The 53,998-nt window shown below is 68.2% G+C and carries 55 protein-coding genes, 1 tRNA gene and 1 pseudogene; 38 read left to right on the forward strand and 19 right to left on the reverse strand.

Translation table 11 applies throughout. The features are described from left to right. On the forward strand, positions 1–1,083 hold a 1,083-nt coding region (locus tag JO059_RS21840; RefSeq protein WP_293322647.1), incomplete at its 5' end, for a topoisomerase C-terminal repeat-containing protein. Between the two features lie 78 nt (positions 1,084–1,161). On the opposite strand, the gene JO059_RS21845 is transcribed toward JO059_RS21840, so the two are convergent. Next, a complete protein-coding gene (locus JO059_RS21845; protein ID WP_293322649.1) occupies positions 1,162–2,823 on the reverse strand; it encodes an adenylate/guanylate cyclase domain-containing protein in 1,662 nt (553 codons plus the stop codon). Positions 2,824–2,930: 107 nt separating this feature from the next. Here JO059_RS21845 and JO059_RS21850 point away from each other — a divergent pair, with 107 nt between their 5' ends. Continuing rightward, positions 2,931–4,139, forward strand: a complete 1,209-nt coding sequence (locus JO059_RS21850; protein ID WP_293322651.1) for a DNA polymerase III subunit delta' — start codon at positions 2,931–2,933, stop codon at positions 4,137–4,139. Between the two features lie 45 nt (positions 4,140–4,184). Next, positions 4,185–4,260, forward strand: a tRNA-Thr gene (locus tag JO059_RS21855). Between the two features lie 21 nt (positions 4,261–4,281). Here JO059_RS21855 and JO059_RS21860 read toward each other — a convergent pair. Next, positions 4,282–6,132, reverse strand: a complete 1,851-nt coding sequence (locus JO059_RS21860) for a hypothetical protein (protein ID WP_293322654.1) — start codon at positions 6,130–6,132, stop codon at positions 4,282–4,284. On the opposite strand from JO059_RS21860, the gene JO059_RS21865 reads away from it, so the two are divergent. Continuing rightward, the gene (locus tag JO059_RS21865) at positions 6,098–7,042 is read left to right on the forward strand and encodes an NAD-dependent epimerase/dehydratase family protein (protein WP_293322656.1); all 945 of its coding nucleotides are present in this window, start codon (positions 6,098–6,100) and stop codon (positions 7,040–7,042) included. The genes JO059_RS21860 and JO059_RS21865 overlap by 35 nt on opposite strands. On the opposite strand, the gene JO059_RS21870 is transcribed toward JO059_RS21865, so the two are convergent. The 3 genes from JO059_RS21870 to JO059_RS21880 are packed head-to-tail and all read right to left on the reverse strand — an operon-like array spanning position 7,039 to position 9,382. Continuing rightward, positions 7,039–7,392 carry a DUF2304 domain-containing protein gene (locus JO059_RS21870; protein WP_293322658.1) on the reverse strand — a complete coding sequence of 118 codons (354 nt, stop codon included), beginning with the start codon at positions 7,390–7,392 and terminating at the stop codon, positions 7,039–7,041. The genes JO059_RS21865 and JO059_RS21870 overlap by 4 nt on opposite strands. Positions 7,393–7,405: 13 nt before the next feature. Then, positions 7,406–8,107, reverse strand: a complete 702-nt coding sequence (locus JO059_RS21875) for a glycosyltransferase family 2 protein (protein WP_293322661.1) — start codon at positions 8,105–8,107, stop codon at positions 7,406–7,408. Between the two features lie 24 nt (positions 8,108–8,131). Next, positions 8,132–9,382, reverse strand: coding sequence for a hypothetical protein (locus JO059_RS21880; RefSeq protein ID WP_293322664.1), 1,251 nt, complete (start codon positions 9,380–9,382; stop codon positions 8,132–8,134). Positions 9,383–9,508: 126 nt separating this feature from the next. Here JO059_RS21880 and JO059_RS21885 point away from each other — a divergent pair, with 126 nt between their 5' ends. Continuing rightward, a complete protein-coding gene (locus JO059_RS21885) occupies positions 9,509–9,985 on the forward strand; it encodes a DUF475 domain-containing protein (protein WP_293322667.1) in 477 nt (158 codons plus the stop codon). On the opposite strand, the gene JO059_RS21890 is transcribed toward JO059_RS21885, so the two are convergent. Together JO059_RS21890 and JO059_RS21895 are read right to left on the reverse strand one after the other, a co-directional pair. After that, the gene (locus JO059_RS21890; protein WP_293322759.1) at positions 9,918–10,610 is read right to left on the reverse strand and encodes a hypothetical protein; all 693 of its coding nucleotides are present in this window, start codon (positions 10,608–10,610) and stop codon (positions 9,918–9,920) included. The two genes, JO059_RS21885 and JO059_RS21890, sit on opposite strands and share 68 nt — an antisense overlap. Before the next feature lie 56 nt (positions 10,611–10,666). Then, positions 10,667–11,155 carry an inorganic diphosphatase gene (locus JO059_RS21895; RefSeq protein WP_293322670.1) on the reverse strand — a complete coding sequence of 163 codons (489 nt, stop codon included), beginning with the start codon at positions 11,153–11,155 and terminating at the stop codon, positions 10,667–10,669. 122 nt (positions 11,156–11,277) lie between these two features. On the opposite strand from JO059_RS21895, the gene dacB reads away from it, so the two are divergent. The 4 genes from dacB to hpt are packed head-to-tail and all read left to right on the forward strand — an operon-like array spanning position 11,278 to position 15,323. After that, positions 11,278–12,663, forward strand: coding sequence for a D-alanyl-D-alanine carboxypeptidase/D-alanyl-D-alanine-endopeptidase (dacB, locus tag JO059_RS21900; protein WP_293322761.1), 1,386 nt, complete (start codon positions 11,278–11,280; stop codon positions 12,661–12,663). Beyond that, positions 12,660–13,721: a zinc-dependent metalloprotease gene (locus JO059_RS21905; RefSeq protein WP_293322763.1), complete on the forward strand. Its 1,062-nt coding sequence runs from the start codon at positions 12,660–12,662 to the stop codon at positions 13,719–13,721. The genes dacB and JO059_RS21905 overlap by 4 nt, the downstream gene beginning before the upstream one ends. Then, positions 13,700–14,668 carry a tRNA lysidine(34) synthetase TilS gene (gene tilS / locus JO059_RS21910; RefSeq protein ID WP_293322673.1) on the forward strand — a complete coding sequence of 323 codons (969 nt, stop codon included), beginning with the start codon at positions 13,700–13,702 and terminating at the stop codon, positions 14,666–14,668. The genes JO059_RS21905 and tilS overlap by 22 nt, the downstream gene beginning before the upstream one ends. 43 nt (positions 14,669–14,711) lie before the next feature. Then, the gene (hpt, locus tag JO059_RS21915; RefSeq protein WP_293322676.1) at positions 14,712–15,323 is read left to right on the forward strand and encodes a hypoxanthine phosphoribosyltransferase; all 612 of its coding nucleotides are present in this window, start codon (positions 14,712–14,714) and stop codon (positions 15,321–15,323) included. 27 nt (positions 15,324–15,350) lie between these two features. Here hpt and JO059_RS21920 read toward each other — a convergent pair whose 3' ends face one another. After that, positions 15,351–16,097 (reverse strand): SIMPL domain-containing protein, encoded by a 747-nt coding sequence (locus JO059_RS21920; RefSeq protein ID WP_293322679.1) that lies wholly within the window; start codon positions 16,095–16,097, stop codon positions 15,351–15,353. Positions 16,098–16,400: 303 nt separating this feature from the next. On the opposite strand from JO059_RS21920, the pseudogene JO059_RS21925 reads away from it, so the two are divergent. After that, positions 16,401–16,676: pseudogene (locus JO059_RS21925) on the forward strand (WhiB family transcriptional regulator); the annotation flags it as partial. Positions 16,677–16,696: 20 nt separating this feature from the next. On the opposite strand, the gene JO059_RS21930 reads toward JO059_RS21925, so the two are convergent. The 3 genes from JO059_RS21930 to JO059_RS21940 are packed head-to-tail and all read right to left on the reverse strand — an operon-like array spanning position 16,697 to position 19,865. After that, positions 16,697–17,713, reverse strand: a complete 1,017-nt coding sequence (locus JO059_RS21930; protein ID WP_293322682.1) for a zinc-binding dehydrogenase — start codon at positions 17,711–17,713, stop codon at positions 16,697–16,699. Continuing rightward, a complete protein-coding gene (locus tag JO059_RS21935; RefSeq protein ID WP_293322685.1) occupies positions 17,713–18,900 on the reverse strand; it encodes an LLM class flavin-dependent oxidoreductase in 1,188 nt (395 codons plus the stop codon). The genes JO059_RS21930 and JO059_RS21935 overlap by 1 nt, the downstream gene beginning before the upstream one ends. Next, on the reverse strand, positions 18,897–19,865 hold the full coding sequence (locus tag JO059_RS21940; protein ID WP_293322687.1) for an alpha/beta hydrolase: 969 nt from the start codon (positions 19,863–19,865) through the stop codon (positions 18,897–18,899). The genes JO059_RS21935 and JO059_RS21940 overlap by 4 nt, the downstream gene beginning before the upstream one ends. Before the next feature lie 63 nt (positions 19,866–19,928). On the opposite strand from JO059_RS21940, the gene JO059_RS21945 reads away from it, so the two are divergent. The 19 genes from JO059_RS21945 to JO059_RS22035 all read left to right on the forward strand — a co-directional run bounded on the left by JO059_RS21945 (position 19,929) and on the right by JO059_RS22035 (position 37,674). Then, positions 19,929–20,342 (forward strand): VOC family protein, encoded by a 414-nt coding sequence (locus tag JO059_RS21945; protein WP_293322690.1) that lies wholly within the window; start codon positions 19,929–19,931, stop codon positions 20,340–20,342. Positions 20,343–20,582: 240 nt separating this feature from the next. Then, positions 20,583–22,991, forward strand: a complete 2,409-nt coding sequence (gene ftsH, locus JO059_RS21950) for an ATP-dependent zinc metalloprotease FtsH (RefSeq protein ID WP_293322693.1) — start codon at positions 20,583–20,585, stop codon at positions 22,989–22,991. A gap of 30 nt (positions 22,992–23,021) precedes the next feature. Next, positions 23,022–23,636 (forward strand): GTP cyclohydrolase I FolE, encoded by a 615-nt coding sequence (folE, locus tag JO059_RS21955; RefSeq protein ID WP_293322765.1) that lies wholly within the window; start codon positions 23,022–23,024, stop codon positions 23,634–23,636. Further along, entirely contained in the window at positions 23,633–24,478 is an 846-nt protein-coding gene (gene folP / locus JO059_RS21960) for a dihydropteroate synthase (RefSeq protein WP_293322696.1), read from the forward strand. The genes folE and folP overlap by 4 nt, the downstream gene beginning before the upstream one ends. Next, positions 24,471–24,869, forward strand: coding sequence for a dihydroneopterin aldolase (gene folB, locus JO059_RS21965; protein ID WP_293322699.1), 399 nt, complete (start codon positions 24,471–24,473; stop codon positions 24,867–24,869). The genes folP and folB overlap by 8 nt, the downstream gene beginning before the upstream one ends. Further along, on the forward strand, positions 24,866–25,441 hold the full coding sequence (gene folK / locus JO059_RS21970; RefSeq protein ID WP_293322702.1) for a 2-amino-4-hydroxy-6-hydroxymethyldihydropteridine diphosphokinase: 576 nt from the start codon (positions 24,866–24,868) through the stop codon (positions 25,439–25,441). The genes folB and folK overlap by 4 nt, the downstream gene beginning before the upstream one ends. Further along, positions 25,441–25,920, forward strand: coding sequence for a DUF3180 domain-containing protein (locus JO059_RS21975; protein ID WP_293322705.1), 480 nt, complete (start codon positions 25,441–25,443; stop codon positions 25,918–25,920). The genes folK and JO059_RS21975 overlap by 1 nt, the downstream gene beginning before the upstream one ends. Before the next feature lie 85 nt (positions 25,921–26,005). Then, the gene (locus JO059_RS21980) at positions 26,006–27,433 is read left to right on the forward strand and encodes a DUF6779 domain-containing protein (protein ID WP_293322707.1); all 1,428 of its coding nucleotides are present in this window, start codon (positions 26,006–26,008) and stop codon (positions 27,431–27,433) included. Between the two features lie 116 nt (positions 27,434–27,549). Then, positions 27,550–28,458: a DUF2520 domain-containing protein gene (locus tag JO059_RS21985; RefSeq protein WP_293322709.1), complete on the forward strand. Its 909-nt coding sequence runs from the start codon at positions 27,550–27,552 to the stop codon at positions 28,456–28,458. A gap of 17 nt (positions 28,459–28,475) precedes the next feature. Continuing rightward, a complete protein-coding gene (panC, locus tag JO059_RS21990) occupies positions 28,476–29,399 on the forward strand; it encodes a pantoate--beta-alanine ligase (RefSeq protein ID WP_293322767.1) in 924 nt (307 codons plus the stop codon). Next, positions 29,399–29,830: an aspartate 1-decarboxylase gene (gene panD / locus JO059_RS21995; protein WP_293322711.1), complete on the forward strand. Its 432-nt coding sequence runs from the start codon at positions 29,399–29,401 to the stop codon at positions 29,828–29,830. Before panC ends, panD begins: the two co-directional genes overlap by 1 nt. A 2-nt stretch (positions 29,831–29,832) precedes the next feature. Further along, positions 29,833–30,648, forward strand: coding sequence for a type III pantothenate kinase (locus tag JO059_RS22000; protein WP_293322713.1), 816 nt, complete (start codon positions 29,833–29,835; stop codon positions 30,646–30,648). A gap of 121 nt (positions 30,649–30,769) precedes the next feature. Beyond that, positions 30,770–32,278 carry a lysine--tRNA ligase gene (gene lysS, locus JO059_RS22005; protein ID WP_293322715.1) on the forward strand — a complete coding sequence of 503 codons (1,509 nt, stop codon included), beginning with the start codon at positions 30,770–30,772 and terminating at the stop codon, positions 32,276–32,278. Between the two features lie 112 nt (positions 32,279–32,390). Next, entirely contained in the window at positions 32,391–32,729 is a 339-nt protein-coding gene (gene lsr2 / locus JO059_RS22010) for a histone-like nucleoid-structuring protein Lsr2 (RefSeq protein ID WP_293322717.1), read from the forward strand. Between the two features lie 257 nt (positions 32,730–32,986). Continuing rightward, a complete protein-coding gene (clpC1, locus tag JO059_RS22015; RefSeq protein ID WP_293322719.1) occupies positions 32,987–35,521 on the forward strand; it encodes an ATP-dependent protease ATP-binding subunit ClpC in 2,535 nt (844 codons plus the stop codon). Between the two features lie 70 nt (positions 35,522–35,591). Then, positions 35,592–35,972, forward strand: a complete 381-nt coding sequence (locus tag JO059_RS22020; RefSeq protein WP_293322721.1) for a YbjQ family protein — start codon at positions 35,592–35,594, stop codon at positions 35,970–35,972. 137 nt (positions 35,973–36,109) lie between these two features. Further along, the gene (locus JO059_RS22025) at positions 36,110–36,325 is read left to right on the forward strand and encodes a CbtB-domain containing protein (protein ID WP_293322723.1); all 216 of its coding nucleotides are present in this window, start codon (positions 36,110–36,112) and stop codon (positions 36,323–36,325) included. 9 nt (positions 36,326–36,334) lie between these two features. Next, complete coding sequence (locus JO059_RS22030; protein ID WP_293322725.1) at positions 36,335–37,126, forward strand: CbtA family protein; 792 nt, start codon at positions 36,335–36,337, stop codon at positions 37,124–37,126. Continuing rightward, complete coding sequence (locus JO059_RS22035; RefSeq protein WP_293322727.1) at positions 37,123–37,674, forward strand: histidine phosphatase family protein; 552 nt, start codon at positions 37,123–37,125, stop codon at positions 37,672–37,674. The genes JO059_RS22030 and JO059_RS22035 overlap by 4 nt, the downstream gene beginning before the upstream one ends. 36 nt (positions 37,675–37,710) lie before the next feature. Here JO059_RS22035 and JO059_RS22040 read toward each other — a convergent pair whose 3' ends face one another. Together JO059_RS22040 and mhuD are read right to left on the reverse strand one after the other, a co-directional pair. Beyond that, positions 37,711–39,075, reverse strand: coding sequence for a serine hydrolase (locus JO059_RS22040; protein WP_293322769.1), 1,365 nt, complete (start codon positions 39,073–39,075; stop codon positions 37,711–37,713). Beyond that, positions 39,068–39,388 carry a mycobilin-forming heme oxygenase MhuD gene (mhuD, locus tag JO059_RS22045; RefSeq protein ID WP_293322729.1) on the reverse strand — a complete coding sequence of 107 codons (321 nt, stop codon included), beginning with the start codon at positions 39,386–39,388 and terminating at the stop codon, positions 39,068–39,070. Before mhuD ends, JO059_RS22040 begins: the two co-directional genes overlap by 8 nt. 64 nt (positions 39,389–39,452) lie before the next feature. On the opposite strand from mhuD, the gene JO059_RS22050 reads away from it, so the two are divergent. Next, entirely contained in the window at positions 39,453–40,220 is a 768-nt protein-coding gene (locus tag JO059_RS22050) for an alpha/beta hydrolase (protein WP_293322731.1), read from the forward strand. Here JO059_RS22050 and JO059_RS22055 read toward each other — a convergent pair. From JO059_RS22055 to JO059_RS22065, 3 genes are all read right to left on the reverse strand, one after another. After that, positions 40,204–41,907, reverse strand: coding sequence for a GMC family oxidoreductase (locus tag JO059_RS22055; protein ID WP_293322733.1), 1,704 nt, complete (start codon positions 41,905–41,907; stop codon positions 40,204–40,206). The genes JO059_RS22050 and JO059_RS22055 overlap by 17 nt on opposite strands. Beyond that, on the reverse strand, positions 41,894–42,691 hold the full coding sequence (locus JO059_RS22060; RefSeq protein ID WP_293322735.1) for a gluconate 2-dehydrogenase subunit 3 family protein: 798 nt from the start codon (positions 42,689–42,691) through the stop codon (positions 41,894–41,896). The genes JO059_RS22055 and JO059_RS22060 overlap by 14 nt, the downstream gene beginning before the upstream one ends. Positions 42,692–42,788: 97 nt before the next feature. Beyond that, entirely contained in the window at positions 42,789–43,688 is a 900-nt protein-coding gene (locus tag JO059_RS22065; RefSeq protein ID WP_293322737.1) for an A/G-specific adenine glycosylase, read from the reverse strand. Here JO059_RS22065 and JO059_RS22070 point away from each other — a divergent pair. Both JO059_RS22070 and JO059_RS22075 read left to right on the forward strand, forming a co-directional pair. Continuing rightward, positions 43,687–44,304, forward strand: a complete 618-nt coding sequence (locus JO059_RS22070) for a carbonic anhydrase (protein ID WP_293322739.1) — start codon at positions 43,687–43,689, stop codon at positions 44,302–44,304. The genes JO059_RS22065 and JO059_RS22070 overlap by 2 nt on opposite strands. Before the next feature lie 178 nt (positions 44,305–44,482). Beyond that, positions 44,483–45,289 carry a hypothetical protein gene (locus tag JO059_RS22075; RefSeq protein WP_293322741.1) on the forward strand — a complete coding sequence of 269 codons (807 nt, stop codon included), beginning with the start codon at positions 44,483–44,485 and terminating at the stop codon, positions 45,287–45,289. A 7-nt stretch (positions 45,290–45,296) separates the two neighbouring features. Here the strand turns inward: JO059_RS22075 and disA are convergent, their stop codons facing one another. The 3 genes from disA to JO059_RS22090 all read right to left on the reverse strand — a co-directional run bounded on the left by disA (position 45,297) and on the right by JO059_RS22090 (position 48,454). Next, positions 45,297–46,370 (reverse strand): DNA integrity scanning diadenylate cyclase DisA, encoded by a 1,074-nt coding sequence (gene disA / locus JO059_RS22080; protein ID WP_293322743.1) that lies wholly within the window; start codon positions 46,368–46,370, stop codon positions 45,297–45,299. Positions 46,371–46,396: 26 nt separating this feature from the next. Next, positions 46,397–47,824, reverse strand: a complete 1,428-nt coding sequence (gene radA, locus JO059_RS22085; protein ID WP_293322745.1) for a DNA repair protein RadA — start codon at positions 47,822–47,824, stop codon at positions 46,397–46,399. Positions 47,825–47,890: 66 nt separating this feature from the next. Continuing rightward, positions 47,891–48,454, reverse strand: a complete 564-nt coding sequence (locus JO059_RS22090) for a hypothetical protein (RefSeq protein WP_293322747.1) — start codon at positions 48,452–48,454, stop codon at positions 47,891–47,893. A gap of 327 nt (positions 48,455–48,781) precedes the next feature. On the opposite strand from JO059_RS22090, the gene carD reads away from it, so the two are divergent. Genes carD through JO059_RS22120 form a run of 6 tightly spaced genes read left to right on the forward strand, consistent with a single transcriptional unit; the run spans position 48,782 to position 53,806 of the window. Further along, positions 48,782–49,270 carry an RNA polymerase-binding transcription factor CarD gene (gene carD, locus JO059_RS22095; RefSeq protein WP_007166539.1) on the forward strand — a complete coding sequence of 163 codons (489 nt, stop codon included), beginning with the start codon at positions 48,782–48,784 and terminating at the stop codon, positions 49,268–49,270. Positions 49,271–49,287: 17 nt separating this feature from the next. Continuing rightward, positions 49,288–49,977 carry a 2-C-methyl-D-erythritol 4-phosphate cytidylyltransferase gene (ispD, locus tag JO059_RS22100; protein ID WP_293322749.1) on the forward strand — a complete coding sequence of 230 codons (690 nt, stop codon included), beginning with the start codon at positions 49,288–49,290 and terminating at the stop codon, positions 49,975–49,977. After that, positions 49,974–50,450, forward strand: a complete 477-nt coding sequence (gene ispF / locus JO059_RS22105) for a 2-C-methyl-D-erythritol 2,4-cyclodiphosphate synthase (protein WP_293322751.1) — start codon at positions 49,974–49,976, stop codon at positions 50,448–50,450. Before ispD ends, ispF begins: the two co-directional genes overlap by 4 nt. 50 nt (positions 50,451–50,500) lie before the next feature. Continuing rightward, positions 50,501–51,907: a cysteine--tRNA ligase gene (gene cysS / locus JO059_RS22110; RefSeq protein ID WP_293322753.1), complete on the forward strand. Its 1,407-nt coding sequence runs from the start codon at positions 50,501–50,503 to the stop codon at positions 51,905–51,907. Then, positions 51,908–52,837, forward strand: a complete 930-nt coding sequence (gene rlmB / locus JO059_RS22115) for a 23S rRNA (guanosine(2251)-2'-O)-methyltransferase RlmB (protein ID WP_293322755.1) — start codon at positions 51,908–51,910, stop codon at positions 52,835–52,837. Further along, positions 52,838–53,806, forward strand: a complete 969-nt coding sequence (locus JO059_RS22120) for a glycerophosphodiester phosphodiesterase (protein ID WP_293322757.1) — start codon at positions 52,838–52,840, stop codon at positions 53,804–53,806. It abuts the gene before it with no gap. Positions 53,807–53,998: the final 192 nt, after the last annotated feature.

Consider the following 53,998-nt stretch of genomic DNA (forward strand, 5'->3'; position numbering starts at 1 on the left):
GTCGACTACGGGTTCACCGCGGCGATGGAGGACGAACTCGACGCCATCGCATCGGGCAACGAGCAGCGCACCACCTGGCTCAGCAACTTCTACTTCGGAGGCGACCACGGAGTGCCGGAGTCGGTGGCCCGCTCCGGTGGGCTGAAGAAGCTCGTCGGCGTCAACCTCGAGGGGATTGACGCCCGAGAAGTCAACTCCATCAAGGTATTCGACGACGCCCAGGGCCGTCCGGTCTATGTTCGGGTGGGCAAGAACGGGCCGTATCTCGAGCGCGTGGTGGTGGGCGACAATGGTGAGCCCACGCCGCAACGGGCAAACCTCAATGACTCGCTCACCCCAGACGAGCTGACCCTCGATGTGGCCGAAGAGCTGTTCGCCACGCCGCAAGAGGGGCGCCTCTTGGGTGTGGATCCGGAAACGGGTCACGAAATCGTCGCCAGGGACGGCCGGTACGGGCCCTACGTCACCGAAATCCTTCCCGAGCGGCCCGAGGACGAAGACGGGGGTAGCGCGGCCAAGAAGGGGAAAAAGCCCACCGGCCCCAAACCCCGCTCCGGTTCGCTGCTGCGCAGCATGGATCTGCAGACGGTCACCCTCGAGGATGCGCTGAAGCTGTTGTCGCTGCCCCGCGTTGTCGGCGTGGACCCCGCGACCGGCGAGGAGATCACCGCGCAGAACGGCCGGTATGGCCCATACCTCAAGCGCGGCAACGACTCTCGCTCATTGGCGACCGAGGACCAGATATTCGACATCACGCTCGATGACGCGCTGAGGATCTACTCCGAACCCAAACGCCGCGGCAGGCAGAGTGCCGCGGCGCCGCCGCTGCGTGAGCTGGGCACCGATCCGGCATCGGGTAAGCCGATGGTCATCAAGGACGGCCGATTCGGGCCGTACGTCACCGACGGCGAGACCAACGCCAGTCTGCGCAAGGGCGACGACGTGTTGTCGATCACCGACGAGCGGGCCGCCGAGTTGCTGGCGGACCGGCGCGCCCGCGGCCCGGCAAAGCGTCCCGCGAAGAAAACCACCCGCAAGGCTGCCGTCAAGTCCGGGGCGAAGAGGGCCACCAAGCGCAGCTAGGGACGCCCGGTCAGCTCGCGAGGGTAACCGCTTCGCGGATTCAAGCCCCAGAAATCGCGGTCACGTCACGCTGGTCGCCTACATGATCTCGCTGGACACCTCTTCGGCGCGAGGCCCTTCGGGGAGCCCCTCGGGCGCAGCGAGATTCAGCGGCCGGGCCAGCTGAGTGGGTGCCCTACGGCCGCGTAGCTCGACGACCTCGCCGACGTCCCAGCACAACGCCTCGGCATCGAGCGCGCCGCTGACCGCGATCGCCGAGGCGAGCACGTGGCCGGGCTCGAGCTTGGCCAGCTCGGTGAGGCGCGCGGCCTCGTTGACGGGGTCGCCGATCACCGTGTACTCGAAGCGCGCCTGCGCCCCGATGTGACCGGCGATCGCCCTGCCCGACGACACCCCGATCCCGAACTCCGCGGAACCGATCACGGGGAGCAGCTCGTCGTGGAGCTCGCGGGCGGCGGCAAGCGCGCCCCCGGGCGCATCGGGGTGTTCGATGGGCGCACCGAAGATGGCCAGTGCGGCGTCGCCCTGGAATTTGTTGACGAAGCCGCCGTGCTTTCCGACGGTGTCGACCACCACCCGGAAGAATTCGTTGAGCAGGTGAACCACCTCGGCGGGCGGTCGCGTCGCGGCCAACTGGGTGGAGCCGACCAGGTCAACGAACAGCACAGCGACGTCGCGCTCCTGACCGCCCAGCTCGGTTCCCCGTTCGAGGGCCCGGCGGGCCACGTCTTCGCCGACGTAGCGGCCGAACAGATCGCGCAGCCGCTGCCGCTCCGAGAGGTCACGCACCATGTCGTTGAAGCCGGCTTGCAGCAGGCCCAATTCGCTGGCGTCGTAGATCTGCATGTGCGCGTTGTAGTTGCCGCGCTGCACCTCGGACAGCGCCCAGCGCAGCTGACGCAGCGGGTCCGCGATCGACATGGCCACCAGCAGGGTGCTGACCAGCCCGATGCCCAATGCCGACAGTGCCAGCAGCAGAATCGGATCGAAAAACTTCTCGGGCGGGGCGCGCAGCAGGGAAGCCTTGTCGGCCACGATGGCCAACACAATCGCCAGCAGCGGCACGGCGGTGGACAGCATCCAACTGAGGAGTTGCCGCAGGATGACGCCGGGTGCCTTGACGTTCTCGGGCACACCGCTGCGCAGGGCGGCCACGGCCACCGGCCGCAACACTCGCTCGGACTGCAGGTAGCCGATGATCGCGGTCGCGGTGGCGCCCAGACCGGTGGCGACCGCGACGACCGGCGCGGTGTGCTTGGCGACCGACCAGCTGGTGAGGATGAACACCACTCCGCCGATGCACCAGGTGACCACGCTGGTCAGCGTGCGGTAGAACGGCATGCGCAACGCTCGGCTGCGGGCCAGTTCGGTGCCGGCCGGGTCGGCGTCGGCGAGCAGATTGTCGCGGCGCTGCCATCGGAAGACCGGCATCAGCAGCTTCAGGTTGAACAAGATGCCGGCTAGGAACAGGGCCATGACGACGCTGATGAAGACCGCGACGTTGACGGCCGGCAGATCCTGCAACTGGATGCGGTCCTCCGGCGGCAGCCCGTACCGCAGGAAGCCCAGCACGAACAGGCCGCCGATGATATCGGCCTGCAGCATGCTCAGCGAGAACAGCGGCCACGGCGTGCGCACCACCCACCGGACGAATGCGCTGATCCGTCCGGGGAGGGCCGCGTTTGTTGCCACCAATCCACCGTATCGGGCGACGCCGACTTGACGGAAAACCAAATTCATCACGGCAAGTCGCCCGGAGCTGCCGAAACCCGCGCAAATGTAACGGAACCGTCGCGATAAGGTGGCCGATCGGTATCCGTCGGCCGGTCTCACTACTGTTGCCGGTGATGTCTGAGGTGTTTAAACGGCTGGTAGGCCAAGAGGCCGCGGTCGCCGTACTGCTGGCCGCGGCGCGGGCCGCCCGCGGTGATTCCGCTCACAGCGCGACGGGCGACGGGACTATGACACACGCGTGGCTGATCACGGGTCCACCGGGTTCGGGGCGCTCGATCGCCGCGGTGTGCTTCGCGGCCGCACTGCAATGCACTTCCGACGGGGATCCTCCGGGGTGCGGGCGCTGCCGCGCCTGCGTGACGACGATGGCCGGTACCCATGCGGACGTGCGCCGGGTGATTCCCGAGGGCCTGTCCATCGGCGTGGACGAGATGCGCGCCATCGTGCAGATCGCGTCGAGACGGCCGACAACCGGGCATCGGCAGATCGTGGTGATCGAGGACGCCGACCGGTTGACCGAGGGGGCAGCGAACGCATTGCTGAAGGTTGTCGAGGAGCCGCCGCCGTCGACGGTTTTCCTGTTGTGTGCGCCGTCGGTCGATCCGGAGGACATCGCCGTCACGCTGCGCTCCCGGTGTCGGCACGTCGCGCTGGTGACCCCGCCGACCAAGGCGATCGCGCGTGTGCTGGTCGACAGCGACGGGCTGCCCGCCGACACGGCGAACTGGGCGGCGTCGGTCAGCGGTGGCCACATCGGGCGCGCGCGGCGGCTGGCCACCGATCCCGACGCCCGCCAGCGACGGGAGCGGGCGCTGGCGTTGGTGCGCGATGCCGCGACCCCGTCGCGGGCCTACGCCGCCGCCGAGGAGCTGGTGGCGGCGGCCGAGGCCGAGGCGATCGTGCTGACCGCGGATCGCGCCGAGGCCGAGACCGAGGAGCTGCGGACCGCACTCGGGGCCGGCGGCACCGGGAAGGGCACCGCCGGAGCCATGCGAGGCGCCGCGGGTGCCATCAAGGATCTCGAGCGCCGGCAAAAGTCTCGTCAGACGAGGGCATCGCGCGATGCATTGGATCGGGCGCTGATCGACCTGGCGACGTATTTCCGCGACGCGCTGGTGGTCGCGGCGCGCGCCGGGGCGGTGCGGGCCAATCATCCGGATATGGCCGACCGCGCGGCGGCGCTGGCCGCCCACGCTCCGCCCGAGCGGCTGCTGCGCTGCATCGAGGCGGTGCTTAAGTGTCGTGAGGCGCTGGCTGTCAACGTCAAACCCAAGTTCGCCGTCGACGCCATGGTCGCGGCTATCGGCCAGGAACTTGGGTGACTCGGGCCGCCTGCCGTAGACTCGTGCCGCCCGGCGCGCGGGTGTGCCGCCTTAGCTCAGTCGGTAGAGCGATTCACTCGTAATGAATAGGTCGGGGGTTCGATTCCCCCAGGCGGCTCCAAATTCCGCGCCGACCGCGTGGTCACATGGGCGCGACGAAACCGACCGGCCCCGAGGCGAGGCACAATGCGAGCGCGGTGGTGTTGGCGCGGACGGTGATCGCGTTCCCGGCGCCCGGCAGCCGGGCGAAGACCCGGTTGAGTCCGGGATGCACCGCGACTTTGACATCGGGGCCCTCGGACAGCGACAAGGTCATGGATCCGTCGCTGTTGGCCAAGTAGTTGAGCTCGACCGTCCAGTCGGCCGGCAGCAGCGGCCCGTCGAGCAGCATCCGCGCGGGCTGATCGGGTTGCGCGAAATAGCCGCACCGCGGCATCGGCCCGGGCGCGATGGTGCGTATCCAGGTCACCCTCGCATCGATCAGCCGGCCCGCACTGTCCAGCATGCGTAATTGCGGTGTCGCCGTGGAGAATTCGGGCCTGTCACGCAACAGGGCGAACAGGTGGCTTGCCAGGTTCTCGGGCGCCGCCACCCGCTGCAGGATCAGCGGGTCCACCTCTTGGTCCAGCAACGGCGCATCCGAGGTGGCATGTGCGGCGGCCAAACCGGCGCGGGCGTTCCGCAGGTAGGGCCGGGTGGGGTTGTCCTGCCAGCTGGCCAGAAACGTCGCGGTGGAATACAGGCTGCTGGCCACGAACGCCAACGCCACGCCCGCCGCAATCAGCTGGGCCCGCACGCACTTCGACGAGGCGTCCGGCCTCGGCGCCGCGACGGGCCGGTTGGGAGCGCACAGAGCGACGGCGGCCAGCAAGGCCAGCACCACGACCAGATCCGGCAGGTAGCGCAACGTCTGGGCGAGTTCCAGTGCGGTCTGCTTTGACGTGCGCATCAGATAGATGGGCACCTGGCAGGCGACGGCGTAACCGGCCGCGGCCAGCCACACGGGACCGATGCGTCGCTTCCGCAGCAGCGACAACGCAAGCGCTCCCGCCAGGGCCAGCCAGCCGAGTGCCATCACCGACGGCGCAGGCGTTGCCCACGGCGAGGCCGGCGCCCACCGGTCCCAGTGCCACGGCCCGCCCGCCAGCCCGGGGACGATGCCGTGGGTGATCGATCGCCAGAGCAGATCGCCGGTCATCGACAGGTCGGTACTCCACCGACGCTGGTTGACCACGGCCAGATAAAGCGCGACCCAGGCGACGGTCAACGTCAGGGTCGCGATCCACAACCGCGCGCCCGCCCGCCACACCGTCCGCACCGGTGCCCGATGGCCTTGCACGTGATACAGCAGGGCGGCCACGGCGAAGGCGACGAACGGGATCACCGCCGCCTTCTCGAAAAACAGCAGCCCGGCCAGGTAGACCAGCACACCGGTCACCGCGTAGCGCTGGTTTCCGCTGCGAACCAACAGGATCGCATCGGCGCATACCCAGGCCAGCGCCGCCACCATCGGCAACGAGTTCAGCGCCGCCGCCCACCACGCGAACCCCGGCACGCCCAACGGCGTGAACAGCCCAAACGTCAACGGGATGAGCAGTGCGGGCCGCCAGCCCACAATGACGCGCAGCGCCCGCAGCAAGGCCAGCGTGGCCAGCAGCTGCAAGCCCACCAGGCTGATAGCCGGCCCCGCCCAGTTCAGCGGCGCCAGCCGGATGATGGCGCCCCCGACCAGGAAGGCGGCGGGCATCAGATGGCCGTCGTGGTCATCGAGCAGATAGGACGGCGACAACAGGCCCTGGGTTCCGGCCTTACCGATGAGAATCAGGTCGTCCCAGTAGAAGTAGCCGCCGAATGCCAGCACGGCACGCGCCGCGAGTTGCACCGTGATCAGGACCGCGGCGAGCAGGGCCACCCGAGGTATGCGGGTTGTGAACGCGGGCCGCCGGTATGGTGGGCCGGTGCGCGCACTGGTTACCGGGGCAGCCGGTTTCATCGGGTCGACGCTAGTCGACCGTCTGCTGGCCGACGGTCACGCGGTGGTGGGATTGGACAACTTCGCCACCGGTCGGGCGACCAATCTCGAGCACCTGGTCGGGAATCCGGTGCACGTGTTCGTCGAGGCGGACATCGTGACCGCAGATCTGCACACCATCCTGGACGAGCATCGTCCGGAGGTGGTTTTCCACCTGGCCGCGCAGATCGATGTCCGGCATTCGGTGGCCGATCCGCAATTCGATGCGGCGGTCAACGTCATCGGCACGGTTCGCCTGGCGGAAGCGGCACGCATGACCGGCGTGCGCAAGATCGTGCACACGTCGTCCGGGGGATCGATCTACGGCACCCCGCCGCAGTACCCGACGCCCGAGACGGTGCCCACCGACCCGGCATCGCCGTACGCCGCGGGCAAGGTGGCCGGCGAGATCTACCTCAACACCTTCCGGCACCTGTACGGTCTGGACTGCTCGCATATCGCGCCCGCCAACGTTTACGGTCCCCGCCAGGATCCGCATGGCGAAGCGGGTGTGGTGGCGATTTTTGCGCAGGCATTGCTGTCGGGTAAGCCGACCAAGGTCTTCGGTGACGGCGGCAAGACCCGCGACTATGTGTACGTCGACGACGTGGTGGATGCCTTCGTGAAGGCCTCGGGGCAGGCGGGCGGCGGGCAGCGTTTCAATGTCGGCACCGGACTGGAAACCTCGGACCGCGAACTGCATTCGGCGGTGGCCGCGGCGGTCGGGGGACCCGATGACCCGGAGTTTCATCCGGATCGCCTGGGTGATCTGCGGCGGTCGTGTCTCGACATCGGTTTGGCTGAAAGGGTTTTGGGCTGGCGGCCGCAGGTGGAGCTGGAAGAAGGGGTGCGCCGCACGGTGCAGTTCTTCCGTGACCGGCAGACGGTTTAGCGCGGCTCGGACGCCTGTTCGGGCGCCTGCGCGCTCTCCAAAGCTACGGCGCGGGCCAGCCGCGCATAACGCAACTCCAGATCCTTGAATCGCATGTACGTGCTGAGCGTGGTGAAGCTGAACGCCATGATCAACGCGTAGAGCATCAGATCGGTGCCACGGCGAACCCCGAACCAGTGCGCGACCACTGTCGTATCGTCGGGCCTGATCACGGCATAGATACCGCCCAGCACGAAAAAGATGTATCCCACCTTGACCCACGCCCGGGAGCGCGCATTTCTGCGGGACCGCAGCAGGTAGACCAGCAACGCCATGATCGAGCAGATCAGCAGCACTTGAATCCAGTTCATTTTTCGGTCCTTCTCATCTCGGTATCCTGCCTCGCAGGAACCCGTCGAAGACGATGTTGACGCCGTTGAGGAGGGGCTGCCCCTTGGACTTCGAATACTCGGTGTAGAGCACATCGACCGGTTGTTCCACCACCCGCCAATGGTTTTCGGCAATCAAAGCGATGAATTCGTTGGCGTGGCTCATGCCGCTCATGGTGAGGTTGAGTCCGTCGGCGACCTTCTTGTTGAAGACCCGCAGGCCATTGTTGGTGTCGGTCAGGCCAAGTCGGCGACCGCGCCGGCTCAACCGAGCCGCGGTCTGCAGCACCAGCCGTTTCACCAGGGGCGGCCGGCTGCCCTCGTGCTTGCCGAATCGCGTTCCGATGACGACATCGACGTCTCCCGCACACAGCCGATCGACCATGGCAGCCACGTCTTTGACTCGATGCTGGCCGTCACCGTCGAACGTGGCGAAAATCCGCGCACCGGATTGGTTGCGGGCATATTCCACGCCCGTCTGGATCGCCGCGCCCTGACCCAGGTTTACGGGGTGGCGAACCAGGTGAGCACCGGCGCGCCGGGCGAGTTCCCCGGTGCCGTCGGCGCTGCCGTCGTCGACGCACACGACGTGGTCGAAGACGGAGCGCACGTCGGCGACCACCTCGCCGATGACGGCGGCTTCGTTGTACGCGGGAATGACGATCCAGACGTCCGGGTAATGCGTTTCAGTAGCCATCTAAGTCCACAAGGTTAGCCAGGATCACCGGGCGAGGCGTCCGGCACGCGCCAGCGCCAGCAGATGAACGGCGATTCCCACCAGCGGACCGCACAACAAGCCCACAATGGTTCGGGTCTGCAACCCCAGGGGCAGCAGCAGCAACAATGTCGCCGCGACCGTCGCCGCGACCCATCCCAGCGAATACGCGCCGTGCAGCGCGGCCGCCACGGCGGCGGCACCGGTGAGGGTCAGCAGGGCGATCGACACGGCGGCCGCCGTCAGCCACGCCAGCAGCGCGCCGCTGGCGTGGTACTGCGACCCGAAGCCGGCCCGCAGCAACCACGGTCCCACCAGCCCCGACGCCACGACCCCTACCGCGCCGATGCCGGTGACGATCGCCGCCGGCATGATCAGGGACCGGAGTCGCTCGCTGCGCTTGTCGACGAAGTGAGCGATGAGATTGCCCTGCATGGCCGTGAGCGGCACCAGCAGCGGCGCGCGGGTCAACATCACGACCAGGATGATGACGCCCCCCTGCGCCCCGAGCTGGTCGCTCGTCAGCTTCAGCAATAAGGGAAAGCCCATCACCAATATCGCGCTGGCACCCGCCGCCGTGATGGAATGGGCGGCCCCCCGAAGGAAGGTCAGCGTACCGCCCGGCGTCCGCACTCGCGCTGCGGTGCGCGTCGTGGGCGAGGCCACCAGCATGATCAGCCAACCCGCCGCGCCCGCCACGGTCGCCCACAAGTACCCCGTCAGGCCCCACCCGGTCACGAACGTCAGCGCGGCCACCGACACCCGCATCGCCGCATCGGTCACGATCAGGGTCCCGTACTGAGTCCAATGATCGAGCCCCGCCAGCATGCCCAACAGGGTGGCGTGCAGGCAGAAACCGGCGAGCCCAACGCTGATGAGGCCCACCGACAACCAGCGAGCGTCGACGAATACCCGTCCGCTCCACAAGGGTGAGCTCCCGGCGATCACGACGGCGGCGATGAGGCCGACCATTACGGCGACACGCAGCGGATGGGTGCGCTTGGCAGGAATGATGGCCAGATACTGCGCCGAACGAACCTCTCGGGTGGCTTCCTGCAGCAGGCCGAAGGCGGCGCCGGTGACCAGGCCGACCGCCCCCCAGAAGACCCCGAAGACCGAGTAGCCGCTCGGAGCCAGGTCGCGAGCGGCCAGATAGATCACCGCGTATCCGCACAGCGCGGTCAACGCGGTGGCGGTGCCCACCCTGGCCACGCTGCCCCGCGTGACCGGCCCGTTGGACGCACCGACCTCGGTCACAGGCGTAGCGCTGTCGGCCGACCGACCAGATGCATCCCCACAATGTGACGATAGTAAGTGCGTCCGCACAGATCGCCCGCCCCAGCGAGGTGGTCCGTTAGTGTGAGCGGCTGTCGGGAAGGATCCATGGCCGCGTTCCGCATCTTCGGAATTTCGCTGTTGGTCACCGCGGCCGCTCTCGCCGTCGGTTATGCGCACGGCGGTGCCAAAGACCTGTTCTTGCTGCTGGTGCTGGCAGTGCTCGAGGTGTCGCTGTCGTTCGACAACGCCATCATCAACGCCGCCGTTCTGCAACGGATGAGCCGGTTCTGGCGGCAGATGTTTCTGACGATCGGCATCCTCATCGCCGTGTTCGGGATGCGGCTGGTCTTCCCGTTGGTCATCGTCTGGGCGACCGCCCTTGGTGGGCGTGTTTTTCATCGGGGCGGCGTTCGGCTGGAGCGTGTTGCGCAACCGGCGTCAAGCGCGCTCGTGCGCGCGAGCCGGAGCCTGAGCGGTCACAGCGATGTCGCGCGCCTTTCGCGTCATCTCCGGGCTAGGCCTCGATCTGGCCGGCGACGCGCCGTTCGATGCTTGCCCGCGAGTGGGCCGGCAGCACGATGAGCCCCTCGAGCTCCCTGCGGGCCCGCGCGTAGGCAGTCTGTCGTTCCTCACGCGTGGCCGCCTCGTCTTGCGCCAGGTGCAGCAGGTGCTGGGCGCGCGCCAGGCGCTGCTGCTCGTCTTCCGAAAAGCCGCTGCGCCGCCGGCGAATCGCCTCGGTCTCCGCGACCTCGAACGCGCTGATGTACTCGTCGACGGCATCGCGGTATTCCAGCTGCGCTGTCCGGTCGGCAGCGAGGGCCTCCACGTCCTCGGGCCGCTCCGGCCGCAGCAGGTCTGCGCGCCGTTTCGCCTTGTGAAAGGCGACGGTCAGCGGATGGCGCATATCGGTCATCATCGGAAAGTCGAGCAATTTGGCGACATCGACTTCGTAGTCGAACCAGCGCGCAGTGATAAGGTCTTGCGCCGCAACGAGTTTGGCGATCTTACGGCGCGAGGTCTCCGCGTTGTTCCGTGTTCTGCCGGATGCTTCGGCCGCGGCGATCTTGGCTTGCTGCTTCAGCCGATAGCGTTCCAGCCGTCGCTCCGCCCGACGTTCGTTCGCGGCGGCGATCGCCCGCAGGCTGGTGGCGATGGCCCCGCCCAGCGGGAAAATCAGCCACCAGAAGCCGGCGGCAAAATGCAGCATCGGGGTCACATCGCCAGGATGCCACCGCAAAGCGCGGCACGGTTACGCCCAGGGCGTTAGTGCCCCTGGGCCTGGAACCGTTCGACCGAGCGTTGCACCTCGGCTTCCGCCTCGGCCCGATCGACCCAGTTCGCAGTCTTGACGAACTTGCCCGGCTCCAGCGCCTTGTACTGCGAGAAAAAGTGCTTGATCACGTCAAGCTCGAACTCCGGAACGTCGCCGATGTCCTGGATGTGGTCCCATCGTTTGTCCCCGGCGGGGACGCACAGTACCTTGTCGTCGCCGCCGGCCTCGTCGACCATCTTGAACATCCCGACCGGGCGCGCCTCCACGATCACGCCGGGGAACACCGACTGCGGCAGCAGCACCAGCGCGTCCAGCGGGTCGCCATCCTCCCCGAGGGTGTCCTCGATGAAGCCGTAGTCGGTGGGATACGCCATCGAGGTGTACAGGTAGCGGTCCAGCCGGATCCGGTGAGTCTCGTGATCGACTTCGTATTTGTTGCGCTGGCCTTTCGGAATTTCGATGGTCACGTCGAATTGCACCGCGTCGGCTCCTTCGCGAGGGGTTGGTCTGGCACGTCAGTCGGGCATCCACCCTAGTCGAGGGCCTAGTCGAGGACATCGCGGCCGGTTGGGCAGAATGGGTTCAAACAGTCAGGAGAGTGATGGGTCCTACTCGCTGGCGGAAATCCACCCAAGCGCTCATCGGGTTGGCCGTGCTGGTGTTCGTCGCGGCGGTGGTGGCCGCGGCAATGTTTTTCACCACCGGCGGGCACGGCGCGGGCGCCACCCACGTTCCGGTGCCGCCGCCCAGACCGCCGACCGTCAAGCCGGGTATGGTTCCGGTCGCCGAAACGGCCGAGATACCCAGCCCGGGTGGGCTGGCCGCCACGCTCGCGCCGGTCGCGGCCGACCCCAATCTGGGCAGGCTGGGTGCGCGCGTCACGGATGCTCTGTCCGGCAAAGAGCTGTGGCAGGTGGCCGAGGACCTCCCGCTGGTGCCCGCGTCGACCAACAAGGTGCTAACCGCGGCCGCGGCTCTGTTGACGCTGGACCGTCAGGCCCGGATCAGCACGCGGGTGGTCGCCGGCACCCCCAATGCCCAGGGTCCGGTGGTGCTGGTGGGCGCCGGGGATCCGGTGCTGTCGGCGGCTCCGCCCGACGCGCCCACCTGGTATCGGGGCTCGGCGCGGATCAGCGACCTTGTCGAACAGGTTCGCCGCAGCGGCGTGACGCCGACCGCGGTGCAGGTGGACACGTCGGCGTTCAGCGGGCCGACGATGGCGCAGGGCTGGGATCCCGCTGACGTCGACAACGGGGACATCGCGCCCATCGAGTCGGTGATGATCGACGGCGGCCGCATCCAGCCGACCACCGTCAACTCGCGCCGGTCCAAGACACCGGCGCTGGATGCCGGGCGGGAACTGGCAAAGGGTCTCGGCCTGGATCCCGGCGCCGTCACCGTTGCCACCGCGCCTTCCGGCGCCCGGCAGCTCGCCGTCGTCCAGTCCGCGCCCCTGGTCCAGCGGCTCTCGGAGATGATGGACCACTCCGACAACGTGATGGCCGAGTGCATCGCCCGGGAGGTTGCCGCCGCGATCAACCGGCCGCGGAGCTTCGCCGGTGCGGTGGACGCGGTGACCAACCGGTTGACCACCGCGCACGTCGACACGACGGGCGTCGCGCTGACGGATTCCAGCGGCCTTTCCGTTGACGACCGCCTGACGGCCAAGACGCTCGATGGTGTGGTGCAGGCGGCTGCGGGGCCGGATCAGCCGTCGTTGCGTGCGTTACTCGACCTGCTTCCGATAGCGGGCGGCAGCGGGACACTGGCCGACCGCTTCCTCGATCCGGCCACCAACCAGGGGCCGGCCGGCTGGCTGCGCGCCAAGACGGGCTCGTTGACCGCGGTCAACTCGTTGGTCGGGGTGCTGACCGACCGCAGCGGACGGGTGCTGACGTTCGCCTTCATCTCGAACTCCGCGGGCTCCAACGGCCGCAATGCCATGGACGCGCTGGCCACCAAGCTCTGGTCGTGCGGGTGCGCATGACCCCGTCGGAACTGACCCTCGGCACCGCCGTCGACTGGCGCTTCGCGGCCACCGTCGGCCGGCGGCTGGCCCGACCGGGACCGGCGTCCAGCGACTACACCCGCCGGCAGGTGATCGACGAACTGACAAGTGCCGCAGCCAAAGCCGAGCCACCGGTGCGCGACGTGACGGGCCTGGTGGCCCACGGCGCGGTGCCGCCGGCCCGGGTCGTCGACCGCCCGGAGTGGATCGGCGCCGCGGCCGAGTCGATGCGGGTGATGACCAACGGAAGCGAAAAGCCGCGTGGGTTCGTCACGGGCCGCATCACGGGGGCGCAAACGGGCGCCGTGCTGGCGTTCGTGTCGTCGGGGATCCTCGGCCAGTACGATCCGTTCGCCTCGGGTGAAGGCGGGGCGAACGAGGGATGCCTGCTGCTGGTTTATCCGAACGTCATCGCCGTCGAGCGTCAGCTACGGGTCGAGCCGTCCGATTTCCGGTTGTGGGTATGCCTGCACGAGGTGACCCATCGCGTGCAGTTCACCGCCAACCCCTGGCTGGCCGGTTACATGTCGCAGGCGCTGGCTCTGTTGACCCGGGATGCGGGCGAGGACATCGGGAAGGTGGTGACCCGGCTCGCCGAATTCGTCCGCAATCGCGGCAACGGCTCGGGCGCGGCGAATGCCAATGCGTCGGGGATTCTCGGCCTGGTGCGTGCCGTGCAGTCCGAGGCGCAGCGCGACGCACTGGACCAGCTGCTGGTGCTCGGCACGCTGCTGGAGGGCCACGCCGAGCACGTGATGGACGCGGTCGGTCCGGTCGTGGTGCCCTCGGTGGCCACCATCCGCCGCCGGTTCGACGAGCGTCGTCATCGCCGGCAACCGCCGCTGCAGCGCCTGCTGCGCGCCCTGCTGGGGCTCGACGCCAAGCTGAGTCAGTACACCCGCGGCAAGGCGTTCGTCGACGACGTGGTGGGCCGGGTCGGCATGGAACGGTTCAACACCGTCTGGTCGGGCCCCGAAACGCTGCCGCTGCCCGCCGAAATCGAGAATCCCCGGCGATGGATCGACAGGGTGCTGTAGGACGGCTGCGCGCGGCCGTCGAGGCGTTCGCTCGGACTTATCTCGGGGCCTACGGCGACGAGCAATGGTGTGTGGCGCTGTCCGGTGGCCCGGATTCGCTGGCCCTCACCGCGGTCGCGGCCCGGCTTCGGATCACGAGGGCGCTGATCGTCGATCACGGCCTGCAGTCCGATTCGGCCGCCGTCGCCGAAACCGCACGGAACCAAGCCGTCTCGATGGGATGCGTTGCAGCACAAGTGATTCGAGTGCACGTGGGCAAGGACGGCGGGCCCGAGGCGGCGGCGCGCGCGGCGCGCTACGCGGCGCTGGGCGCACACCGTGACGGCGCTCCGGTGCTGTTGGGCCACACGCTTGACGACCAGGCAGAGACGGTGTTGTTGGGGCTGGGCCGCGGCTCCGGGGGCCGCTCGATCGCCGGGATGCGACCGCACGATCCGCCGTGGTGCCGGCCGTTGCTGGGTGTGCGGCGCGCCGTGACACACGCTGCTTGCCACGAGCTGGGGCTGACCCCGTGGCAGGATCCGCACAACGCGGACCGCCGCTTCACCCGGACCCGGCTGCGGCTCGACGTGCTGCCGCTTCTCGAGGACGTGCTGGGTGGCGGTGTGGCCGAGGCACTGGCGCGCACGGCGGCGGCGCTGCGCGAGGACGGCGACCTGATCGACACGCTCGCCGCCGATGCGCTGCCCTTGGTGACGGCCGACTCCGGGCTGTCGGCCCGCGCGTTGGCAGCACTGCCCGACGCGGTGCGACGCCGGGTGATCCGGGGATGGTTGCTGGACGGTGGCGCGACGGGGTTGACCGATCAGCAAATCCGCGGCGTGGACACCCTGGTCACCGCCTGGCGCGGGCAGGGCGGGGTCGCGGTGGGCTCCACATTGCGTGGTGAGCGCTTGATCGCGGGGCGGCGCGAGGGCGTCCTGACGATGTGGCGAGAGCCCGTGTAAGTAATAGCTCTCGTTGGTTATTCGCGCCGCGGCGTGGCACTCTGTGGTCGTGGCCCAGACCCCCCCGGCGATCAGCCCCGCCCAGCGCGCGGAGCTCTACCCCGGGGACGTCAAGTCGGTGCTGCTCACCGCGGAGCAGATCCAGGCCCGCATCGCCGAACTCGGCGAGGAGATCGGCAACCACTACCGCGACGTTGCCGGCGAGACCGGCCAGGATCTGCTGTTGATCACCGTGCTCAAGGGTGCGGTGATGTTCGTCACCGACCTGGCGCGCGCAATCCCGCTACCGACGCAGTTCGAGTTCATGGCCGTCAGCTCCTACGGGTCGTCGACGTCCTCATCGGGCGTGGTGCGGATCCTCAAGGACTTGGACCGCGACATCAACGAGCGCGACGTGCTGATCGTGGAGGACGTCGTCGACTCCGGTCTGACCTTGTCGTGGCTGCTGCGCAACCTGAAGACCCGGCATCCCCGCTCGTTGCGGGTGTGCACGCTGCTGCGCAAGCCGGATGCGATACGGGCCAATGTCGAGATCGCCTACGTGGGTTTCGACATCCCCAACGACTTCGTCGTCGGCTACGGCCTGGATTACGACGAGCGCTACCGCGATCTTTCGTACATCGGAACGTTGGACCCCAGGGTGTACGAGGAGTAGCCGGCCCCCAGTTGAGCTCAGTCGAGCTCAGTCGAGCTCCCACACCGCGGTCACCGAGAAGCTCACGGTCTGCTGCCCAGGTTCCAGCGGGACCGCGGATGCGCCCCGGGGCGGCGCCGGCGGCGCCCCTGCGGCCGGCGGTCCACCGGACGCCTCGGAGATGGAGAGCACCCGGCCCAGCCGGAGGCCCGACAGCTGGGCGTACTGGTCGGCCCTGCTCTTGGCATCGTTGAACGCCCGCGCGCGAGCGTCCTTGACCAGTTGCGAGTCGTCGGCGATGGAGTAGCTGACCGAGGTGATCCGGGTCGCGTCGCCGCCGGTGCTGACGATGAGGGCCAACATCCGCGACGCGGCATCGGCCGGGTGGATCTTGACCCGGATGGCGTTGGTCGCGCGGTAGCCGGTGATGGTCGCGGGGCCGTTGGGACCGGGATTGCCGTACTGCGGCTCCAGCGTGACCGTGGCGGTGTTGATGTCTTTGCGGTCCAAGCCCGCCGCGGCCAGCGCGTCGATCACCGCTTGCTGGCGATCGTTGGTCTGGTTCATCGCTGCGGTGACGTCTGGGGCGGTGTATTCGATTCCGACGTCGGCGGTCAGCGTGTCCGGGACGCCCTGGACATGTCCGGAGCCGATTACGGTCACTTGACGCGGCTTCGCCTCCGCCGGTGCGGGATGGTTCTTGTCGCAGGCCGACACTGCGGCGACGGCCAACCCCGCGGCGGCCACGGTAATGCACCGGCGGACCGATTTTGCGGCGTTCGGTGCGATCGGCATGCGTGGACAGTAGCGCCGTCGACCGGGCAGGATGATCGGTTATCGGGGAACGCGTCCGCCGGCGCACCCAAAAGGGGTACGTGCGTGCCAAAAAATCGTTGCATGATCGATACCTAACCGCTAACTTGGAAGCCGGGGGATACAGGTCACTCGACGGGCACGAGGTGGCGCTCATCCCGCGAAGTCAGGGGAGGCGGTCGCGAACTTGCGGCCGGACGAAGGGATAGCTCGTTGTCAGGAAACGGACGGGCCGCGCGGCCGATGAATGTGGTCCCAATGAACCGTGCTCCGCGCGTGGTCAGCGCGGAGGATCGCGCCTGGGTCGCCAAGGCGCTTTGCAGGGAAACCGATCCCGACGAACTGTTCGTACGCGGAGCGGCGCAACGCAAGGCCGCGGTGATCTGCCGTCACTGCCCGGTGATGCGCGAGTGCGCTGCCGAGGCGCTCGACAACAAGGTCGAGTACGGCATCTGGGGCGGCATGACCGAGCGGGAGCGCAGGAGATTGCTCCAACAGCACCCGGAGATCGTGTCATGGACCGACTTTTTCGAAAGGCGGAAGAGCCGCTCCACCGGATAGGCCCATGGACAGGTCCCGGGCTACGGTGTGACGAGGATTTTGCAGTGCCGTTCCGGGTCGGCCAGGTCGTCGAAGGCCTGGCCCACCGCTTCCAGGCCGACTTCGCCGGTGATCAGGGGGGTGACGTCGATCTCGCCCTCGGCCAGCGCGCTTAGCGAGTCGGCGAACTCATCCGGGGTATAGGCGAGCACGAACTGCACGCTGATCTCCTTGGCGATCGCGAAGAACGGATGCACCGTGTCGGCCTGCATGCACACGCCGGCGACGACCAGGCGTGTGCCCGGCCGTGCCCGCAGTAGCACGTCGTCAATGAGCCCTGGCACCCCGACTGCCTCGAATACGACGGCGGGCTTCACGGTGTCGAACGGCGAACCTTGCGCGGCATCCAATGCGCGGTGGGCGCCGACCTCGGTGGCCAGCTCTCGGCGCTTGGTCGAGAAGTCCGCTGCCACGATTGTTTCGACACCACGCCTGTGCAGGGCCGCGATGATCGCGATGCCGATCGGTCCGCAACCGAGTACCAGTGCGGTCTCCCCGGGGGCGATATTCGACTTGTTGACCGCGTGCAATCCGACCGCCATCGGTTCGGTCAACGCGGCATGCTTGAGGTCCAGGCCGTTGGGAATGGGCAACAACAGCGGCGCCGAAAGCAGCATCCGCTCCGAGTAGCCGCCGAGCGTGCTGTTGCTGTAGACGATCGGCTCTAATCCTTTGGCGGACAGCAGTACCGGAATTGACGTGACCGCCGTTCCAGGTGGATGGGTTTCGGTGCCGGGTCCGGCCTCGAGAACCTCGGCGCTGAATTCGTGACCCATGAAGACGTCGCGGTTCAGGTCAACGCTCATCCCGGTCGCGGCGCCGCCTCCCAGTCGATCGCCCAACTCCATGACCTCGGCGCCGTGGGTGGCGAAATGCAAATCGGAACCACAGATTCCACACGCTTTCACCCCGACCAAGACCTGGCCGGATTCGGGCACCGGGTCCGGCACGTCGTCGCGATAGACCATCCGGCCGTCGCGTAATACGGTGGCCCGCATCAGCTTTCCACTCCCTGGCGTTCATCCACGTGCTCGGTAATGGCTTTGACGATCGCCTCACCGGCACGGCCGATCAATTGGTCGCGTCTGCCCGCGGCCCAGTCGTGCGATGACCGCGGCGCTTGCAACTGTCCCTTGAAGTGGGGAATCACCTTGCGGGCGATCAGGTCATAGCAGTGATATGTCGCCTCCGGGGAGGCCCAGTCGTGGCCGAGCATCAGCAGCGTCCCGAAGCCGCCCGAACGTTCGAGCAGGTCTTCGATGTGGGCGATCGCGTCGTCGGGCGTGCCGATGCAGCAATTCCCTTTGGCGGCATAGTCTTCGACGAATTGGTGCGGCGTCTGTGTGCCTTCCACGGTATTGGCCAGGGGAACGAACCCTGCCGCGCCGAAGTAGTTGGCGAAATCCTGTAATCCGTAGGTGCAGTCGTCGATCGCCCGCTCGCGGCTGTCCGCTATGTGCATGATGCTCAGGACGCGCCAGTTGCTTCTGTCCGGTTCGTTCCGGCCGGCCTTCTCGGCCTGCTCACACACCACTTGCCAGGTGTTCTCCAGCGCCGCGTAGCCGCCCGGCACCGACATCGACAGCGACAGCAGCGACGTGCCCAGGGCCCCGGCCAGCCGCGGGCCGGACGGCGAAATCATTGCCGCCGTGGCGATCTCGGGGTAGGGCCAGCTATAGGGTCGGATGTGCAACTGCGCGTCGCGCAGGGTGAACCACTCGGAATGGCGGTCGATTCGTTTGTCGGGCGCGGCGCGGAACAACGCGAGGATCGCCTCCAGGGACTCGTGCATCATTCGACGCTGCTCAACCGGGTCGATGCCCATCATGTACGCGTCGGAGGGCAGTGCGCCCGGGCCGGTCCCGAACATGACCCGACCGCGGGTCAGGTGGTCCAGCAGCACCCAGCGATCGGCGACCATGAGTGGATGGTGATAGGGCAAGGAGACAACTCCGGTGCCGAGCCGGATGTGCTTTGTCCGCTCCGCGGCGGCCGCGATGAAGATTTCGGGGCAGGCGATGAGCTCGTAGCCGCCGGAGTGGTGTTCGCCGAACCACGCTTCGTCGAACCCCAGACGGTCCAGGGCAACAACGCGCTCCATGTCGTATTCCAATGCCACCGTTGGAGATTGGCCCGTGGGATGAAATGGAGTGATAAAGACACCGAACCGCAGAGGCGCACTCATCGCAGCTCCAATCCGTTGAGGAAGTCCAACAGGGACGCGTTCACCTCGTGGGGCCGCTCCTGCTGCAGCCAATGTCCCGCACCGTCGAGCATCACCTGGCGATACGGGCCGGAGATAACCTCCCCGGCGCGGTCGGCACGACTGAACACCAACACCGGATCGGCCGTGCCGCCGATAAACAGGCATGGCACAGCAATTTTGGCGTCGGCGAGGTCGGCGGTGGTCTCCCAGTTGCGGTCGAGGTTGCGATACCAGTTCAGCCCGCCGGTGAAGCCGGTCCGGGCGAACTCGCTGATGTAGTGGTCGAGTTCGTCCTGGCTGAGCCAGTCCGGCAGCCGGTCCGGCTCGGGAAGGCGATCGACGAAACCCAACGGGCCGGGGCGCACCATCCGAAGCGCCGCGGCATGGTCGCCGGATGCCCGCAGCCCGCCCAGCATTCGGCGCATCGTCCGGGCGGGATCGGCGTCGAGCTCGGCGTCGGCGACGCCCGGCTCCTGGAAATACAAGATGTAGAAGAAGTTGTCCCCGAACTTGGCGCGGAATGCCCGCGTCGGCGGCATCTTCGAGCGGGGAAGCGGGGGAACGCTCAACGCGGCCACCGCGGCGACCCTATCCGGGTGCAGCAGTGGCGCGTTCCAGACCACCACGGCACCCCAGTCGTGCCCGACCCACACCGCGCGTTCGGTGCCGACGTCGTCGAGCAGGCCGACCAGGTCGGCGGTCAACTGGTGAATGTCGTAGGCCTCGATCGCGTCCGGGCGAGAAGAGCCGCCATAACCGCGCTGATCGGGCGCAAGCACGTGATAGCCGGCCCCGGCGAGTGCCGGAATCTGGTGGCGCCACGAATAGGCCAGTTCGGGAAAGCCGTGGGCCAGGATCACCACGGGAGCGCCGCGGTCTCCCGCCTCGATGACCCTCAGCCGCACGCCGTTGGTGTCCACTAACCGTTCGGTTGGCGAGCACACCGTCTCACCAAATCACAACCACCCCCTGCTGAGAAGGGTCCAGCGCCTGGTAGATATCGGGGCGTGAAGTTGGACCACATTGTCTTATGGACGAACGATCCCCGGGCGGCGATGGACTTCTACACCCGCGTGGTCGGGCTCACCCCGGTGCGGTTCACCGAGTTCGAGGCCGGAGAGGCGCCCTTCCCGAGCGTGCGGGTGTCGGAGGACTCCATCATCGACCTACTGCCGCTGGCGAAGGCTGCCGGGACCGAGTCGGTGACCCGAGTCGCGGGGAGCGCCGGCCACCCGGTCAATCACGTGTGCATAGCACTGTCGAAGACCGATTACGACGCGCTTGATCGGCGACTACAGGCGGCAGGCGTGGACACCAGCGCTCGCCTCAGCCCTACTTTTGGGGCTCGCGGGTGGGCCCCCGAGGGTTTCTACTTCGCTGACCCCGACGGCAACGTCGTCGAGGCGCGGCACTATGACTGACGGAGACTGACGGAGACTGACGGATGCGCCGGCCGAGGCTTTCGAGTGCACTCACGGTTGGCCCCCTCGGCGTGTCGCCGCCGTAGGCGCACACTCAACGCCCGCACCGCACGTTCGCGACCGCCGTTGGGAACCTCCGGTCGTTGTCTGGGTGATGATGGCGATCGCCGGTAGCGGTAGCCTGGACTTTTCGTAACTCGGTGTATCGGGGAAGGACGTGGCCGACAAGGCCGATGATTGATGAACCGAAAAAACTTGATCCGCACCGTTACGGCGATAGCCGTCGTGGTGGTGTTGGGTTGGTCGTTCTTTTACTTCAACGACGACACCCGCGGTTACAAGCCCGTCGACACCTCGGTGGCGGTGGCGCAGATCAACGGCGACAACGTCAAGAGCGCCCAGATCGACGATCGTGAGCAGCAGCTGCGCCTGACCCTGAAAAAGGGCAACAGCGACACCGACAACTCCGACAAGGTCATCACGAAATATCCCAGCGGATACGCCGTCGACCTGTTCAATGCGCTTTCCGCGAAAAACGCGAAAGTCAGCACGGTCGTCAACCAGGGCAGCATCCTGGGCGAGCTCTTGGTGTACGTGCTGCCGTTGCTGTTGCTGGTGGGCCTGTTCGTGATGTTCTCCCGCATGCAGGGCGGCGCCCGCATGGGCTTCGGCTTCGGCAAGTCGCGGGCCAAGCAGCTCTCCAAGGACATGCCCAAGACCACGTTCGCCGACGTCGCGGGCGTGGACGAGGCGGTCGAGGAGCTCTACGAAATCAAGGACTTCCTGCAGAACCCCGGCCGCTATCAGGCGTTGGGCGCCAAGATCCCCAAGGGCGTGCTGCTCTACGGGCCACCCGGGACCGGCAAGACGCTGTTGGCCCGCGCGGTGGCCGGCGAGGCGGGGGTGCCGTTCTTCACGATCTCGGGCTCCGACTTCGTCGAGATGTTTGTTGGCGTCGGCGCCTCGCGGGTGCGGGACCTTTTCGATCAGGCGAAGCAGAACAGCCCGTGCATCATCTTCGTCGACGAGATCGACGCCGTGGGCCGCCAGCGCGGCGCCGGACTGGGCGGCGGGCATGACGAGCGCGAGCAGACGCTGAACCAGTTGCTGGTGGAGATGGACGGCTTCGACCCGCGCGCGGGCGTGATACTGATCGCGGCCACCAACCGGCCCGACATTCTGGATCCCGCGCTTTTGCGGCCCGGGCGCTTCGACCGGCAGATCCCGGTGTCCAACCCCGACCTCGCGGGTCGCCGCGCGGTGCTGCAAGTCCACTCGAAGGGCAAGCCGATCGCGCCCGACGCCGACCTTGACGGGCTGGCCAAGCGCACCGTCGGCATGACCGGCGCCGACCTGGCCAACGTGATCAACGAGGCGGCGCTGCTGACCGCGCGCGAGAACGGCACCGTCATCACGGGTCCGGCGCTGGAGGAGGCGGTGGACCGGGTGATCGGCGGGCCGCGCCGCAAGGGCCGGATCATCAGCGAGCAGGAAAAGAAGATCACCGCCTACCACGAGGGCGGCCACACGCTGGCGGCCTGGGCGATGCCCGACATCGACCCGGTCTACAAGGTGACGATCCTGGCACGCGGGCGCACGGGCGGGCATGCGGTCGCGGTCCCCGAGGAAGACAAGGGGCTGCGGACCCGCTCGGAGATGATCGCGCAGTTGGTTTTCGCGATGGGTGGCCGCGCCGCCGAGGAGCTGGTTTTCCGGGAGCCGACGACGGGCGCCGTGTCCGACATCGAGCAGGCCACCAAGGTCGCGCGCGCGATGGTCACCGAATTCGGGATGAGCTCCAAGCTCGGCGCCGTCAAATACGGCACCGAACACGGCGACCCGTTCCTGGGCCGCACGATGGGAACGCAGGCCGACTATTCCCACGAGGTTGCCCGCGACATCGATGACGAGGTCCGCAAGCTGATCGAGGCGGCGCACACCGAGGCCTGGGAGATCCTCACCGAATATCGCGACGTCCTCGACACGCTGGCCGGCCAGCTGCTGGAGAAGGAAACGCTGCACCGGGCCGAGCTCGAGGGCATCTTCGCCGACGTCCAAAAGCGGCCGCGGCTGACCATGTTCGACGATTTTGGCGGGCGGATGCCCTCGGACAAGCCGCCCATCAAGACGCCCGGCGAACTGGCGATCGAGCGCGGCGAGCCCTGGCCGCCGCCGGTTGCCGAACCGGCCTTCAAGGCGGCGATCGCACAGGCCAGCCAGGCCGCGGAGGCCGCGCAACGGCAGGCCGCAAGCGTTGATCGAAACACCCACGGCGGCAACGGTTCTCACGGCGACCCGGCGGCCGCCAATCGACAGCGTGTGGCGCCCGGCGCCACCCAGCCCGACTACGGGGCGCCGGCGGGCTGGTATGCGCCGGGATGGCCGCCGCAGCAACAGCAGCCGAGTTATCCGCATCCGCCCGTCCCGCAGCAGCCCTATTGGCCACCGCCGCCGGCACCGCCGGCCCCGGGCTCTGGCTACCCCGGGCCCGGATATCCGGCTCCCCAGGGCCCGCCGGGCAATGCGCACACCCCGTACCCGCCGTACCCGCCCTATCCGCCACCCGGGCCACCGGGCCCGGATACCGCGCAGTCTCCTGACCCGTCGGACGACGAGGTGAGCCGGTCCCACCCGCCGGCCCACGGCTGACGAACGGAGGATCCGATGGCCTTGCGGGGTTTGGGGCGGGATGGCCGCACCGCGCCGGAACGGGTCCGGGCGTTCGACCAGCCGCGCGCCGAGGCGGCGATCCGCGAGTTGCTGTTCGCCATCGGCGAAGACCCCGATCGACACGGCCTGCAGGACACGCCCGCCCGCGTCGCCCGGGCCTACCGCGAAATGTTCGCCGGGCTCTACACCGAGCCCGACAGCGTGCTGAACGCCATGTTCGACGAGGACCACGACGAGATGGTGATCGTCAAGGAGATTCCGCTGTACTCCACCTGTGAACACCACCTGGTGTCCTTCCACGGCGTGGCGCACGTCGGCTACATCCCGGGCAACGACGGCAGGGTGACCGGCCTGTCGAAGATCGCCCGGCTGGTGGACCTGTATGCGAAACGGCCGCAGGTGCAGGAGCGCCTCACCAGCCAGATCGCCGATGCTTTGGTGAAAAAGCTCGATCCCCGCGGAGTGATTGTCGTCGTCGAGGCGGAGCATCTATGCATGGCGATGCGCGGTGTTCGCAAGCCCGGCGCGGTCACCACGACGTCGGCGGTGCGCGGTCAGTTCAAGACGAGCGCCGCTTCTCGAGCCGAAGCGCTCGACCTCATCCTGCGCAAGCGAGTCCTTTGAACGCTCTGCCCGTGCAGGTGATGGGGGTTGTGAACGTCACGGACGACTCATTTTCCGACGGTGGGCGCTACCTGAGCGCCGACGATGCCGTCGCCCACGGTCTGGCCTTGGCCGCCGACGGTGCCGCGATCGTCGACGTCGGGGGTGAGTCGACCCGTCCCGGTGCGGATCGGATCGATCCCCGGGTGGAGGCGTCTCGCGTACTTACCGTCGTCAAAGACCTTGTTGCGCAAGGTATTACCGTCAGCATCGACACCATGCGCGCCGAGGTCGCGCGGGCGGCGCTGCAGAACGGCGCGCGGATCGTCAACGACGTGTCGGGTGGGCGAGCCGATCCCGCGATGGCGCCACTGCTGGCCGAAGCCGGCGCGCACTGGGTTTTGATGCACTGGCGAACGGTGTCGTCGGATCGCCCGCACGTGGCGCCGTCATACCGGGACGTCGTCGCCGAGGTGCGCGCCGAGTTGCTCGCGAGCGTCGACGAGGCGGTGGCCGCCGGTGTGGATCCCACCAAGCTCGTGATCGACCCTGGCCTCGGATTCGCCAAGACGGGTCGGCACAACTGGGCCCTGCTGCGCGCGTTGCCCCAGTTCGTCGCCACGGGGATCCCCGTCCTGCTCGGCGCCTCGCGCAAGCGGTTCCTCGGCACGTTGTTGGCCGATCCCGACGGGTCACCCAGACCCCCGGACGGGCGGGAGACGGCGACGGCGGTGATATCCGCGTTGGCCGCGGTGTACGGAGCCTGGGGTGTGCGCGTGCACGACGTACGCGCCTCGGTCGATGCAATCAAGGTCGTCGAGGCCTGGACGGGGGCACAAGACGGGGCCGCGGACGATGGCTGATCGAATCGAGTTGCGCGGCTTGATGGTTCGTGGCCGACATGGCGTGTTCGAGCACGAGCGCGCCAGCGGGCAGGACTTCGTCGTCGACATGACGGTGTGGATCGACTTGGCCGCCGCCGCCGCCAGCGACGACCTTTCCGACACCTACGACTACGCGGCGCTGGCCCGGATGGCGGCCGATGTGGTCGGCGGGCCCCCTCGCAACCTGATCGAGGCGGTAGGAGGCGCGATCGCCGACCGGGTGATGGACGACGACCGGGTGCACGCCGTCGAGGTGGTGGTGCACAAGCCGCAGGCTCCGATCGCTCAGCAATTCGCCGACGTTGCCGTCGTCATTCGGCGGTCGCGGCGCGGCGGTCGCGGCTCGGTGATCCCCGCGGGGACCGTATGAGCCGCGTGGTGCTGTCAATCGGCTCCAACCTGGGTGACCGGCTGGCCCGGCTGCAGTCGGTCGTCGACGGCCTGGGCGACGCGGTGGTCGCGATTTCCCCGATCTACGAGACCGACCCTTGGGGCGGCATCGAGCAGGCGCGGTTCCTCAACGCGGTGGTGATCGCCGACGACCCGGCATGCGATGCGCAGGCCTGGCTGCGGCGCGGGCAGGAGTTCGAGCGGGCGGCGGGCCGGGTTCATGGCGAGCGCTGGGGCCCGCGGACCCTCGACGTCGACCTGATCGCCTGCTACGGCGAGACAGGCGACACAGAGGTGACAGAGGCGACAGAGGTGATTCTGCGTGAGCCTCACCTCACGCTGCCGCACCCGCTGGCCCACCTGCGGGCCTTTGTGCTGGTGCCGTGGCTGGCCGTCGACCCCGGCGCGCGGCTGACGGTCGCGGGAACATCGCGGCCCCTTGCGCGCCTGCTGGCCGAGCTGGACCCGGCCGACCGGGACGCGGTTCGGTTGTCCACCTTCAGGCTCGAGCTCAAGACGCAACGCGCAACACACTCGGAACCGGAAACCTGATGGGACCGACCAGAAAGCGTGACCTGACGGCCGCGGCGGTCGGAGCTGCGGTGTTGGGTTATCTGCTGGTGATCACGCTGTACCGGTGGTTTCCGCCCATCACCGTGTGGACCGGCATCTCGCTGCTGGCTGTGGCTGTCGCCGAGGCGCTGTGGGCGCGTTACGTGCGGGCCAAGATCAACGGCGGCGAGATCGGGGCCGGACCGGGCTGGTTGCACCCGCTCGCGGTGGCACGCAGCGTGCTGGTCGCCAAGGCGTCGGCCTGGGTGGGTGCGATCGCGCTTGGTTGGTGGCTCGGGGTGCTGGTGTACTTTCTGCCGCGGCGATCATGGCTGCGGGTCGCCGCCGACGACACCACCGGGACGGTGGTGGCCGCCGTCAGCGCACTGGCGCTCATAGTTGCTGCCCTATGGCTGCAGCATTGCTGCAAATCTCCGCCCGATCCGACCGAGCACGGCGAGGGCGCCCAAAGCACCTGAACCGTATCGGCGCCCGATTAACCCAGGTGAGAATCGCCGGAGCCGCGCGACACGCGGATGGAACTCGCGCAGGTACAGTCAGGCCATGACCGTTCTGTCCCGCGGCGCCCGGGTACGGCGCGGCGGCCGCAGGCCGGGGTGGGTGCTCTTGACCGCGTTGCTGGTCCTCGCGATGGGGGCCAGTTCCGCGCTGGTTTTCACCAACCGGGTGGAACTTCTCAAGCTCGCTGTAATCCTGGCGCTGTGGGCCGCAGTCGCCGGCGCCTTCGTTTCCGTGCTCTACCGCCGCCAAAGTGACGCCGACCAATCCCGGGTGCGCGATCTGAAGCTGGTTTACGACCTGCAGCTGGACCGCGAGATCTCGGCCCGGCGCGAATACGAGCTCACCGTCGAGTCCCAACTGCGTCGCGAACTGGCCTCCGAGCTGCGTGCCCACGCCGCCGACGATCTGGCGGCGCTGCGCGCCGAGCTGAGCGCGCTGCGGACCAGCCTGGAAATCCTCTTCGATACCGACCTTGCGCACCGCCCGGCGCTGGAAACGCTGGAGACCGATGCGCCACGCGCACGCGCCTACAGCGACTGGGAACGCAACGGCGAGGGCAAGCCGGTCGACTGGGTGTCCAGCGACCGGCTGACATCGGCACGTCAGGACGGCTCGCTCGGCCGCGACGGGGGCCGCGTCGACGACACCGCGATCATCGATGTGCCCGAGGAGCCGCTGCTGCCGCCCCGGCAGCCACCGCACCCGCGCGAGCGCTTCCGCGCCCAATATGACGTTCCGCAAGATGTTCCCTACGTGGTCTCTCAAGAGCCGCCCTACATGACGCAGCCGCCGGATACGGAGCCGCCCGTCGACCCCCTGCGCCGGCAGCCGCCCCCACCGGAACCGCCGGAACCGCCCGAACCGCAATCTCCGGTGCCCGGTTGGCAGCCGGTCGGCGCCGATGGGCAGTGGTCGCCCGCGGACCCACCCGACAACCGGACGGTCGACGTCGATAGGACCGGTGCGTCCGGCGGCGTGCCGGCCGGGCAGCGACGTGCCCGGCACGCCGACGACGACTTCGACGACTCGCCAGGCGAGTCGGGGCCGTCGTGGCCGACCCATCCGTACCAGGAATCCGGTCGACGGGCTCGGGCGAGGCATTCGGCCGAATACCGCGACTACGGCGTGCGCAATTTTGCGGGCTCGAACGAGGCCCCGGCAGCCGAGGCGGGCCCGGCAGCGCCTCCGATGGGTATGCCAGCCGCCGCCGCGCACAGTCCGCAACCGAACCCGCAACCGATGCCGCCGCCGATGCCGCCGCCCGCAGCACCTTCTCGACCGCACATGGCCCCGCCACCGCCGCCGGAGCCCGCCCCGCGGCACCGCGGCGCGGATGCCGCGCTCGACCGCTATGGCCCGGAGGATGGCCCGCCGAGCGGTGGTCAGTCCGTTGCCGAACTACTGGCGCGTCTGCAGGCAGAGCCGGCCGGCGGTGGCCGGCGCAGAAGACGCGACGGCCGCCACGGCTGACCTGCGAGCTTCCTCACATTGGGCGGGGCTGCCGGATCGACTAAAGTCGTAGTGACCGTCCGGTACCCGGGACATGGGACTGGAACGAACCAAAGACAAGTGTGAGGTCGTCTGCAATGGCGCAGCTCGACGGTTTGCGCCCCGCCAGGCTCAAGGTGGGAATCATTTCGGCCGGCCGGGTGGGCTCCGCGCTCGGTGTCGCGCTGGAACGCGCGGACCACGTAGTGGTGGCGTGCAGCGCCATCTCCCACGCATCGCGGCAGCGGGCGCACCGTCGGCTGCCCGACACGCCGGTGGAAACGCCCCCGGACGTGGCCGCCAGTGCGGAGCTGCTGCTGTTGGCCGTTCCCGACGCCGAACTCGCCGGCCTGGTGTCCGGGCTGGCGGCGACCTCGGCGGTGCGGCCCGGCACGATCGTCGCGCACACGTCGGGAGCCAACGGGATCGGCATCCTGGCCCCTCTTGCGCCGGGCTGCATACCGTTGGCGATCCACCCCGCGATGACGTTCACCGGCTCAGATGAGGACATCAGCCGGCTGCCCGATACCTGCTTCGGGATCACCGCCGCCGACGACGTCGGGTACGCGATCGCGCAGTCGCTCGTCCTGGAGATGGGCGGCGAGCCGTTCCGTGTCCGCGAGGACGCGCGGGTCCTCTACCACGCCGCTCTTTCGCACGCGGGCAACCACCTCGTGACCGTCCTCGCCGATGCCCTCGAGGCGTTGCGGGCCGCCCTGCACGGCAGCGAATTGCTCGGCCAACAAACGGTCGACGACCAGCCGGGAGGCCTCGCCGAACGCGTCATCGGGCCCTTGGCCCGGGCTGCGCTGGAGAACACCCTGCGCCGCGGGCACGCGGCGCTCACCGGCCCGGTGGCTCGCGGTGACGCGACCGCGGTCGCCGGGCATCTGGCCGCGCTGGCCGAAGTTGACCCGGAACTGGCCGAGGCCTACCGGGTCAATGCGCTGCGGACGGCCAGGCGGGCCCATGCCCCCGCCGAGGTGGTCGAGGTGTTGGCGCCGTGAAATTAGGAGAAAACCCGATGCAGGCCCGCCCGCCCGCGTTCGCGGCCGGTGAGCTCAACGTGTACTCGGCACCGCGGGACGTCACGGACGTCAGCCGGGCGCTGCGCCATACCGGCCGCCGGGTGATGTTGGTCCCGACGATGGGCGCGCTGCATGACGGGCACCTGGCCCTGGTTCGCGCCGCCAAGCGGGTGCCCGGCTCGGTTGTGGTGGTGTCGATCTTCGTCAACCCGCTGCAGTTCGGCGCCGGAGAAGACCTCGACGCCTACCCACGCACCCTCGACGACGACCTCGCGCTGCTGCGGCGCGAAGACGTCGAGATCGCGTTCGCGCCCACCCCCGCGGCGATGTACCCCGACGGCATGCGCACCACGGTGCAACCCGGTCCCCTGGCCGCGGAGCTGGAGGGCCGGCAGCGGCCCACACATTTCGGCGGCGTGCTGACCGTGGTGTGCAAGCTCATGCACATTGTGCGCCCCGACCGGGTGTTCTTCGGCGAGAAGGACTATCAGCAACTGGTCCTGATCCGGCAGATGGTCGCCGACTTGAACATCGACGCCGCCGTGGTGGGCGTGCCGACGGTGCGCGAGCCGGACGGGTTGGCGATGTCGTCGCGCAACCGCTACCTGGACCCCGGGCAGCGGGAGTTGGCGGGGACCCTGTCGGCGGCGCTGACGGCGGCGGCGCACGCCGCACCGGCCGGCGCCGCAGCCGCGCTCGACGCCGCTCGCGCCGTACTCGACGCCGTGCCCGCGCTGGAGGTCGATTACCTCGAATTGCGGGACGTGCGACTCGGTCCGGTGCGGGCAGGCGCCCCGGGCCGGCTGCTGGTCGCCGCCCGGCTGGGTACCACCAGACTCCTGGACAACATCGAGATTCAGATCGGAAACGTCGCCGGCACCGTTGGGCCGGACGAACACGCATCACCTTGGAGGAATTGATGTTACGGACGATGTTGAAGTCGAAGATCCACCGCGCCACCGTCACGCAGGCCGACCTGCATTACGTCGGTTCGGTGACCATCGACGCCGACTTGATGGATGCCGCGGACCTGCTGGAGGGGGAGCAGGTGACCATCGTCGACATCGACAACGGCGCCCGCCTCGTCACCTATGCGATCACCGGGGAGCGGGGCAGCGGGGTTATCGGAATCAACGGCGCCGCAGCGCATTTGGTCCACCCCGGTGATCTGGTGATCCTGATCGCATACGGCACCATGGAGGACGCGGAAGCGCGTGCCTACCGGCCGCGGATCGTGTTCGTCGACGCCGACAACAAGCCGGTCGACCTCGGCCACGACCCGGCGTTCGTGCCCGACTTCGAAATCCCCGGCGCGGCTGAGCTTTTCGACCCGCGGATTGGTGCACGGTAACCGTGCTGCTGGCGATCGACGTCCGCAACACCCACACCGTCGTCGGGCTGCTCTCCGGGTCGAAGGACCAGGCAAAGGTCGTGCAGCAGTGGCGGATTCGTACCGAGTCCGAGGCCACGGCGGACGAACTGGCGCTGACCATCGACGGCCTGATCGGTGACGACTCCGAGCGGCTCACCGGCGCGGCCGCGCTGTCCACCGTCCCCTCGGTCCTGCACGAGGTGCGGATCATGCTCGACCAGTACTGGCCGTCGGTGCCGCACGTGCTGATCGAGCCCGGTGTGCGCACCGGTATTCCGCTGCTGGTCGACAACCCGAAGGAAGTCGGAGCCGACCGGATCGTCAACTGCCTGGCGGCGTTTCACAAGTTCGGGAAGGCGGCCATCGTCGTCGACTTCGGATCCTCGATCTGTGTCGACGTGGTCTCGGCCAAAGGGGAGTTTCTCGGCGGCGCCATCGCCCCCGGCGTACAGGTCTCCTCGGACGCCGCGGCGGCGCGCTCCGCGGCGCTGCGCCGCGTCGAGTTGGCCCGGCCCCGTTCAGTGATCGGCAAGAACACCGTCGAATGCATGCAGGCGGGCGCGGTGTTCGGCTTCGCCGGGCTGGTCGACGGCTTGGTGCACCGCATCCGCGAGGATGTGGACGGATTCGCGGGAGATGACGTCGCGGTGGTGGCAACAGGCCATACCGCGCCGCTGCTGCTGCCCGAGCTGCATGCCGTTGACCATTACGACCGGCATCTGACCCTGCACGGGCTGCGGCTGGTGTTCGAACGCAACCAGGACTCCCAGCGGGGCCGGCTGAAAACGGCCCGCTAGCGACGGGCTTTTCGCGTTGAGTCTGCGCACAACGCGGCTCCAAGGGCGATTTCCGCGCTCTCAGCGCAGGCTCGATGCCGTCGGCGCAGGCTCGACGCCGCGTCATTTAAGCTGGCACGTCGTGAGTGACGCCGACCTTGACCTTCCCGAGCAGTTCAGGATCCGGCGGGACAAGCGGGCTCGCCTGCTGGCGGCGGGATGTGACCCCTATCCGGTCGCCATCGAGCGCACCCACACCCTGGCCGAGGTGCGTGCCGCCCATCCCGACCTGCCGGTCGACACCGCGACCGATGACATCGTCGGTGTCGCCGGGCGCGTGATCTTTTCGCGCAACTCCGGAAAGCTGTGCTTTGCCACACTCCAGGACGGCGACGGCACCACGCTGCAGGTGATGCTGAGCCTCGACAAGGTCGGCCGCGAGGCCCTCGACGGCTGGAAGGCCGACGTCGATCTTGGCGACATCGTCTTCGTGCACGGCAATGTGATCAGCTCACGTCGGGGCGAGTTGTCCGTCCTCGCCGACTCCTGGCGGCTGGCGGCCAAGTCGCTGCGCCCGCTGCCCGTCGCCCACAAGGAGATGAACGAGGAGTCGCGGGTGCGGCAGCGCTATGTCGACCTCATCGTTCGGCCCGAGGCGCGCGCGGTGGCCCGCCAGCGAATCGCCGTGATCCGCGCGATCCGCAACTCACTGGAACGGCGCGGCTTTCTCGAAGTCGAAACCCCTATGTTGCAGACGCTGGCCGGTGGCGCAGCGGCGCGACCGTTCATCACCCATTCCAATGCGCTGGACATCGATCTCTACCTGCGCATCGCACCGGAACTGTTCCTCAAGCGCTGCGTCGTCGGTGGATTCGACAAGGTCTTCGAACTAAATCGCGTGTTCCGAAACGAAGGAGCCGATTCGACTCATTCTCCGGAATTTTCCATGCTGGAGACCTACCAGACCTACGGAACCTATGACGATTCGGCGGTCGTCACCCGTGAGCTTATTCAAGAGGTGGCCGACGACGCGATCGGAACCAGACAACTGCCGCTGCCCGACGGCAGCGTCTACGACATAGACGGAGAATGGGCGACCATACAAATGTATCCGTCGCTGTCGGCGGCGCTCGGTGAAGAGATCACACCGCAGACGTCGGTCGAGGCGCTGCGAGCCATCGCGGATCGACTCGGCCCGGAATTTCCGGAAATTCCCCGGGACCGGGGGTACGGGCACGGCAAACTCGTCGAGGAGCTGTGGGAGCACACCGTGGGCAACGCCCTGACCGCCCCCACCTTCGTCAAGGACTTCCCTGTTGAGACAACACCTTTGACGCGCCAGCACCGCAGTATCGCCGGAGTGACCGAGAAGTGGGATCTTTACCTGCGCGGCGTGGAACTGGCCACCGGATACTCCGAATTAAACGATCCGATCGTGCAGCGGGAGCGATTTGCCGACCAGGCACGTGCCGCCGCCGCCGGAGACGACGAGGCGATGGTGCTCGACGAGGATTTTCTTGCAGCGCTCGAGTATGGGATGCCGCCGTGCACCGGAACCGGAATGGGTATCGATCGCTTGTTGATGACTTTGACCGGACTGTCAATTCGAGAGACAGTTTTGTTCCCGATTGTTCGGCCGCACTCCGGCTGAGTTTCCCGCTGCTTCCGGATTGAGTATGCTGCCCAGTTATGGCAGGTTGGTATCCGGGGAGTGAATCCAAACTGCTCAGCAACTGCTCAGGACGAAACGCGAGGGTAAGCCAATGGCGAAAAAAGTGACCGTCACCTTGGTCGATGATTTCGACGGTGCGGGCGCGGCCGACGAAACGGTGGAATTCGGGCTTGACGGGGTGACCTATGAGATTGACCTTTCGTCCAAGAATGCCGCGAAACTGCGCAACGATTTGAAGCAATGGGTGGCGGCCGGGCGTCGTGTGGGCGGCCGGCGGCGCGGGCGGTCGGGCTCCGGGCGCGGGCGCGGCACGATCGACCGGGAGCAGAGCGCCGCGATCCGGGAATGGGCCCGCCGTAACGGCCACAACGTGTCGACGCGTGGGCGCATCCCCGCCGACGTGATCGACGCATTCCACGCGGCCACCTGACGAACCGTTGCCGGCGCCCCCAACTGGGCGCCGTCCGGGCGCCGGTTGTTCTCAGTTTCGCTGGCGGCGGAATGATCGGCGGCCGGCGCCGGAAACGCATTGGTGGTCTTCCTCGTTTATCTGTAGCGGCCCCTGGTACCAGCGCTGCAACAGTTAGGAGCCCCGGCTGGCCGACCATTACAGTGGAAGGCGGGTACGCGGGAGCCGACCCGAGGCCGACCAAAGTACCGATGGTGAGGAAGAGCAGGTAACCACCGATGTTCGAAAGATTTACCGACCGTGCCCGCAGGGTCGTCGTCCTGGCGCAGGAAGAGGCCCGGATGCTCAACCACAACTACATCGGCACCGAGCACATCTTGTTGGGCCTGATCCACGAAGGTGAAGGCGTCGCGGCCAAGTCGCTGGAATCACTGGGAATCTCGCTCGAGGGCGTTCGCAGCCAGGTCGAGGAGATCATCGGCCAGGGCCAGCAGGCACCGTCGGGACACATCCCGTTCACCCCGCGCGCCAAGAAGGTCCTCGAATTGAGCTTGCGCGAGGCGCTGCAGCTGGGCCACAACTACATCGGCACCGAGCACATTCTGCTGGGCCTGATCCGGGAGGGTGAGGGTGTCGCTGCCCAGGTGCTGGTGAAGCTGGGCGCCGAGCTGACCCGCGTGCGCCAGCAGGTGATCCAGCTGCTTTCGGGCTACCAGGGCAAGGAGGCCGCGGAGGCGGGCACCGGTGGTCGCGGCGGCGAGTCGGGCAGCCCGTCCACCTCGCTCGTGCTCGACCAGTTCGGGCGCAACCTGACGGCCGCCGCGATGGAGGGCAAGCTGGACCCCGTCATCGGCCGCGAGAAGGAAATCGAGCGGGTGATGCAGGTGCTCAGCCGGCGCACCAAGAATAACCCGGTGCTGATCGGCGAGCCCGGCGTCGGCAAGACCGCCGTCGTCGAGGGCCTGGCGCAGGCCATCGTGCACGGCCAGGTCCCCGAGACGCTGAAGGACAAGCAGCTCTACACGCTGGACCTGGGTTCGCTGGTGGCCGGCTCGAGGTACCGCGGCGATTTCGAGGAACGCCTCAAGAAGGTGCTCAAGGAGATCAACACCCGCGGCGACATCATCCTGTTCATCGACGAGCTGCACACGCTGGTCGGTGCCGGCGCCGCCGAGGGCGCCATCGATGCGGCGTCGATCCTCAAGCCCAAGCTGGCCCGCGGCGAGCTGCAGACGATCGGTGCCACCACGCTCGACGAGTACCGCAAGTACATCGAGAAGGACGCCGCGCTGGAGCGCCGCTTTCAGCCGGTGCAGGTCGGCGAGCCGACGGTGGAGCACACCATCGAGATCCTCAAGGGCCTGCGGGACCGCTACGAGGCGCACCACCGGGTGTCGATCAGCGACACCGCGATCGTGGCCGCGGCGACCCTGGCCGACCGCTACATCAACGACCGGTTCCTGCCCGACAAGGCGATCGACCTGATCGACGAGGCGGGCGCCCGGATGCGGATCCGCCGCATGACCGCGCCGCCGGACCTGCGCGAGTTCGACGAGAAGATCGCCGAGGCTCGCCGCGAGAAGGAATCGGCGATCGACGCCCAGGACTTCGAGAAGGCGGCCAGCCTGCGCGACCGGGAGAAGACCCTGGTCGCTCAGCGTGCAGAACGCGAAAAGCAATGGCGTTCAGGCGATCTCGATGTCGTGGCGGAGGTCGACGACGAGCAGATCGCGGAGGTGCTGGGTAACTGGACCGGGATTCCGGTGTTCAAGCTCACCGAGGCGGAGACCACCCGGTTGCTGCGCATGGAAGACGAACTGCACAAGCGGATCATCGGCCAGGAGGACGCCGTCAAGGCGGTCTCCAAGGCGATCCGCCGTACCCGCGCCGGGCTGAAAGACCCCAAGCGTCCGTCGGGTTCGTTCATCTTCGCCGGCCCGTCCGGGGTCGGTAAGACCGAGCTGTCCAAGGCGCTGGCCAACTTCCTCTTCGGCGACGACGACGCGCTCATCCAGATCGACATGGGCGAGTTCCACGACCGGTTCACCGCGTCACGGCTGTTCGGTGCCCCGCCGGGATACGTCGGCTACGAGGAGGGCGGCCAGCTCACCGAGAAGGTCCGGCGCAAGCCGTTCAGCGTTGTGCTGTTCGACGAGATCGAGAAGGCGCACCAGGAGATCTACAACAGCCTGCTGCAGGTCCTCGAGGACGGCCGGCTCACCGATGGTCAGGGTCGCACGGTGGACTTCAAGAACACCGTCCTGATCTTCACGTCGAACTTGGGCACGTCGGACATTTCCAAGCCGGTCGGCCTGGGCTTCACCCAGGGCGGCGGGGAAAACGACTACGAGCGGATGAAGCAGAAGGTCAACGACGAGCTCAAGAAGCACTTCCGCCCCGAGTTCCTCAACCGCATCGACGAGGTCATCGTCTTCCACCAGTTGACTCGCGACGAGATCATCCGGATGGTCGACCTGATGATCAGCCGGGTCGCCGGCCAGCTCAAGGGCAAGGACATGGCGCTGGAGCTGACGGACAAGGCCAAGTCGCTGCTGGCCAAGCGCGGCTTCGACCCCGTGTTGGGTGCCCGTCCGCTGCGGCGCACCATCCAGCGCGAGATCGAGGACCAGCTTTCGGAGAAGATCCTCTTCGATGAGGTCGGACCGGGACAGGTCGTCACCGTCGATGTCGACAACTGGGACGGCGAAGGAGCCGGCGAGGACGCGGCGTTCACGTTCACCGGAACCCGCAAGCCGCCGGCGGAGCCGGACCTGGCGAAAGCCGGAGCGCACGCGGCTCCAGAAACGCAGTAGCGATTGCAGCAAACGGGCGGTTAATCTCTGACGGGATTAACCGCCCGTTTCGCATGTAAGGGGCCCGCCTGTGCTGATCGTGACTACCAATGACCTCCCCGGCTGGGAGATCCAGCGCGTGTGCGGCGAAGTGTTCGGGCTGACCGTTCGCTCGCGGAACGCGTTCTCTCAGATGGGCGCGGGGTTTAAGGCCATGTTCGGCGGCGAACTGCAGGGGATGACCAAGAACCTCGCCGAGAGCCGCAACGAGGCGATGGGGCGGCTGATCGCCGAGGCGCGCAATCGCGGCGGCAACGCGATCGTGGCGATGCGCTTCGACACGACCGAAATCGGCGACGTGTGGACCGAGATCTGCGCGTACGGCACGGCGGTGCAGGCGGTCCCGGTCACCGACGGCGCCAAGTACACGGCGAATCAGCTTGGTTACGGCGGAGCGCCGCAGCAGCAGTGATACGCGGTCTACACTGACAGCTGTCCTGACGGGACACGGAATCTGGTGAAACTCCAGAACGGTCGCGCCACTGTCGAAAGTCAGACCCGTGGCCCGTCATCCGCAGCGGGGACGCGCAATCCCCGGAAGGAGTCACCGTGTCGAACCTTCGGCTACCCAGCGTCCGTACCCGGTCGATTGATCTATCGGCGGCAAGCGCCGCGCTCTGGTTGGCCGCCACCGCCTTCCTCGCGCTCTTGGCACTGTACTTCGTTGGGGTCGATCAGGGCGCGGTGTCGCTGTTCGGTAGTGACATGCATATACACGAGTTTGTGCACGACGCACGGCATCTTCTCGGCTTCCCCTGCCACTGAGCCGCCGGCGTGGAGAAGCGTCTGATCGCACGCGGCCTGCTGGCGGGCGCGATCGCCGCGGTGCTTGCGTTCCTGTTCGCCCGCCTGTGTGCCGAGGCGGTGATAAGCCGTGCCATCGCTTTCGAGGACGGTCGAACCGACGCCGAGAATGCGCACGGCGTCCATGAGCATGGCGTCGAGTTGTTCACCCGCGGTGTGCAGGCCAACATCGGCTTGGGATTCGGTGTGCTGATTTTCGGCGTTGCGATGGGCGCACTGTTTGCCGTGCTGTTCTGCGTCGTCTACGGCCGCGTGAGAGATGTTGGGCCGCGGCCACTTTCCCTGCTGCTGGCGTTCGCCGCGTTTGTCGCGGTGTACTTGGTCCCGTTCCTGAAATATCCCCCAAATCCACCGGCCGTCGGCCAATCCGACACGATCGGCGGGCGCACGGGGTGGTACCTGGTGATGGTGCTGACGTCGGTCGTGCTCACCGGCGCGGCGGTGTGGTTGTCCGGGCGGCTCGTGACCCGGTTCGGCACGTGGAACGGACGGCTGCTCGCGACGGCGGCCTGCCTGGTGGCGATCGTCGTGGTGATGGAGCTGCTGCCGACCGTCGATGAGACGCCCCAACCGTTGCGCGACACCGCGGGCACCATCATCTATCCCGGCTTTCCCGCCGACGTTCTCTACGAATTCAGGTTGCTTTCACTGGGCACGCAGCTGCTGCTCTGGGCGACGATTGGCCTGGTCTTCGGGGCGCTGACCGGCCGGTTGTTCCGTGAGCCGGCCGAGAGGCGAAAGGCGATGAGCGTCTCGCCGTGACCGAAATCATCCGGCTGACCCTGGTGTCGCACGCGATGACCGATGCGATGGCGGCGGGGCGTTTTCCCACCGACGAGCCGTTGAACCGCATCGGCCGTCGACAACTCAAAGCGGCCGCGCGCCTCGACGTCAGCACCGGCGTTCGCCAATTCACCGGACCCGAGGAACGCGCCCGTGAAACCGCGCAGCTGCTGGGCCTGCACGCGGCCACGGAGCCGCGGTTGGCCGACCTTGGTTGCGGAGCGTGGTGTGGGCAGACCCTGCGCGCCCTCGGGCCCGCGGAGCTCGAAACGTGGCTGACCGACCCTACTAGGGCGCCGCACGGCGGCGAGTCGCTCGTCGACCTGATCGATCGGGTAGGCGGATGGCTGGAGTCGCTGACCCACGACACCTCGCCCACCGTGGCGGTGACACATCCGGCGGTGATTCGGGCGGCGATACTGGGGGCTCTCGGCATGCCCCCGAAGTCCTTCTGGCGCATCGACATTGCGCCAGCCAGTCGCACCGTCCTGCATTTCCGCAAAGGCCTCTGGACGTTGCGGTTGTAACCGGACCCGGCTGTCTGTCCCTTCCTACGCGGCCCGCTAGCGAGGCGCGATCAGCTCAAACACCTGCTTGGCGACCTGCAACATCCAGCCCGTCACCTTGGGCCCGTGGTCACGAGGCCAGTTCAGCTGGAAGCTGACCACCCACGGCTGCCCGGTTTTGTCGACGGCATACCAGCTGAACGTGAGGTCCCCCGGTAGGCCGCCGGCCTTGGCGCCGATATACGGCCAGACGTCGCGGTCAAGCTGGATGCCGGAGACCGCGGAAAGGATCTGTCTCACCGGTGCGGCCGGGCCGACCGCGTCGGCTTGCAGCGCCGCATGCACTCGGCAGATGTCCTCGGCGGTGCCGTACCATTCCGCGCCGTAGGTCGAGGCCGGGGTGTGGGCGCGGGTCGGATCCGGTTGATAGGGAGTGGAATTGGCCTGAGCCAGGAGCCGGGCGCGGACATCGGCTGATCCCTGCTTCCACTGGCTGCGCAGATCCGGTTGCCCCCAGCCGACCGAGAACAGCTCGTACATCGTGGGGAACGGGGTCATGCTCGCCGGATCGTGATGGCCGGCGGAGACGAGCGCCTCCTCGATGGCGTGCGTGCCCAGCTTTTCGATCAGCAAGTCGGTCGCCATGTTGTCGCTGGTTGCGATCATTTTCTCGGCGGCCTTGCGCACCGAAACATGTGCTCCCGCAGGCAATTCCAGGCCGGAGGAGCCGACCGCCCTGCTCTTGTCGGTGACGGTCAGCTGATCGTCCCAGGAAACCGTTCCGGTGGTGATCGCACGCGCCAGGGCGTGCAGCACGTACAGCTTGAAAATCGATGCCAGCGGCAGTGATTCGGCGGTGTTGGTGCCGGCCACCGGATCGCAGCGGCCACCGTCAAACTTCTCGACCTTGGCGACCTGATACGAGTAGCGCGCGCCGGTTTTGCTCAGCACCGCGTCGACGTCGTGCCATGAGTCGATCCTCGGCGCCTGGGTGTCCACGTCGAACCGATCGACCCGGCCGTCGTCGTCGGTGTGCAACCGGATGTCTTGCCGCGCTCCGTAAGAGGAGACCAGCCGCAGGATGGCGACGCTGGCGCCGATGTCGACGCCGGCGAGGGTGAAGGGACGATCCCACCACAGCCCTTCCATCGTGGTCTCGACCGAGCTGACTTTGTCCGGCGCGGCGAGGGTGCCGACGCCGACCGGCCCGATCGGCCAGTCCGAGTTCAGCATGTCCATCGTCTGCTGGGCCCGCAGACCGGGCGGAGTTCTGGTGTCGATTCCCCGTCCGGGGCTCGCCGCGTTTGCGTGCGGCGAAGGCGGCGGGGCGCAGCCCGGCGCCAGGATCGCCACCAGGGTCGCTGTCGCGCTCACCGCCGCCAGGCTCGTCGGCAGGGGCCGCGGACGCCGCCTGCTACGCAGTCTGGTCGTTGCCGGCAACGTCCATCACGACCTCGAATTCCAGCAGCGTCGCCCCGGTCGCCACGGGGTTGGCCCGGTGTCCGGCGTGCGCCTCGATGGCCGGCCCGGTCGCCCACGCCTGGAACGCTTCGTCGGACTCCCAGTGCGTCACCACGAAGTACCGGTTCTCGCCCTTGACCGGGCGAAGCAGCTGGAAGCCGAGGAAACCGGGCTGGTTCTCCACCGCGTGCGCGCGGTGGGCGAACCGTTTCTCCAGCTCCGGACCGGCGTCGGCGGGTACCTCGATTGCGTTGATCTTCACCACTGGCGGCATTCCGTTAGGCTACCGCCACCCCTGACCTGGTCGGCTCCTGGCCCGGGCACGCAAAGATGGTGATATGCCCGGCGATCTGTTGACCTGCCACGGCGGAAACGGCGACCCGGTGGTGCTGGTGCACGGCCTGATGGGCCGGGGCACCACGTGGTCGCGTCAGCTACCGTGGCTGAGCCGGTTGGGCACCGTGTACACCTACGACGCGCCGTGGCACCGCGGCCGCGAGGTCGAGGACCCACATCCCATCAGCACCGAACGGTTCGTCGCCGATCTCGCCGACGCGGTGCGCGAATTGGAGAAGCCGGTCCGGCTCGTCGGGCATTCGATGGGCGCCCTGCATTCGTGGTGTTTGGCGGCGGAGCGCCCGGATCTGGTGTCGGCGCTCGTTGTCGAGGACATGGCGCCGGACTTCCGCGGTCGCACGACCGGCCCGTGGGAGCCGTGGCTGCACGCCCTGCCGGTCGAATTCCATTCTCCTGAACAGGTTTTCGACGAGTTCGGGCCAGTCGCCGGCCAGTATTTTCTGGAAGCGTTCGACCGAACGGCCACCGGGTGGCGGTTGCACGGCCACACCTCGCGCTGGATCGAGATCGCCGCCGAGTGGGGCACCCGGGACTACTGGGATCACTGGACGGCTGTGCGCGCGCCGGCGCTGCTCATCGAGGCGGCCACATCGGTGACGCCACCGGGCCAGATGCGTGCCATGTCCGAAAGGGGCTACACCGCAACGTATTTGCGTGTCGAGCGGGCCGGTCACCTGGTTCACGACGAAGCGCCGCAGGCATACCGGCACGCCGTCGAGTCCTTCTTGTCGGCTACCGCCGCCCGGTGAGCCCGCGCGCCGTGCGCAACGCCACCGCCATCAGCGTATTGGTGGGGTTCTGGCAGCCAGAGGTGACGAACACGCTGCCGTCGGCGACATACACGTTGTCCATCTGATGCATCCGTCCGTTCGGATCGGTGACGCTCGTCGTCGGGGACACCCCCATCTGCATCCCGCCCATGACGTGCTTCGTGTTCGGCGGCGTGCCGCCCCCGACTGACCTCGCCAAACCGTCGGGGACGGCGGCGAACAGCGTCGCACCGGCCGCTGCCATCATCGCGGTGATGGGGACGAGGTAGAACGCCTGCGCGACCTTCTCGTGCTTTCCCGGCGCCCAGGTCACACGGGCAACCGGTTGGCCATTGAGGTCGGTGACCGTCGGGTCGAGGGTGACGTTGTTGGTCAGATATGGCAGGTCGGTGCCGATGAAGTTGACCCCCGCGAGGCGGTCGCGCAGGAGCGATGCGCGCATCAGGTCCTTGAACGGGCTACCGAAGAGCTGCACCCCCGGCAGGAATCCCAGGATCTCCTGGTAGAACTTGCCTTCAGTGATCGGGTCCTGGCTTCCGCCCAGCTCGCACAGCCCGCCACGGATATAGGGAAGCCCGGCCAGCTTTGCCACGGCTCGAGCGCCGGGAAAGTTGGGGTTGCAGAAATCCTCCATGCACTGCGTGATCGAGCGGCCGCGGTAGGCGTGGACTCGCTGATCGAGATAGATCCCGAATCCGTCGACAAAGTTGTGAAACATCAGCCGGGCACCGATCCGACCGCTGGCGTCGGGCAGCCCGGAGAGCAGAGCAAGACGTGAGGTCTCGATCGCCGAGGCGGCCAGCACCACCAGGTCTGCGCTTTCGCCGCCGGCATTGCCCTGCGGATCGAGATAGGAGACGCCGGTGGCCCGACGGCCGGTGAAGTTGACCCTGGTGACGGTGGTTTCGGGGTGCAACAGCACCCGCCCCGTCCTCAGCGCCCGCCGCAGCGGCGCAAGCGCGCCCACCCTGGCCGAAATCGGGCAGCCGTAATTGCTGCAGAAGCCGCAATTGTTGCACGCCGGGCGGCCGTCGTACTCGACCGAATTGATCGCGGTCGGAAACGGATAGGGATGCAGCCCAACGCGCTTGGCCCCCTTGGCGATGAGCATGGACGAGCGCTGCTGCGGCCCAGGCGGCATGGGGAAGGGCCTGGAGCGTGGCGCGTGCTTCAGGGTGAGGGTGGGGATCGTCCCGACGTCGCCCTGCGTTCCGAGCAGCGCCTCGATCGCGTCGTAGTACGGGGCGATCTCGCCGTATTCGAACGGCCAATCCTGCACGTCCGCGCCGGGCTGCGGCCCCAGCAACGACAGTCCCTTGAAGTCGATGTCCCAGAATCGCGGGACCTTCGCGTCCCAGTGGGTCGTTCCGCCGCCGACCGTCACCGGGAGTTCGTTCACCGGGCCGACGTAGCTCGCGGGCTGGCTGGCCTTGGGCCGAAAGGTGCGCGGGTAGGCGATCGGGTCCGGCTGCTCGAAATAGCGATACAGCGCCTTGAGTTCGTCATTGGAAAACGTAGTCCCGAGTGGGCCGGTGCCGTCGAGGTTGGTGTAGTAGTTCGACCCCTTCTCGAATATCACCACGTCCCAGCCGTTCTCGGCGAGCTCCATGGCCACGGTCGACCCGCCGGCGCCGGAGCCGACGATGATCGCCTTAGCGGCCGGCACCTACGCCGCCCTTTCCGCCGAGTTTCGCGATGAGCTGTTCCCACCCGTGGCGCACCCGGTCGATGATGTCGGTGACCACGACCACGTCCAAGTGGGCGGCTTCGACCTCGGCGGGGCTGTATCCCCGCGGCTGTGAGTCCCCCGGAAACTTGATGTCCTTCCAACCGACCAGGTTCGCGTTGCCGCCGTACTCGGGGTTGCTGTACATCGCCTCGATGGTGTGACCGAACAGCAGCTTGGTGAATGTCAGCACCTGGCCGTGAACGAGGATGACGTCCTGCCTCTCCGGCTTGACGGCGGTGAAGTCGCCGCCGGCCTGCCGGTCGAGCATGGCGATGCCGTCGTTGTATTGGCTGCGAAGCTGCATGATGCGCTGTCGCCACGCGTAGGTCTGGGCACGGTTGAGCGGGACGAAGGTGGCCATGTAGTCGGCAGAGCCGCCGGCGCGGTTGCTCCAGGGGCCGCCCGCGTGCACGTCGGGGGGCGTGACGTCGAACACCGACAGCATCCGGTCCAGATAGTTCACCACGTTCGCCTCGTGCGCTCCGGGACTGCCCAGCTCGGCCGGGCAGTCTTCCGGGCCGGGGATCAGGCGGCGGGTCGCGGCGTCGAGTACCGCGGCCTGGTGCGGCGTCAGGAATCGGTATCCCGGTGCGGCGGAAGCGGCGGGGATGCCGCGGGGCAAGGTGGCGGCCAGTGGCAGCAGGCTCAGCCCGCCGAGGACGACGCGCCTGGACACCGCCGGCGCAAGGCGCGGGGTGGGGGCGGCCTCCTGGCTGGGCACATCGGCAGGGTAAGACGCAGGTTGGCGCCTTCTTGGGAAAGTGCCGGCGTGGCGGCGTGTCGGGACTGCGCCGAGACGGGCGCGCGGCGGTGCGCGGCTAGTGCTCGCCGGGCAACGCGAACCGGCCGTCGGCCATGCGGACCACCAGGCCGTCGGCCAGCAGCGAATCCAGCGCCCGGTCGCGCTGGACGCAATCCGTCAGCCACGCCACGTCGAGCTGTGCCCGGGTGACCGGAGAATCATTGGTCCGCAACACGTCCAGCAGGCGGCCGCGGACCTGACGGTCGGTGCCGGCGTAGGTTTGCGCCCGGCGCCCCGGCCCCTGCCCAGGGGGCCGGCCCGCCCGCCGCCATGCGCACTCGCGCAGCGGGCACAATCCGCACCGCGGCGCCCGCGCGGTGCACACCGTGGCGCCCAGTTCCATGAGCGCCGCCGAGAACGTCGGGGCCCGATCGTCGTCCGGTAGCAACGCCGAGACGTCGGAGTGGTCGCGCGCCGCCGAGGCTGTGCCGGCGTCGGCCAAGCCGTGCACGGCGCGGGCCACCACCCGCCGCACGTTGGTGTCCACCACCGGTGTCCGCTGGCGGTAGGCGAAGCAGGCCACGGCGCGCGCCGTGTAGCTGCCGACACCCGGCAACGTCAGCAGGGTGTCCACGTCCGCCGGAACCACGTCGTCATGATGGCGCGCGATGACGGTGGCGCACTCGTGCAAGCGCTTGGCCCGCCTGGGATAACCCAGTTTGCCCCAGGCGCGCAGCACATCCGCGGCGCTGGCCGCCGCGGTCGCCGACGGCGTCGGCCAGCGCCGCACCCAGTCCGGCCAGATCGCGAGCACCCGGACCACCGGCGTCTGCTGCAACATGAACTCGCTGACCAGGATCTGCCACGGGCTGACGTTCGGCTCTCGCCAGGGCAAGTCGCGGCGCGCCCGGTCGTACCAGGCGATGAGTTGGTCTGGCGGGACGTTCATCTGCGCGTGCGGCATGATGTGTGCCATGCCCAACACCACTCCCGTAACCGCATGGAAAGCACTCAAAGAGGGTAACGAGCGATTCGTCGCCGGCACGCCCGAGCACCCCAACCAGAGCGTCGACCACCGCGCCAGCCTGGCCGCGGGGCAGAAGCCGATCGCAGCGATATTCGGCTGCGCGGACAGCCGGGTGGCCGCCGAGCTCCTCTTCGACCAAGGCCTCGGCGACATCTTCGTGGTGCGCACCGCCGGGCAGGCCATCGACTCGGCGGTGCTGGGCTCCCTCGAGTACGCGGTCGCGGTACTCGGCGTGCCGCTGGTCGTCGTCGTCGGCCACGACAGCTGCGGCGCCGTCAAGGCCGCGGTGGGCGCGGTCGACGACGGCTCGGTGCCGGCCGGTTTCATCCGCGACGTCGTGGAGCGGGTTGCGCCGTCGATCCTGATGGGCCGGCGCGAGGGCCTCAGCCGCGCCGATCAGTTCGAGGAGCGGCACGTGCGCGAGACGGTCGCGCAGCTCACGTCGCGTTCCGCGGTGATCGCCGAGCGGGTGTCGGCGGGCACCCTGGCGATCGCGGGCGTCACCTATCACCTCGCCGACGGGCGCGCCGAGTTGGTCGACCACGCCGGCGACATCGGCGAATAAGCGGTCGTTGACCGTGCCGCCGCGGCGTTGAGTGTGTTGGGGCGGCCGCGCGGCCCGGCGTGTCCTCGCCGTGGCCGCACACGCGGAGCCGCCCCTAACACGGCGGCCGGCCAGCAAACAGGGCGACACGCCGAGCCGGGTCGACCAAATCCGCGTGACCTGGGCCTACGGTGTGAACGTGCTGGATCTGGAACCGCGAGGCCCGCTACCTACAGAGATCTATTGGCGGCGGAGAGGCTTGGCCGTCGGTGTTGCGGTCGTGGTGATCGGTGTAGCGGTCGCCACGGTCATCGCCATCATGGGCCACACCGCGGCTGCCAAACCCGTCAACGCCGACAAACCCAACTCCGCTCAGAGCAAGCCGGTCGCGCCGGCGCCGCAGCCGCCGCCACCGGCGGGTCCGGAAGGTGTCACCCCGGTGGCGCCACCGCAGGGGCAGAACCCCGAGACGCCCACACCCACCGCCGCGGTGCAGCCGCCGCCGGTGCTGAAGGAAGGCGACGACTGCCCGGATTCGACGCTGGCCGTCAAGGGCCTGACCAATGCGCCCCAGTACTTCATCGGCGACCAGCCGAAGTTCACCATGGTCGTCACCAACATCGGGCTGGTTTCCTGCAAGCGCGACGTCGGGGCGGCGGTGCTCGCCGCCTACGTGTACTCGCTGGACGGCAAGCGGCTGTGGTCCAACCTGGACTGCGCGCCGTCCAACGAGACCCTGATCAAGACCTTCACGCCGGGTGAGCAGGTGACCACGGCCGTGACCTGGACGGGGATGGGGTCGGCGCCGCACTGCCCGCTGCCGCGGCCGGCGATCGGGCCGGGCACCTACAACCTCGTCGTACAGCTGGGCAACCTGCGGTCCCAGCCGCTCCCGTTCGTTCTGAACCAGCCGCCACCAGCTCCGGGACCGGTGCCGGGCCAGCAGGCGCTCGCGCCGCCACCGGAGGCCCCGCCGGTCGCCTCGCCCACCACCCCGACGGGTTAGCCGCCACCTAGCTCAGCGGGTCCGCGATGGTCGACTCCGCCAGTTGCGAGAGCCCCTCGCGCACGTGGCGCGCCCACATCGCGCCGATGCCGTCCACCGATTGCAGATCGCTGGCGCTGGCCGCCAACAGGCCCTGCAGCGTTCCGAACGCCCGGACCAGCAGATCGGCGTGGGCGAACTGCAGCCGGGGGATACCGGCCAGCGCGCGATAGCCGCGCGGGCTCAGCGCCGAATCCTGCGCCTCCGACGTCGTCGGGTATCCGAAAACCTTTGCCAGCGAAGTGAAGTCGAGCAGCTCGGTATCGGACAGGCTGTCCAGCTCGTCCAGGGTGGCGGTCAGTTGCGCTTCGGACGACGGCTCCGGGCTGGCGTGGTAGTCGCGCACGATCAGCTCTCGGGCGGTGTCATTGCCGCCCAGCAGCTCCTCGAGCTGCAGCCGTAACTGCCGCCCGTCCGTGCCCAGTTCGACGCAGTCATAGTCGATGACCAGCCCGATCCGACGGACCAACTCGAGCCGCTGCACCACGGTCATCACGTCGCGCAGGGTGACGAAGTCCTCGATCTCCGCACGGGACAGTTGCCTGCTGACCTCGTCGAGCCGGGTTTTGTACCGCTCCAAGGTGGCGATGGCCTGATTGGCCCGCGACAGGATGGTCGCCGAATCGGCCACCACATGGCGCTCGCCGGCGACGTAGACGGTGACGATGTTCATGGAGTGGCTGACCGAGATCACCGGGTAGCCGGTCTGGATCGCGGCCCGCTCGGCGGAGCGGTGTCGGGTGCCCGATTCGTCGGTGGGTATCGACGGATCGGGCACCAACTGCACGTTGGCCCGGACGATGCGGCTGCCGTCGGTGGACAGGATGACGGCGCCGTCCATCTTCGAGAGCTCACGCAGCCGGGTGGGTGCGTACCGGACGTCGAGGGCGAAGCCGCCGTCGCAGATGGCCTCGACGTTCTCGTCGTTGCCGAGCACGATCAAGGCGCCGGTGCGGCCGCGCAGGATGCGCTCCAGGCCATCCCGCAGCCCAGTGCCCGGCGCCAGCCGGGCGACGGTCTCCCGCAGGGTCGGACGTGTCACAGCGTGTCATTCTGAGCCCAGTTGTGCTACCCGTCCAGCCGCGGGGGCTCGGCAGCACCGTCCCCGCAGTGGTCGGCGATGTCGATCATGTGCTCCAGGGCGGCGACGATGGTGGGCGCGCTGAGCACGCGCATGCCCGCCGGCACCATCTCCGGCCGGCGGTCGCTGCCGGCTGGGATCAGTGCGAGGTTGAACCCCTGCCGCGCGGCTTCGGCCAACCGCCGCTCCATGCCGCTGACCCGGCGCAGGTCGCCGGCCAGCCCGACTTCGCCGATCATGACCGCGGTGGTGGGCAGTGGCAGGTTGGCGTATGCCGACGCCAGCGCTATCGCGACGGCGAGATCCGAGGACGGATCGGTCAACCGCATGCCGCCAACCGTCGACAGGTAAACATCGTTGACAGCGACGGCCAGCCTGGCGTGCTTTTCCAGCACGGCGGTGATCATCGCGGCCCGGGCCTGGTCGATGCCGCTGACGGCCCGGCGCGGTGAACCGCCGGACGGGGTCGCCAGCAGCGCCTGGACCTCGCCGATCAGGGGCCGCTTCCCGTCCAGCGTCACGGTGATCGCGGTACCGGCAACCGGCGCGGGCCGTTGGTCGAGGAAGAGGTGCGACGGGTCGGTGACGTCCTCGATCCCGTTGTCGTGCAGCATGAAACACCCCACTTCGTCGGCCGCGCCGAAGCGGTTCTTCAGACCGCGGACCATCCGCACCGAACCGTTGCGGTCTCCCTCGAAATGAAGCACCACGTCGACCAGGTGCTCCAGCGAGCGCGGTCCGGCGATGGCCCCGTCCTTGGTGACGTGGCCGACGAGGATCAGGGCGACATCCTGCGCCTTCGCGGCCGCGGTCAGTGCGGCGGTGACGGCGCGCACCTGCGTGACACCGCCGGCGACACCGTCGGCCTCGGTGGTCGACAGCGTCTGCACCGAGTCCACGATGACCAGCGCCGGCCGCAGCGCCGCCATGTGGTCCAGCACGGTGTGCAGGTCCGATTCGACGGCCAGATAAACGTCGTCTCCGCCGCAGCCAGTCCGGTCGGCGCGCAGCCGGATCTGACCCGCGGACTCCTCGCCGGAGACGTACAGTGCCCGCCGGCCGGATCGCGCCCAGCGATGGGCGACCTTGAGTAACAACGTCGACTTACCCACGCCCGGATCGCCCGCCAGCAGCGTCACGGAGCCCGGCACCACGCCGCCCCCGAGCACCCGGTCGAGCTCCCCTACGCCCGTGGAGTGGTGCCGGCTGTGCCCAGGCTCGATGCACGCGAGCGGAACGGCTCGCCGGGCCGGACCGGGAACCTGACCCGAACTACGGCGGGCGCCACCGACTGCGCTGAGGGCCGGCGCCTCGTCGACGGTGCCCCAAGAGCCGCATTCCAGGCAGCGGCCAACCCATTTGGCGCTGACATGTCGGCACTCCGAGCAGCGGTATTGCGTGCGTGCGTTTGCCACTCCGTGAAGGTATCGAGCAGCACCGACAAACCCGTGACGTGACACCGACCTCGTCAGGCCGGCTTGTCAGGCCGGCTGGGGCCCCAGTCCCGCCGAGACGGGGACGGCCACGGTGGCCTGCCCGGCCTTCTCGAAATTGAACGTGCAGTTGTAGGTGAGGCCGTTCGTGATGGGCTTGCTCAACGCGACGGTCGCCCTGACGGCATTGCCGGAGCCGACCGGCCCCGGCGCCACCTTCGGGCCCTCGGGCGTCCCGATGAACAGCATCCCGGCGACGGGCAGTCGACCATCGCCTTCCACCGTCACCGTGCCGATGTCACTGGTGATGCCCACGAGCCTGTCGGGGGTGTCGGGCGACTGGTTGATGGCGACCGCTACCAGGTCCACCGACCGGCCCGGCTGGATGAAGTCGCCGGTCTGCACGGCTTGCATCCGGATGTCGCGCACCGCGACGTTGTTGATCGTGACGAGATTGCCGTTGACGGCGGGTTCCTGGGTGGCCATCTGGGAGAGCTGACCTGCGCCGCAACCGCTCAGCAGCGCCGCGACCAACGCGACCAGGCCGGCGAGCGCGACCCGTACGGTCGGGGCGGAACCTCGGACGGGGAGGCCGATCTTGAAGCGGTTCACTCGATGCCTCCTGCTCGGCTCGCGCCGTGATGACCACCGGCCCGGTGATTCGACTTTGCGACTGTGCACACGCAACTATGCACACCCAACTATGCAGAGTAGTAGGAAGGTCCATCCAGCGGTAGCGCAGGGCGCCAGACCAGCATGGGAGGGCTCGAGTGGGGTGCCCGTGGGCGCCGATCACGACGTTGGTAAGGTATGCGCTTGCATGTCTTGCTCCGCCTGTCAACCCCTAATCTGCCCGTGTTGTGCCCCTGACCTGCGAAGTTGTTCCGCACACCTGGGGCCCCCGTGCTAGACTGAAGCAACGAAAGGGGCTCGAATCAGATGATCTTCAAGGTCGGCGACACCGTTGTATACCCACACCACGGTGCTGCGTTAGTCGAGGCGATCGAAACCCGGACCATCAAAGGGGAACAAAAAGAGTATCTCGTCTTGAAAGTGGCGCAGGGCGACCTGACGGTTCGAGTACCCGCGGATAACGCCGAATACGTCGGTGTTCGCGACGTCGTCGGCCAGGAAGGCCTCGACAAGGTTTTCCAGGTGTTGCGCGCCCCGCACACCGAGGAGCCGACGAACTGGTCCCGCCGTTACAAGGCCAACCTGGAAAAGCTCGCCTCCGGCGATGTCAACAAGGTGGCCGAGGTGGTGCGCGATCTGTGGCGCCGCGACCAGGAACGCGGGTTGTCCGCCGGCGAGAAGCGCATGCTGGCCAAGGCGCGGCAGATTCTCGTCGGTGAGCTGGCGCTGGCCGAAAGCACCGACGACGCCAAGGCGGAGACCATCCTCGACGAGGTTTTGGCCGCCGCTTCCTGAACAGCCCTGAGGCTTCGTTGGTCGAGGGTGGTCGGGGAAGCTCTGGCACGGTAGCCGCGGTTGTCCCCGCCGCGGGATCGGGCACGCGGCTGGCCGCCGGAATTCCGAAGGCTTTCTGTGAACTGGATGGGCGCACCCTGCTGGAGTGGGCCGTCTGCGGGCTGCTGGAATCGGGCATTATCGATCACGTCGTGGTGGCGGTCCCCGCCGACCGCGTCGACGAGGCCAAGCGGGTCCTGAGCGACCGTGCGACGGTCGTCGCCGGCGGTGCCGACCGGCCCGAATCGGTCAGCCGGGCCCTGGCGGCCCTTCCCGAAAACCCCGACTTCGTGCTGGTGCACGATGCCGCGCGAGCGCTGACGCCGCCGGGGCTGATCGTGCGCGTGGTCGACGCGTTGCGGGCCGGCCACGCCGCCGTGGTGCCCGCGCTGCCGCTGTCTGACACCATCAAGGCCGTGGATGCCAACGGGGTGGTCCTGGGCACGCCGGAACGGGCCGCGCTGCGAGCGGTGCAGACCCCGCAAGGCTTTGCCACCGACCTGCTGGTGCGCGCCTACCGGCGGGCCGCCGCGGCGGGCTTCACCGACGACGCGTCGCTCGTCGAGCAGCTGGGCGGCCAGGTGCAGGTGGTCGACGGCGACCCGCTCGCGTTCAAGATCACCACCCCGCTGGACCTGCAGCTGGCCCAAGCGATTGTGCGCCGGTGACGCTGCCACGGGTCGGGCTGGGCACCGATGTGCACCCGATCGCACCCGGGCGGCCGTGCTGGCTTGCCGGGCTGCTGTTTTCCGACGCCGACGGCTGCGCCGGTCATTCCGACGGCGATGTGGCGGCGCATGCGCTGTGTGACGCGCTGTTGTCGGCCGCGGGGCTGGGCGACATTGGGACGGTGTTCGGGGTCGACGATCCTCGTTGGGCGGGCGTCAGCGGTGCCGACATGCTGCGCCACGTCGCCGAACTGGTATCCCGGCAGGGCTACCGGATCGGAAACGCCGCCGTGCAGGTGATCGGCAATCGACCTAAGGTCGGCCCCCGCCGCGCGGAGGCGCAGCTGGTGTTGTCCGGTTTGCTCGGTGCGCCGGTATCCGTATCGGCGACGACCACCGACGGCCTCGGCCTCACGGGTCGAGGCGAGGGCCTCGCCGCCATCGCCACCGCGCTGTTGTTCGCCGTCGGGTGAGCCCGCCGGGTGGCCGGGCGGGTGGGAATCAGCAGGTAAGCTGGCACGTCGTGATCGATCGCGCCCGTCTGCGGCTACACGACACGGCCGCCGGCGCCGTGCGTGATTTCGTCCCGCTGCGCGACGGGCACGTCTCCATTTACCTGTGCGGGGCCACCGTCCAGGGCCTGCCCCACATCGGACACGTCCGCAGCGGGGTCGCATTCGACATCCTGCGCCGCTGGTTGATCGCGCGTGGCTACGACGTCGCGTTCATCCGCAACGTCACCGACATCGAGGACAAGATCCTGGCCAAGGCCGCGGCGGCCGGCCGACCGTGGTGGGAGTGGGCGGCCACCTACGAGCGGGCCTTCAGCGCCGCCTACGACGCCCTGGACGTGCTGCCGCCGTCTGCGGAGCCGCGCGCCACGGGGCACATCACCCAGATGGTCGAATTAATGGAACGCCTGATCGAAACCGGCCACGCCTACGCGGCCGCGGGCGACGTCTACTTCGACGTGCTGAGCTACCCGGAGTACGGCCGGCTGTCGGGGCACCGGATCGACGATGTCCATCAGGGCGAGGGTGTGGCCACCGGCAAGCGGGACCAGCGCGACTTCACCCTTTGGAAGGGCGAAAAGCCCGGCGAGCCGTCGTGGCCCTCGCCGTGGGGCCGCGGTCGGCCGGGTTGGCACCTGGAATGCTCGGCGATGGCCCGCACCTACCTTGGTCCAGAGTTCGACATCCATTGCGGCGGAATGGATTTGGTGTTTCCGCACCACGAGAACGAGATCGCGCAGAGCCGCGCCGCCGGGGACGGATTCGCTCGTTACTGGCTGCACAACGGCTGGGTGACCATGGGCGGCGAGAAGATGAGCAAGTCGCTGGGCAACGTGCTGGCCATACCGGCGATGTTGGAGCGGGTGCGCCCGGCCGAACTGCGCTACTACCTCGGCAGCGCGCATTACCGCTCGATGCTGGAGTTCTCGGAGTCCGCGCTGCAGGACGCCGTGAAAGCCTATGTGGGAGTTGAGGAGTTCCTGCACCGGGTGCGCAGCCGGGTCGGTGCCGTCGAGCCCGGGCAGTGTACGCAGAAGTTCGCCGAGGCGCTCGACGACGACCTGGCCGTCCCGATCGCGCTGGCCGAGGTGCACCACGCGCGCGCCGAGGGCAACCGGGCGCTCGACGCCGGTGACCACGAAGGCGCATTGCAGCACGCGGGCGCAATCCGCGCGATGATGGGGATCCTGGGCTGCGACCCGCTCGACGAGCGCTGGGAAACCCGCGACGAGACATCGGCCGCGTTGGCCGCCGTCGACGTGCTGGTGCAGGCGGAGCTGGAAAACCGGGAAAAGGCGCGCCGGGAACGCAATTGGGCGCTGGCCGACGAGATCCGGGATCGGCTCAAGCATGCCGGGATCGAGGTCACCGACACCGCCGACGGACCGCAGTGGACGCTGGGCGGTGACGGCAAGTAGATGGCCGGTAACTCTCGGCGCCGCGGGGCGGTACGCAAACCCGGCACCAAGAAAGTCGCCGGTGTCGGGTCCGGCGGCCAGCGACGTCGCGGGCTCGAGGGGCGGGGTCCCACACCGCCGGCGCACATGCGCCCCAACCACCCCGCCGCCAAGCGTGCCCAGTCGCAATCGCGCCGACCGGCCAAGCGCACCGATGAGGCCGAAACGGTGCTCGGCCGCAATCCCGTGCTGGAGTGTCTGCGTGCGGGTGTCCCGGCCACCGCACTGTATGTAGCGCTGGGCGCCGAGGCCGACGAGCGGCTCACCGAATCCGTTGCCCGCGCGGCCGATTCGGGCATCGCGATCCTGGAGGTGCCGCGCGCCGACCTTGATCGCATGACCGCCAACCACCTGCACCAGGGCATCGCGTTGCAGGTGCCGCCGTACAATTACGCCCACCCCGATGACCTGCTCGCCGCCGCTCTTGATACACCTCCCGCGCTGCTGGTCGCGTTGGACAACATCTCCGATCCCCGCAACCTCGGCGCCATCGTGCGTTCGGTCGCTGCGTTCGGTGGCCACGGCGTGCTGATCCCGCAGCGGCGTTCGGCCTCGGTGACGGCCGTGGCCTGGCGCACCAGTGCGGGCGCCGCCGCCCGCCTGCCGGTGGCGCGGGCCACCAACCTGACTCGGGCGCTGAAGAGTTGGGCCGACCGCGGGCTGCGCGTGGTCGGGTTGGACGCGGGCGGCGACACCGCACTCGACGACGTGGACGGAACGGATCCCTTGGTGGTGGTCGTCGGCTCGGAGGGCAACGGGCTGTCGCGGTTGGTGCGCGAGACTTGTGACGAGGTGGTGGCTATTCCGATGGCGGGTCGAACGGAGTCGCTGAACGCATCGGTGGCCGCCGGGGTGGTGTTGGCCGAAATCGCCCGCCAGCGCAGGCACTAGATGATCGCCCGGCTCGTGGCCGCGCTGCTCACGCCGGCGGTGTTCCTCGCCCCGCCGGCTGGCGCGCAACCGTCGGGTTTCGACCTGCAGGCGCATCGCGGCGGTCGCGGCGAGACGACCGAGGAATCGCTGCGGGCGTTCGCCAAGTCGCTTGAATTGGGCGTCACCACACTGGAACTCGACATCGTGCTGACTAAGGACGCGCATCCCGTGGTGTGGCACGACCCGACGATCCAGGCCGACAAGTGCGCCGACACCGGCCCGGCGTTCGCCGGTGACCCGGCATATCCGTACGTGGGCAAGCTGGTGCACGAGCTCACCCTGGCGCAGGTCGGCACGTTGGATTGCGGAAAGCGGCTCGCCGAGTTTCCCGGCGCGGAAGTGGTGCGGGGCAACAAGATAGCGACGCTGCCCGAAGTGTTTGCGCTCGCCGACTCCTATCACGCCGACGTCCGCTACAACGTCGAAACGAAAGTGGAGGCCGATCACCCGGGCGCTTCGGCAGAACCGCAGGAATTCGTCGACGTGATACTGGCCGCCGTCAGGGCGGCGGCCAAGATTGATCGGGTAGAGATTCAGAGCTTCGACTGGCGAACGCTGCCCATGGTGCACCAAGCCGAGCCGTCGATTCCGTTGGTGGCGTTGTACAACGAGGAGACGTGGGCGCCGGATTCACCGTGGCTGGCCGGCGAAAATGCCGCCGCGATCAACGATCCGATGATCGGGGCGCTGATGGTCGGCGCCACGATCGTCTCGCCCAGGTACCAATTGGTCACCGGCAAACCTTACGTCGACCACGCTCATTCGTTGGGGCTCAGGGTGATTCCATGGACCGTCGACGATGCGGCCGCCATGCGCGAGCAGATCGCCGACGGCGTCGACGGCATCATCACCGACTATCCGACGCTGCTGCGCGGCGTGCTGGCCGAGCTGGGCATGCCGCTGCCGTTTGCGTATCACCGGAACTAGTGCTCGGTCCCCGACCGCGGCGGAGCGTTCGTCACCGCACCGTGGAGGGCCGCGTTTACCGCGTGCCAACGGGTGGGGCCCGGTCGCGCGAGGAGCTGGCGTGCTAGTCATATCCGGATCCGGCGGCTGCGGGTAGCGCCAATGGCTGCGATCGTGTGTCTGCTCGGGCCGGGTTGGGTGCCGAGCAGTCGC

Source organism: Mycobacterium sp. (assembly GCF_019247615.1).
In the GTDB taxonomy this organism is placed as follows: domain Bacteria; phylum Actinomycetota; class Actinomycetes; order Mycobacteriales; family Mycobacteriaceae; genus Mycobacterium.

Excerpts from the sequence above, each read along its gene's own strand:
- JO059_RS21845 (WP_293322649.1), bottom strand. The coding sequence starts at position 2,823 with ATGAATTTGGTTTTCCGTCAAGTCGGCGTCGCCCGATACGGTGGATTG.
- JO059_RS21850 (WP_293322651.1), top strand. The coding sequence starts at position 2,931 with ATGTCTGAGGTGTTTAAACGGCTGGTAGGCCAAGAGGCCGCGGTCGCC.
- JO059_RS21860 (WP_293322654.1), bottom strand. The coding sequence starts at position 6,132 with ATGAAACCGGCTGCCCCGGTAACCAGTGCGCGCACCGGCCCACCATAC.
- JO059_RS21870 (WP_293322658.1), bottom strand. The coding sequence starts at position 7,392 with ATGAACTGGATTCAAGTGCTGCTGATCTGCTCGATCATGGCGTTGCTG.
- JO059_RS21875 (WP_293322661.1), bottom strand. The coding sequence starts at position 8,107 with ATGGCTACTGAAACGCATTACCCGGACGTCTGGATCGTCATTCCCGCG.
- JO059_RS21885 (WP_293322667.1), top strand. The coding sequence starts at position 9,509 with ATGGCCGCGTTCCGCATCTTCGGAATTTCGCTGTTGGTCACCGCGGCC.
- JO059_RS21890 (WP_293322759.1), bottom strand. The coding sequence starts at position 10,610 with ATGCTGCATTTTGCCGCCGGCTTCTGGTGGCTGATTTTCCCGCTGGGC.
- dacB (WP_293322761.1), top strand. The coding sequence starts at position 11,278 with ATGGGTCCTACTCGCTGGCGGAAATCCACCCAAGCGCTCATCGGGTTG.
- JO059_RS21905 (WP_293322763.1), top strand. The coding sequence starts at position 12,660 with ATGACCCCGTCGGAACTGACCCTCGGCACCGCCGTCGACTGGCGCTTC.
- tilS (WP_293322673.1), top strand. The coding sequence starts at position 13,700 with ATGGATCGACAGGGTGCTGTAGGACGGCTGCGCGCGGCCGTCGAGGCG.
- JO059_RS21920 (WP_293322679.1), bottom strand. The coding sequence starts at position 16,097 with ATGCCGATCGCACCGAACGCCGCAAAATCGGTCCGCCGGTGCATTACC.
- JO059_RS21930 (WP_293322682.1), bottom strand. The coding sequence starts at position 17,713 with ATGCGGGCCACCGTATTACGCGACGGCCGGATGGTCTATCGCGACGAC.
- JO059_RS21935 (WP_293322685.1), bottom strand. The coding sequence starts at position 18,900 with ATGAGTGCGCCTCTGCGGTTCGGTGTCTTTATCACTCCATTTCATCCC.
- ftsH (WP_293322693.1), top strand. The coding sequence starts at position 20,583 with ATGAACCGAAAAAACTTGATCCGCACCGTTACGGCGATAGCCGTCGTG.
- folB (WP_293322699.1), top strand. The coding sequence starts at position 24,471 with ATGGCTGATCGAATCGAGTTGCGCGGCTTGATGGTTCGTGGCCGACAT.
- folK (WP_293322702.1), top strand. The coding sequence starts at position 24,866 with ATGAGCCGCGTGGTGCTGTCAATCGGCTCCAACCTGGGTGACCGGCTG.
- JO059_RS21975 (WP_293322705.1), top strand. The coding sequence starts at position 25,441 with ATGGGACCGACCAGAAAGCGTGACCTGACGGCCGCGGCGGTCGGAGCT.
- JO059_RS21980 (WP_293322707.1), top strand. The coding sequence starts at position 26,006 with ATGACCGTTCTGTCCCGCGGCGCCCGGGTACGGCGCGGCGGCCGCAGG.
- JO059_RS21985 (WP_293322709.1), top strand. The coding sequence starts at position 27,550 with ATGGCGCAGCTCGACGGTTTGCGCCCCGCCAGGCTCAAGGTGGGAATC.
- panC (WP_293322767.1), top strand. The coding sequence starts at position 28,476 with ATGCAGGCCCGCCCGCCCGCGTTCGCGGCCGGTGAGCTCAACGTGTAC.
- panD (WP_293322711.1), top strand. The coding sequence starts at position 29,399 with ATGTTACGGACGATGTTGAAGTCGAAGATCCACCGCGCCACCGTCACG.
- lsr2 (WP_293322717.1), top strand. The coding sequence starts at position 32,391 with ATGGCGAAAAAAGTGACCGTCACCTTGGTCGATGATTTCGACGGTGCG.
- clpC1 (WP_293322719.1), top strand. The coding sequence starts at position 32,987 with ATGTTCGAAAGATTTACCGACCGTGCCCGCAGGGTCGTCGTCCTGGCG.
- mhuD (WP_293322729.1), bottom strand. The coding sequence starts at position 39,388 with ATGCCGCCAGTGGTGAAGATCAACGCAATCGAGGTACCCGCCGACGCC.
- JO059_RS22050 (WP_293322731.1), top strand. The coding sequence starts at position 39,453 with ATGCCCGGCGATCTGTTGACCTGCCACGGCGGAAACGGCGACCCGGTG.
- JO059_RS22070 (WP_293322739.1), top strand. The coding sequence starts at position 43,687 with ATGCCCAACACCACTCCCGTAACCGCATGGAAAGCACTCAAAGAGGGT.
- JO059_RS22065 (WP_293322737.1), bottom strand. The coding sequence starts at position 43,688 with ATGGCACACATCATGCCGCACGCGCAGATGAACGTCCCGCCAGACCAA.
- carD (WP_007166539.1), top strand. The coding sequence starts at position 48,782 with ATGATCTTCAAGGTCGGCGACACCGTTGTATACCCACACCACGGTGCT.
- rlmB (WP_293322755.1), top strand. The coding sequence starts at position 51,908 with ATGGCCGGTAACTCTCGGCGCCGCGGGGCGGTACGCAAACCCGGCACC.
- JO059_RS22120 (WP_293322757.1), top strand. The coding sequence starts at position 52,838 with ATGATCGCCCGGCTCGTGGCCGCGCTGCTCACGCCGGCGGTGTTCCTC.